Source organism: Neptunomonas sp., from assembly GCF_041601355.1.
Classification (GTDB): Bacteria; Pseudomonadota; Gammaproteobacteria; order Pseudomonadales; family Balneatricaceae; genus Neptunomonas.
Genome location: NZ_JBFIIH010000001.1, coordinates 1 through 57,671, shown reverse-complemented (window position 1 = coordinate 57,671; position 57,671 = coordinate 1). Strand labels below are relative to the sequence as shown.

Below are 57,671 nucleotides of genomic sequence, written 5' to 3'. Positions count from 1 at the left end.
CAGCATAAGAACTAACAATGGATGCGGTTGTTGCCGGCTGCCAACATCCAGGACTGCTTTAATTACAGGCACAGGATTACCCGAGAAGTGTTTGCAAAAGCCTAATCTTTCCCTAAATTCTGTTGGATATGAGAGCTCCCAATGCTCAGTTATTTTGTTTTTATGTAATAACCCTTCACCAACCCGATAGCCCATTTCATGTAGCTGAGAGGCAAAACATTCTCTTATGATATCGACAACATGGTCTGCCTTCGGCGTGCTACGCAGGAGATAAAAAGAGTCCTCAGCAATCTCTAACGCTTTTGAATATCCATAATCTAAACAAATTTTTGAGGGGCGCTTATCCTGCGACAGTGCTCGCTCCAAAGATATTAATTTTGAAGGTAAAGCCTCTGATGGAAAATAAGACAAGATCACTCTGTGTTCTGGGCAAACAAGTACACCCGGTAACTGATGGGAGGTATGCCAATAACACATACCCTTTATTTCCCTATCGCGCGATACGCACTCATGACAAAAACGATAGACTTGAGGCAAGGGAATCCGACCAATCCATTTTGATGTAATGCTAACCGGACTTTTCATATGCCTATCGAACTGAAGCATAGATTTCAATAAAATATTCATATCAGAAAAGCTGATAGCAGAGAAATATGGATAAGCTGTGTGCTCCCTAAGCAATCTGTTTGTTGGCGGTGCTTGCCAAGGATTATTTCTTAAATGTACCTCCAATCCGGCAGGCAACACTGCTGATAATTTAAGATGACTAGTGGAAAACCAGTCATTGAGCGTATAAGAGACAGAGGTGTAGCCCGCCATTTCATGATAGCGAGCAATAACACTGATAAAGGCTTCACCATAGAAGGTTTCTGGAAAAAAACTGATCATAAACCCACCTCTTAATTTGAGTCGATAAACCCTAATTTTTTGAGGATGTCATAGTTACTCTCGTTCTCATTTTTTGCTTCACATGCAGCAAGAAGCTTCGAATTTTTAACGAGTTTCTTTGGTTTGGCTAAGATTTCAGTCTCAAGCTCTTCTGATGCCAGTTCCGAAACTCCAGTGGTTTTATGTAATGGTGTATTCTTTTGTGATTTCTTTAATAAGCACTTAAGCTGTCTTGCTTCCTCACACTCAATCTGTTTTTCCAACACTGTAAAGTGATCCTTATAGACCGAATCAATTAAATCCACCGTAATACACTCATGCTTATAATACGACCTGACATTAATAGCTCGCTGCTGAACTAATATATAAAGTGGTGCGGCTATACCAGGCAACCCCCATGATAGCTCGCGCATTTTCTGCGCAATAGCGGTAGTTAGCACGGTCTCATCTTGGGTATATTGCATTTTCCACATGGCTTTTAGGTACCTATTCCAATCTTGATCAGGCAAATAATCCCATTCAGATATCCCTCCTTCAGTTAACCTTCTTGCTTTCCTTATGTCTCCTGCGATAAATTCTAAACAGTCACCTGTACCCACGAACAAAATAAGAACCCGCATTTTTTCAACCAAATTATAAATAAAATTTAATAGCTGCTGTTTCTGAAGATTATTTACACCTGCGAGGTTTTCAGTATTATCTATGCTCAATACAGCGACACCATGTATGGCACCAATTCTGGCCATGTTGTCGAGTTTTTCATTAGCAGTACCGCGTTTAAATTTTGAAGAGTATTGGGTGCCTAAAATGACATCTAGATATGAAAAAAACTCATCTCCTAAACTTTTCGAACTTCCATCAGCAGGACAGTTAACATGTACCCATGGAACCTGTGTTGTACAAAATGAAATCCCTTTATAATTGCTGTGTCTAATTGCTATTGGATACAGGGACTTCCAGCGCTGAACGGCCGAGGTTTTACCAATCCCCGATTTACCTATGACCGCCATAGGAGCAGGGCGGTATGCGTTAGAGCCGATAGAATATATATCTTGGCCTGTTATAAGCTTCTTAAAATATCCTGAATCCGAACGGGCTCTTCCCAGATACACAGAATTAATCTCACTCTGAATTCTCTGAACATTATCTATGTCTCTGCTCAGTGGGAAATAAAACTCTTTAACGATTGGTAACATTTGAAGACGTTGGTGATCCGGCAATTGCCTCCACGATTCATCATAATCAGGCTTTAATTTTAACCTTTTAGCTATCTCATTAGGTTCAGAAAAAACAGGAAGGGATTCAATAAAAGGATTACCTTTGGCGTTAGGCGCTACATCATCATTGTATGACGCTTCAATAATATCTAAGCCATCCTCCGAAAAAAGAATCATAAGTCATCCTCCCAACTATCACTATGACTCGCACTAGGAATATAATGTTCATCATATTTTGGTTCTGGAGAAATAGATCGTGTGCCTGTTTTGATACCTGATTTACGCTCTTCTTCTTGTTCAGAAAAACGAATCTCCTCATCATATTTTGGTTTTTTTATATTTGATGATTGCTTCGCCAGAGCATCCTTTATTAATTCATCTACCATTTCATCTACATTAATATCTAGCTCTAACCTCTCTTTATGAGCGGTTGCACGGATGTCTGCATGCATGTCTTTTAATCGTTTAATTTCCCACAAACTCATTCCTTTATAATGGGCGAATGTAGCTGTTAATGGACACTTTTCAATAAAACGATTAGTTTGAGGATTTACTAAGTAAACTAAAGAGACATCCCTTGGATCATATGCAAGTATAAATTTCGGACTTTTACTGCCAGTATTCCGACAGAAGTAGCCTTTATTCTCAACCGATGGACTACTATAGTACAATGAATTTAGACGAAGTCCGGAACTACCAGCAGACACTTGTTTACGAGGCAACAAATCTTCTCTAATATCATCTTCACTGTACGACCGCCCAGCTCCTGTTCGATTCTTGACTCCCCATTTCCAAAAATTTATTGGTGTAGGCGCCAAACCCTTGGCAAGGAGTGCGTCTTCATCGATATGATTTAACACTTTTTTCCCATAGTTAAACTTGATGATTTCATGCACCACTATTTTTTCGAAGTCATCTAAGGTTAAACAAGCATAGTCAGCAGGGTCTTTCTCTCCGCGATCAGGGCCTCGCCTCCTCGCACCCGGAATACTCTCTAACCAGGCTTTAATTTCACCAAAGAAGCGCTCTATATAAGGCTTCCAATCAGGCCTTCCAGGAGGAAGAGTTTCAAAGTTCAAAAAACCTTTTTGAGCCAAGAAATCCGACTGATAACCAACTAACTCCGACCCACCATCAGTGGCCAAGCCTGAACAAACTGTTCTTATTTGGAGGAATTCTGAATCACACTCAATTCCTAGCCTTTTGAAATATTCTGTTTTATCTGTGAATGCATGCTCTAAAGCCATAGACAATACGTAATAGCTGGCGTGCTCTAATGCGACTACCCAGCCAACAACTAATTGAGAATAATTATCCTGAACAGCATATATGACAGCTTTACCAATGCGAACTGACCGGTCTCTGCTTGATACCAGTTCAATTAATCCACCTGTTGCATCTATCTGGTACTCCGATCCTGGCCCTGAAGTATCCCGCGCACTGCCAAGAGTAGGCCGATTATTCCGATTATAATTACCTTGACCTTCCTGGTGAGCTGCAAAAATTCTTTTATTATATTTCTTCTCACCCCAATACTTGAATTGATTAATTGTTGGAAAAAAACCAGAATCAGGTAATACCTTTTTAACTACATCACCTTCTGTAACTAATATAGAGAAACAATCATTAATTGTATCTTTATATGCTTTCATTATTTTTTTATTCTTAGTTATTCGGTGCTTTTTATATCCACTCTGAAGTTGTTTCCTAAGACTCTCATTAATATTAATGCCGACGCCCTCATTCGGTATATTTTCACTCGATAATGGACGCCCTCTCTTCAGTTCATATGTTTTTTTTGATTCCCCCGCTCCTCCAGATCGAAAGTATTGATCAAACAACGCCTGCCAAACCATTCCTTGCTGATAATATCTGCGGATATATTTTAAGATAGTAGGTATAGCTACATGATGTTGATCAGATATAGACTTTACTAACGTGTACCTAGCACCAGGAATAAACAAATCAATTTCATTACATTTTAGACTCTTTTCGATAATTGAATATCGCTCTTTCGCCGCTACCGCTCTTTTATTAATTCGATCAGTGCTTCCAATAACACAGACCACACTCTTAAAATTTGTAAGAAAATAAGGATCTTGCAATAATATTTGCAACCCACCACTTTCCAAGTGATCAATAATGTCTTTATAAGACTCGATTCGAGGATTGGCTTTTGTATTTACAACATTAATAAGCCCGACAGAATCTGATCCTTGATCTATAAAGCAAACTCGATCAATTAAATTACTATCCACTTCATCATCATTCATCCATGCTAATAAGTTATTTTTCGTCAATTTTATCATCACCTCACCCTCTAAAAACAAGTGGCTTCGTTGTATCAATTCCGTTATCCATATCAATGAGCCACTTAGTAGAGGCTATTAAATGGCGAATAACTGCTAACGAAGTTCCATCTATTAAGTGAAGGTCGTCATCAACTTGGTCGGCTAATTTTGCTGCTGACTGGAATGGATTTGAATGCCGTTTTTCAAGCTGCCGCTGAATATTTATGATCAATGTGGGGCAAAGGTTAAGCCCCTTTGTTGAGCGATATTTATGAATAAACTTAATGGCGTCAGCTTTAAGAGTATTAAGTTCATGCTCTGTAACTATCTTTAACTCCAGTCCTCTTTTTTTCCAATAGGAGCGTTCGATATCAATTTTTTCAATTGTTCTTCTTTTTTCAAGCTCTTTTGAGAGCTTTATCGCAACAGGGATTAAGCCTTCCGACTTACTTGTTAAGAGGAAATCAGTTGTCATAATATGCAATTCCCCATGCATATAAGGATGCTTAACCCCCAATTTAGTAGCGATACTCAGCGTCTCTGTATAGGGCAATAGTGGATATTGTTCTCTGATATCCATTATGTCAGGATCAAAATCGCTTAAATAAAAGTAGTCTGATTCGCCATTCGATAGCAAATGATGAAGCCTACCAACGGTCCAGGAGGTTGCTCTTTGTCGGCGCCCGAGACTTGGAACATCTCTGACTGTTAGAAAAGGAGTGTAATCACGCCCTGTAAGTTCTGATAAGCCTTCCTTAATCCACTTATCTGCTCGTTTTATAAGATCTGCACGTGTTCTAGCCATAATCAAGTTCTCACTTTTTTAAAGCAATAGAAAACCTTGACGGGCAAATGGCATAATGAGAGACTTCGAATGTCTAGTAAGAAGTTCTTATATGCGAGCCCGAAGATAGGTCACTGTTTTTGGGTTTTCATTTCTATATTTAAATATTCTGTTTCTGCTTTTCTCCTTCTGTCTTTACAGACAATATCTAGCCGTCCGGCCTAAATTCCCTGATCAACATTAATGTGAGTGCCTAATAAAAAGTTATTTTGCTTAAGAAGCCCTATAAACAGAGTATTTCTAATAAGCGCCATAAACTTTTCGAGTGCTCAATTACTTGTAACTTCTTATTATTTATCAAAGAGTTAAATAAAAAGAAAACACTAATTTCAAACATACACGGTTACCGTGAAATTGACCAGATAACCTAGCCAATCTAGACCAGTATTTATGTCAAATAACACGCATAAAGAAGAGTCTTTTAAACACTGACGCAGACAAAGGAAGGGAAAAAGCAAGTTTAAGGAAACTTGGAAATACTCCCCCCATTAACTCCATGCAATGCATCGAATTAACGAGAGGGTATATATGGAGCTGATCTCTTATTTACTTAACAACTTTATTGTTTACTTAATAACTTTATTGTTTACTTAATAACTTTATTGTTTACTTAACAACTTTATTGTTCTTCGACACTACGTTCTCTATTTCAAAATATTGGCATCAGCAGGGGCCACCAATCTGATGTTAGTCACATTACTGGTTCCTGTCTCAGCGATATTATTCGGTTCACTGTTCCTCAACGAGTCCCTGGAGGTTATCCATCTTGTGGGAATGGCGCTGATTGCGCTGGGCTTATCCGCTATCGACGGTCGACTTTGGCGACACGTAACACACGCGAGAGCTTAAATTCCTTATCTGGCCCCTTTTAATAAAAAAAGAGCCGTAGGTTATAAAAACTACAGCTCTTGTTTATATCTAACCGCTTCACTTACATTTTATTCTGTTTTTTCGAACATCAGATCCCACATTCCATGCCCGAGCCTTTCGCCTCGTTTCTGGAATTTAGTCACGGGCCGCCATTCTGGCTGAGGGGAGTATTGGCCTTCACCCATTTTATTGGTGTAGCCTTCAGCTGCACTCATGACATCCATCATGTGCTCGGCGTAATTCTCCCAGTCTGTCGCCATATGGAAGTAGCCACCGATTTTTAGCTTTTTACGCAGGTTCTGCGCAAAGTCTGGCTGTACGATTCGGCGTTTGTGGTGGCGTTTTTTGTGCCACGGATCGGGGAAAAACAACTGCACTACATCCAGGCTATTATCAGGAATGCACTTTGCCAGTACTTCTATCGCATCTTCCGCAAAAATACGGATATTGGTCAGGCCTTCATCGCTAGCATTACTCAGCAGCCGCCCGACGCCCGGCGTATGCACTTCTATACCGATATAGTTCTTTTCCGGCTCACGACGGGCCATTTCCAGCAGGGAGTCTCCCATACCAAAACCAATCTCCAGCACAACAGGTGCATCGCGACCAAATACTTCGCTAAACACGACAGGGCCGTTTTTAACTTCCAGCCCCATGACCGGCCAGACATCTTCCAGTGCTTTTTGCTGACCTTCTGTTGTCCTGCCTGCGCGCTTTACGAAACTGCGCACGGTACGCATATGCTTCTGTTCTTCTATCATTACCAACCACTATTTGCTGTTGTGTTTAACCAATAATGCCATCGAGTGGAGATGAGGCACTTGCATATCGTTTTCGCGGCATGCGGCCAGCCAGAAAGGCTTCACGGCCTGCTTCTATCGCTTTGCGCATTGCCGACGCCATCAGAATCGGGTTGCGCGCGCCGGCAATGGCGGTGTTCATCAATACGCCTTCACAGCCCATTTCCATAGCAATGGCAGCATCTGATGCCGTGCCGACACCCGCATCGACCAAAACAGGCACGTTCGCCGCTTCCATAATCAACTTGATGTTATGCGGATTGAGTATACCCAGACCAGAGCCGATCAAGGACCCCAGAGGCATAACGGCTACACAGCCCATCTCTTCAAGCTGTTTAGCGACTATCGGGTCATCGTTGGTATAAACCATCACCTTAAAACCGTCTTTTACCAGCGTTTCGGTCGCTTTAATCGTTTCAACTATGTTCGGGTATAGTGTTTTTTGATCGCCTAATACTTCCAGCTTGACCAAGTCATGTCCGTCAAGCAATTCACGCGCTAAACGACAGGTACGCACGGCATCTTCTGCGCTATAACAGCCTGCAGTGTTTGGCAGTATGGTGTATTTATCAGGCGTAATTACATCCAGCAGATTAGGCTCACCGGGATTCTGACCAATATTGGTACGGCGTACCGCCACGGTGACAATTTCTGCACCGCTGGCTTCGATGGCCAGACGTGTTTCTTGCATATCTTTATACTTACCGGTCCCCACCAACAAGCGTGACAGATAACGTTTGCCCGCAATCACCATCGCATCATTTTGCTCTGACATGTACTCAATCCTTAGTGTTATTCATAAGAGAGAAATGCATCTGTAGACTTAACCGCCACCAATCGCATGGACAACTTCGACCTTATCGCCAGCGTTTAGCTGATGTAGCGCATGTTGGCTGCGGGGGACAATTTCCTGATTCACTTCGATCGCAATACGTTGCCCAACGATATCCAGTTTAATCACCAGATCATGCAAGCTTGCGCCTTCTGCTAACTGCGTCACTTCACCGTTGACTTCAAGTTCCATCAAACGTCACCTCTGTCTTTGAACAAGAAAAAACCTGCCAGCGATAACCAACCGACGATAAAAGCAAGTCCGCCCAGTGGCGTGACTATACCTAACCAGTGCACCCCTGAAAACGCCAGAAGGTACAAACTGCCACAAAACAGCAACAGACCACTGAGGAATGCCGCGGCACTCAGACTCAATAGCCCGGAAGCCTGTTTCCTGAGTAACAGTCCGACCAGTAACAACGCAAAGGTGTGATAAAACTGATACTGGACACCCGTTTGCATCACTGCCATCAGTTTTGTGCTTAAGATATCTTTAAGCCCGTGTGATGCAAAAGCCCCCATCGAGACCGCTAACGCACCACTGATGGCGGCCATAGCCAGATAAAACTGTGCTTTCATAATAGTGATGTCATCAATGTATTTTCATCATTACGCCTGAATAAACCGACCTTAAACAATCAGGGCAGGATTATAGCATCGTTTAACTGCCCGGCTCTAAGACATAGCCAATAGACTAAAACAAAAAAGCCGCCCAAAGGCGGCCTTAGTACATAAATAAAGTACTGCGAAAAAAGTTACGCTGGCTGTAAGTCGTGTCCAATAGCCGCTTTCAGTTTTTTCATCGCGTTTTTTTCCAGTTGGCGTATTCTTTCAGCCGACACGCTGTATTTAGCCGCTAACTGATGCAAAGTCGCTTTTTCATCCATCAACCAACGCTGAGCCAGGATATCACGGCTACGATCGTCCAAAGACTCCATCGCGCCGCTCAGGCGTGCCTGAGAATCTTCTTCCCAGTTGGATGCTTCCAGCTGCTCGGCAGGATCACCTGAATGATCTTCCAGATATTGAACCGGCGCCAAATACCCTGCTGCATCGTCATCGTCGTTACCGCTCAGATCAAAAGAGGTATCAACAGAGGCCATGCGGCCTTCCATCTGACGAACCACCTTTTCATCAACGCCCAAATCATCTGCGATAGCCGTCACTTCATCGCTATTCATCCAGCCCAGGCCTTTCTTCTTGGAACGCAGATTAAAAAAGAGTTTACGTTGCGCTTTGGTGGTTGCTACTTTAACGATTCTCCAGTTACGCAGGATATATTCATGCATTTCGGCTTTAATCCAGTGCACGGCAAAAGAGACCAAGCGCACACCCATACCCGGATCAAAACGTTTTACTGCTTTCATAAGACCCACATTACCTTCCTGAACCAGATCGCCTAACGGCAAACCATATCCAGAATAGCTACGCGCAATATGTACTACAAAACGCAGATGAGATAAAACCAGCTGACGTGCTGCTTCCAGGTCATCCTGATAAAAAAGACGCTCAGCCAACGCACGCTCTTCCTCGACGCTGAGCACTGGAATAGTGCTAATTGTCTGTACATAAGCATCCAGGTTTTGTCCCGGTGTAATATGTTCGATGAGTTCTAAGCTTTTACGCATTAAGTCTTAACCTCGGTTTTGAGTCGTATAATCAACTTATTCACAACAATCCACAAATAAGAGCATGAATCTTACAAATAGTTCCCCTAAAGATAAAGCCTTCTTCGCATAATCTTCAGCTCAAAAGTTATCAAAATTTTATGTTAACCGGGAATTATCTGGGTTCTATATCACGCAGATGACGCCTGACAGCTATCCACGCACCCAACCAGCCTAGTAGAACACTCGATAATAGCAAAAGTGATGAACCAGAAACACCTAATCCGGTTAATTGAAACTGGCTTCGGTAAAGCTGAGCCAATTCCTGAGCCGGTGTTTCTAGCATCAACCAAGCGACCTGAATAACTAACCAGGCACATAACGCCCCCAATAGTCCGTACCAAACGCCTGTGTACAAAAAAGGCCGCCTGACCCAGGCATCAGTTGCACCGACAAGCTTACTGACAACAATTTCATCCCGGCGACTTTCTATCGACATTTTAATCGTATTGCCGATCACCAGAAGCACAGCAAGCCCTAACAACAGCCCCAACACAAATACGCCACGCTTTGCCACCGCCAGCATAGCATCCAACCGCTGCAGCCACTCCAGATCCAGAACCGCTTCATTCACTTCCGGCATCGCTTCGAAACCGGCACGCATTAGCCCCAGATCAGCCACAGCACGAGAACGTGGCAACAACACCACAACGGCAGGCAACGGGTTATCTGTTAATGCGTCCAGCACGTCACCAAACCCTGAGTATTTTTTAAACTCGCGCATCCCCTGATTACGGCTGATATAGTCCACCGCCGCAATATCATCGCGTAACAACAAGCTACGACTGAAGCGCTCAGCCTCTTCGTCACCCAGCGATGTGTCTAAATAAAGTGATAAACGCGTTTCACCTTCCCACCCCTGAGTCAGACTTTGCACGTTAGACAATACGGTAAAAAGAAAACCGGGCAATGTAAGCGCAATGGCCAGCACCGCAACCGTCATCATGGTCGCCAAAGGCGTGCCTAGCAGCTTTGTTAGTGCGGCTTTACCTACCGCACTATGATTGCGTAGCCAGCTTTCACTGTGCCCTTTCAGATCAACCTTATGATGCTCGGCTCCTCGCCGTGACGTTGGCGGAGCGACGGGGGCGACAGGCCGGGAAGGGTGAACACGTACGGCACCTCTTTTTTTATCCATCAGCAATCAACCTCCCTGACTTCAGTGTCAACATCCTATGGCGCATACTGCTGATCAACGACAGATCATGACTGGCAATCAATACAGTTGTGCCGACTCGGTTAAACTGTTCGAACAAGCGCATGATCTCTGCTGATAGCTGAGGATCAAGGTTACCGGTCGGCTCATCGGCCAACAGAACTTTGGGCTTATGTACGATAGCTCTGGCAATCCCCACACGCTGCTGCTCACCGCTTGAAAGCGCCAAAGGGTTCATTTTTTCTCTGTTCAGCAAGCCCACTTTATCTAACGCAGCACGCACACGTCGGGCCGCATCTTCCGGCGAATAACCACAAATATTCAAAGGCAAGGCTACATTATCAAAGACTGACCGATCAAATAGCAGCTGGTGATTTTGAAAAACCACACCAATGGAACGGCGCAAATAGGGAATATCATGACGCCCCAGCCGATTAAGTATCTGCTCGCCCACCTGAATGTGTCCTGCAGTCGGCTGCTCCATCAGCATCACCAATTTCAGCAAGGTGCTTTTTCCGGCACCTGAATGGCCTGTTAAAAATGCCATTTCACCGGTATTAATGGTAAAACTGACATCTTTGAGTGCATCGAAGCCCTCGTCGTAACGTTTACTAACATGTTCAAATTGAATCATGGTGCTGTTGGTCTATCCTATTTTGGGCCAAGGTTGTGCCAAGTAACTTATTATAGTGGTTTTTTATACATAACGGCTTCATCTTCAGGAAAATTATGGATCAGCAATACAAGCCCCTGTTTAACCGCACCTATCTGAAAATTTTACCCTGGATTGTCGCCATCGTTATCGTGCTGTTAACAGCCCGCAGCCAGAATAATAGTTCTGATTTTTACGAGACACTGGAAGACAACTGGATATATCTGTCGATCGACAAAGCACTTAAACAAGATCAACTGAAACTGGTCTACCCGCTATCTCCCGCCTATTCCGAACAGCAAGCCCAGCAAAGTATCGCACTGCAATCCTCATTCGGACAGGCACTCCGGGCTCAGAACAACATCACCGCCCGGTGGCATGATGATAAGGTCATTTTAACCGTCCGACTGCCCGCAGAAAAAGATAGCGAAGACTCATTCCGTCTGGAGCCGATGCTAAACAAGGTAACAACCTTGGCCGGCGAACATTATTCACAAGCGCTGCAACACGCAGGCGCAGAACGCTACCTGGCATTAAACACGATCGATGAGTTAGCACTGAGCAATCTGAAGGCACAGCTTCTTACGTCGTCAATGCCAATCACACCCGATAACACCCACAGCCTGCTGTCTAACAGACCCACGGCGCTGCTGATATTCAGAGAAGAAAATGAATCGCTCAGCACAATAATCAGCGAGCAATTAAAAAAACATTACCCTTTCACTGCCCAACCCCGCATATCAGCACCACAGTTAGCCGCCGCTAGCCGCATAAGCCTGCAACACCGCGGCCCGTCTTATCTTTATCTGATAGGACAGGCTATACCCGCCGATAGCAGCAATGTGAGTCGCTCTGTAGCTTTGCATTACATTAATCAGTCACTGAAAGAAATCGCCAACAAAAATTTAAGCCACTATCGCCTGATACTCCAACCGTCAACTCCGGTCGGTTATGCTGCCTTATCGATGACGCAAAACAGCCCGTTTCAGGAAAATGTCATCAGTAACCTTAAAACTTACCTGCTGCAACACCTCAACAACGACAAGCTTGAAGAGATCAGAGGCGCGCTCGCAACGCAATATAGCGAACTGCTCGCCAGCCCGGAGCAACGCGCCGAGCAGCTCGCTTCACAATTATTTTCTATGGAGAAATTTCAGTCGGCTGAGGAATTTCGTGATACGCTTGCATCCATATCGACTCAGCAAATTCAGGGGCATTTACAACAGCTACTTGATCCTGAGCACGCCATTATTGTAACAATTTCACCTTTGTAGGCTACAAAGATGCCCCGAAGACACCCACCCCGCGTCAACCACAACAGCCGTAAAGAAACCAAACCGATGTTACGTATCATCGGTGGAGAATGGCGTAGCCGTAAACTCCCTTTCCCGGAAATAGAAGGCTTACGCCCGACTCCTGACAGGGTGAGAGAAACTCTTTTTAACTGGCTGCAAAATATTACTCCCGGCGCGCGCTGCCTTGATCTGTTTGCCGGAAGTGGGGCATTAGGGCTGGAAGCGCTTTCTCGCGGTGCAGACTCGGTTACTTTTATCGATAACGCCCACGAAGCAACACGCCAGCTAAGAGACAATTTAAATCTGTTAAAATGCCAGAACGGCGAAATAATAACATCAGCGGCACTCACCTGGCTGGAAGCACGTCAGACGGATACAGAACCACGCTATGACTTAGTCTTTCTCGACCCGCCTTTCAGAAAGGATATGGTCCCGCTCATCTGTGAACTGTTAGAGAAACGCAACCTGCTTTCCGATCATGCCGTTATCTATATAGAAGCCGAGTCAGAATTAAGCCAGTTGACAGTTCCCGGGAATTGGCAAGAGAGCCGTTCCAAAACTGCAGGACAGGTCACTTACCGGCTGTTCTTCAGATCGCCTGAAACCGAAACCGAGCCCGGCTAAGCTTTTCTGGATCGGCTAAAGCAGGTTGCGACTACTTATCTACGACCTGGTCTTTTCCAGTCCGGCAATAGCATTACTAATGGTGAGGTTTGCCAACTCTCTGAATGAAGTCGATTCCGGCATATATTCGGTAACGGCAAGTACACCAAACACCTGAGAAAGTAGCAGCTCCGCCATCGGCTGCTGCTTTGTTTTCTTCGCAATCTGTTTCTGTTTGCGTGCTTGTTTTAAAAACCGATCGATATAACCAACCCACAATTGCCATTCGTCCGACAGAACATCGTGCAACTCAGCTTGTGGTGGCAGATCTTTTCTTCGGCTATAAAAAAGGGCATACACCTGCATTGCCTGGTCACGAGAAGCGATATGGCATGCCGTATCAAGTAAAAAAGATTTCAACGCCTTCAACGCATTCTGGTCAATGGCCTGCAACTGCTCAAGATAGTGCTGTTCAAAGGGAAGCGTCGCCGATGCGCTTAAAGCATAGATCAGATCTTCACGATTCTTAAAATGCCAATACAAAGCACCATGAGTAACACCGGCCGCAGCGGCTATCGCCTTTAAACTAACATTGTGAATACCATGCGTAGCATACTGCTGCAAGGCCATTTCCAACAATTCATGTCGTGTTTGTTCAGCTTCTTCTCGGGTGCGACGCGCCAACACAGGCTCCTTATTTCTTTATAAGCAGTTACTTTATAAAAAGTTAACTTTATGAAAATCTGCTTTTTTTGAAAGCTTAAGCTCACTCGCAAACCAGTTTAACGCATCCCGCCCGACTTAACATTAAGCTGCGCATGTATAAGTTCGAATAACACGGATGAGCGCTAACGATCTGCTTTAACGAAAAGGCGTCGCATCATCCAGATAGTATTTAACCTGCATCTGCTGAAGCTGAGCAACCTTAAGATCCGGTAAGGTAAAGCTTCCTGCAAAACGCGCTGCCGGTTTTATATTACCTGCCACATGTGTGACATAACGACTTACCTTTCCTGTGGAATCTTTAATCAATACACCCATAACCACATCTTTCAGACTAACATTGCTCCTATTTTCCCACACCACCTGCCAAGAGTGCTGATCAATCACCTTTTCGCCCACAACGACAACCTGCTTATCCAGCGCCTGCATCATCTGAATCTGCTGCGCCTGGCGGCTGGCCTCTTGCTTAGTTCCCTGATGCTGAGCATAGGCCCCTAAGGCCGTGCCAAGAATCGCAGACAAACCACCACCACTGCCGGCTTCCACCGACTCCGAACCTTTGCGCCAGAGAGCATTATTATCCAGTAATGCGGCCGCTTCCGGGTTCTGTTGCCCATCATGGTAATATTGCTTCACCTGGTTAGCGACATTTCGCGTCAATAGCGCACGTTCAGGATTCACTGGGTGTGAATGGAAGAAAAGTCCCTTGGCGCTACCCTCTTTCTTATATTGTCGCTCCCAGATACGACTCGCTGCATAGGGGTCAAAACCGGCCAGTGCCGCGTACAGAATACCTATCTTATCCGCTTCAATTTCACTTTCATGGGTAAAGGCCGCCTGATAGCCGCCTTGGCGCGCCGCTTCAGATCCGGCAATTAATGCGGCCGTTTGATGCGTTTGACGTTCAAACACATGATTAGCCACGGTATGCGCGATCTCATGCCCGAGTACAGCCGCCAACTCAGCATCATCTTTCAGATCCTGCATTAAGCCACTATGTACGACGATGTAAGTCCCACCCGTTGTAAAAGCATTAAAGGAGGGATCATCAATCAACACTGGCAGCCAACGCTCATTCGCCAGATGACTCACACGGTGTATACGGTCAAACACCCGAACAACACGCTGATATGCTTTCTCATCCAATGCCGCATTTGTTTTCTTCCCTGCTTTCTTTTGCTCTGCGAGAATCTGTTCAACCGCTGCATTACCTTGCGCAATCTGCTGGCCCCGGCTTGCCATGCTTAACGTTCGCTGGCCGGTAACCAGATCCCGCTCGCTCACCACTTCAGCCGCACTATAAAGCCCCCGATCTATACTTTGCAGCGACTCACAGCCACTAAGTAATGCAACACCTATAAAGAGAGGGAAAATTTTAACAACAGAATTCATAAATGGAGACCGCCTGTTTAATGCCTGAGTTAATACCTGAGTTAATACCTGAGTTAATACCTGATTTACTACCTGATTTACTACCTGTGCGACACTCTTATATTCCTCTTGGAAATATAAAAAATATTTTTTATAACCAATAAAGATGAACACATTCCATTATTGTATTTGTACCCCTGCAGCAATTCCGATAATATGCCGCACTTGCAACAGTGGCAATACCACAGCAAAACAGGACAGAGTGAATAAAGAATGAATATCGCCATTTATCCAGGAACATTTGATCCTATCACAAATGGTCACTCTGACCTCGTGCAGCGCGCATCACGTTTGTTCGATAAAGTCATCGTGGCCGTTGCAACAAGTCAAACGAAACAACCGCTATTTCCTTTAGAAATGCGCACAGACCTTGCCAAAGAGGTTTTTGTAAATTTAGGAAATGTCGAAGTGATCGGTTTTGATTGCTTGCTGGCAGATTTTGTCGCTGAGCAAAAAGCGAATATTATCTTACGTGGTCTTCGCGCTGTATCTGATTTTGAATATGAATTTCAGCTGGCCAATATGAATCGTCAGCTAGCACCTCAGGCAGAAAGTCTTTTTCTGACGCCTGCGGAGCACCTATCCTTTATCTCATCTACCTTGATAAGGGAAATAGCAATGCTGAACGGCGATGTGAGCAAATTTGTTCACCCCTGCGTCAATAAAGCATTACAGAATCATCTTGCTGTCAGAAAAGACTGCAATAAAACCGTCTGAGCCTGAGAGGAAAGCCAACATGGCATTAATTATTACTGACGAATGCATCAACTGCGATGTATGCGAACCTGAATGCCCGAATGAAGCCATTGCTCCGGGCGAAGAGATCTATGAAATTGATCCTAACAAATGCACCGAGTGCGTAGGTCACTACGACACACCACAATGTGTTGAAGTGTGCCCGGTTGACTGTATTCCAAAAGATCCTGATCATGTGGAAACTGAAGATCAACTGATGGAGAAATATACTAAGCTGACTTCTTAGTCGCTACGTATGTAATCATCAGAGTAAAAAAGCAGGCCCACTTCGTTGTGCCTGCTTTTTTTTGTTTGTGATCCGCATTAAGCTCTAGAAAGACACCCGCTTTACCGGCTACCTGATTTTCGCGTTGCGTTTCGATTCACCCGCTTAGACGCAGATCTGCCCGGCTGGCCAGCACCTGATGTATTAACTTTCACCGCTGCTGTCGTTGTTTGAGCGTTCACAGCCGTTTTATTCGATGTTGCTACCGCGCGATTAATTTCAGCAAGCTCGCCACTGCTTAAATCCCGCCATTGGCCTGGCCTCAGCCCTGCTAACTGAACATTCATGATACGCGTGCGTTTTAGCTTAGTGACGTCGTAACCCAAATACTCACACATACGCCGAATTTGCCGATTGAGACCTTGCGTTAAGATGATTTTAAAAACAAACCGACTTTGAATCGTTACCCTGCAAGGCTTGGTAACCGTATCCAGAATAGGCACGCCTTGCGACATCCGCTCAACAAAACGCTCATTTAATGGTTTATTAACGGTAACGACATATTCCTTATCATGAGCATTTTCTGCACGCAGGATTTTATTGACAATATCGCCATCACTGGTCAGGAAAATCAGCCCCTCTGATGGCTTATCAAGTCGCCCTATCGGAAAAATTCGCTGCGAATGGCCAATCGCATCGATAATATTGCCTTTAATGTGCCGCTCGGTGGTACACGTAATACCTACCGGCTTATGGTAAGCTATATAAACACGATCAGATTTATTATCTGCAGTGGCATGAATTTGTTTTCCATCAACGAACACTTTATCTGTCGGAGTAACTTTTGTACCCAATTCAGGCTGTTTACCGTTGATGGTAACGCGCTTTTGTTCAATTAATTTATCAGCCTCACGTCGGGAGCAAAAACCTGACTCACTGATATATTTATTGAGGCGTTTTTCAGAAAGGTCGCTCACTATATTTCCCAACTATTTAACTTCTCGACTAAGCTAATTAAAACATAACGCGTAGTACAGAAGCAGTTTTGTCTATACAAAACTGCGATAATTTTGGCTGACGCAAATCATACCATGAAAGAATAAGGTACAAGGGTGCCATGAAAGCTCCAAAACGATTACAGCCCCTAATTGAAGACGGCTTGATAGACGAGGTTCTACGACCGCTGATGAGCGGCAAAGAAGCCGATGTTTTTGTCGTACGCTGCGGCACAGAAGTACGCTGCGCCAAAATATACAAAGAAGCCAACAAACGAGGCTTTAAACAGGCCGCACAGTATCAGGAAGGCCGTAAAGTCCGTAACAGCCGCCGCGCTCGTGCGATGGAAAAAGGCTCTAAATTTGGTCGCCATCAACAAGAAGAGACCTGGCAAAATGCAGAGGTAGATGCGCTCTATCGTCTGGCAGATGCCGGCGTCAGAGTTCCGCAGCCATTTGGTTGCTTCGATGGCGTCTTATTAATGGAACTGGTCACTGACAATGATGGCCATGTCGCTCCTCGCCTGAATGATGTGGCACTCACCTTAGAGCAAGCCCTGGAAGATCATGCCGTTGTCATGCATTACGTCATGCTGATGCTATGCGCCGGCTTAGTCCACGGCGACTTGTCAGAATTTAATGTGTTAGTTGATTCATACGGCCCGGTGATTATCGATCTGCCACAAGCCGTTGATGCAGCAGCCAACAACAATGCTCAGAAAATGCTGACGCGAGACGTCAACAATATGACGGCATACTATGCTCAATACGCGCCCGAATTATTAGATACCCGCTATGCACAAGAAATGTGGGCACTCTTTGAGAACGGCGACCTACAACCTGACGTTGAGCTAACCGGACTGTTTGCAGAAAGTACAGAAGCGGCGGATGTTGATACTGTTTTACAGGAGATCAAAGCAGCCTGGCTGGAAGAACAGGAACGGATCGAACGAATCCAGGATGCAGAAGAATCTACCTGATATAACTTACTTTTTATAAACTACAGGCTCAGTAAGTACATGGCGACTTGCTGAGCGCTAAGGCTTATTGAGAGTAGCGCCTGAGATTCAACTCAAACTCCTGATCCATTAACGCACCAATCACATTACCCTCGGCCAGATGGTGCGCATACTGCATATGCAAGCATCTGACTTTATCCCATTGGGAAATCCCACCAATACCGTAGCGTGTAAACATTTCGGTGAAGCCAAGCGCCTCTATGCGCGCTTTATCCTCCGCCAGCATTAAATCCCAGCGACGCGCCACATAGTCTTTCTGGTTTTGAAGGTAGGCGTCTCTTAGCTCCGCATCTGCCTGCAAGCGACTTTCTATCTCTTTAACCCAGCCTTTACCTTCAATCTGACCAATCGCTTTGCACAGATCTTTAGAAGAGAGCCAGTAAAGCGTAGGAAAGGGTACATCATCCAGCAACGAGCGCATCTGCAACACCAAAGGAACTCCCTCAGGATTTGCCACGGCTACTTTAATGAGCCCTTTAGGTTCACGCCCAATCTGTCCGGTAATCACAGCCAACTGTTGTTCTGAAACGCTCACATAAACCAAATCAATCACCTTTATTAAAAAACCTTATAAAAAAGCTTAGAAGAACTTCTTAAAGCTTCTTTAAAAACAGCTTATACATGACCATATTCATCATGATGGCCTAACCAGCGACGCGTTACCGCCTGCATGATTTCGGGTTGATTCGACAGCTGATTTGCCGCCTGTCGGACACGGTCGAGTAAATCAGCATCACGCTGCAGATCGGCAATACGAAACTGCATCATACCGGTCTGTCGAGTGCCAAGAATTTCCCCGGGCCCACGCAACTCCAGATCCTTTTCAGCAATACGGAATCCATCGGTTGTTTCCCGCATTACCGCCAGACGCTCACGTCCCTGTTTTGACAGTGGCGCATGGTACATCAGAACACAGTAACTTTCGACTGAACCACGCCCGACCCGTCCACGCAGCTGATGCAACTGTGACAAGCCTAAGCGTTCGGGGTTTTCAATAATCATGACACTCGCATTGGGCACATCCACACCCACCTCGATTACCGTAGTAGCCACCAGCAGATCCAGTTCAGCGGCTTTAAAAAGACGCATGATCTCAGTTTTTTCCTGTGCTTTCATGCGGCCATGCACTAAACCGATACGTAACTCGGGTAGTAGCTCCTTAAGCGTCACTTCGGCCACTTCCGCCGCCTGGCATTGCAATGCTTCTGATTCCTCAATCAAGGTACAGACCCAATAGGCCTGACGGCCTTCAGCACAAGCGACGCGCACCCGCTCAATCACCTGATCACGACGCGAATCTTCAATGACGACAGTATTCACCGGCGTGCGGCCCGGAGGCAGTTCATCAATCACCGAGCAATCCAGGTCTGCATAAGCACTCATAGTTAAGGTACGCGGAATAGGCGTTGCCGTCATAATCAACTGATGCGGGCTGCGTCTTCCATCGCGGCCTTTTTCGCGCAGGCTCAAGCGCTGATGCACACCAAAGCGATGCTGCTCATCAATCACCGCCAAGCCAAGGTTATAAAACCTGACCTCTTCCTGAAACAACGCATGCGTACCAATAACAATCTGCGCGGATCCATCAGCAATAGCCGCCAACTGTGCTACCCGCTGCTTACCTTTGACCTTACCGGCCAACCACGCCAACTTAATCCCTAATGGCTCCATCCACTGTGAGAAATTGATAAAGTGCTGTTCAGCTAAAATTTCGGTGGGTGCCATCACGGCAGCCTGGTAGCCATTTTCGACTGTTTGCAGTGCGGCCAAGGCGGCCACAACCGTTTTACCCGACCCCACATCACCCTGCACCAAACGCAACATAGGTAATGGTTTAGTCAGGTCAGCCGACACTTCCTCACCCACCCGCTGCTGTGCCGTCGTCAATCGAAAGGGCAACTGCGTTAAAAACTCAGCCGTTAACTGATGCCTGGGCGGTAACAAAGGGGCTCCGTTTTCCTGAACCTTATGGCGTAACTGTAACAATGTCAGATGGTGCGCCAATAACTCTTCAAATGCTAAACGCCGCTGTGCAGGGTGCAGCCCTTGCAGAAGAAGATGCTGATTCGCATCGACTGGCGGTGCATGCAAATAGATCAGCGAGGCTTTCAGTTCAGGTAAACGCCATTGACGTCGTACAGACTCCGGTAACAGCTCAGACACACTGCCTGTTTCCAGCCAGGTTAGCGCTTGCTGCACTAATGTCCGCACTCTGGATTGCTGCAGCCCCTCCGTCATCGGATAGATGGGAGTCAGGCTTTCTTCAACAGGCGTCAAGCCTTGTGCATTACTGGCGCGGTATTCGGGATGTACCATCTCCAATCCGCCGGGCCCTGGGCGAACTTCACCAAAACACCGCACCTCGCTACCTACCGCTAATGTGTTTTTTTGTGCTGCAGAAAAATGAAAAAAGCGCAGCGTCAGTGTTCCGGCACTGCCGTCCTGAATCCGGCACAACAAACTACGACGCCGTCCCATCTGGATATCTGAGGCTACAACGGTCCCCTGAATCACACACTCATCACCAGGACGTAATGTCCCTATTGGTATGATACGGGTGCGATCCTGATAGCGTGTCGGCAAGTGGAATAACAGATCCTGAATCGAAATAATCCCCAGACGCTGCAACTTCAGCGCCAGCGCGGCACCTACACCCTTTAATGCCGTTACCGCAGGAGAATTACTAAAAGAGCTCTGCACCTTGCTACGCAGCCCCTTTGTCAGTACTCAGCGGGTTGCTCATCTGACTACGACCGATCGCATCCACCAACACATCGATCGCTTTAGAGCGTGGAAAACTTGCTCGCCAGGCAACCGCAACCGTTCGGGTTGGCTGAGGTGATTTGAAAGGCTTAGTGACAACAAGCTCTGATTGATAATAGCCATTAGTAGCCGACATCGGTAATACGCTGGAACCCAAGCCACTCGCCACCATCATACGGATGGTTTCCAGAGAACTTCCCTCGGTTACGCCGCTTTGATGCTGGATAGCCTGCTGCAGTGTCGGACAAGACTCGAGCACCTGATCACGGAAACAATGACCTTCACCCAGCAACAATAACTCGGTGCTCGACAAATTCGTCGCATCAATCATTTTTTGTTCACACCACGGATGCTGCTTAGGTAATAACATCACAAAGGGCTCTTGATAGAGGGTGCGCACCACCACATCCGTCTCTTCGAAAGGCAGAGCAATAATAATCGCGTCCAGCTCACCATTACGCAGTTTCTCGCGCAAGCGTGCTGTAAAGTTCTCTTCGATGTACAGCGGCATATGCGGTGCCAGCTCTTGTACCTCAGGCACCAGATGAGGAAACAGGTAAGGCCCAATCGTATAGATAGCACCGACCCGCAAGGGTGTACGCAACTGGTCCTTGCCCACCTGCGCCAGATCCTTAATCGTTTCGGCTTGCTGTAACACCTTATGGGCCTGCTCGATGACGATCTTGCCAACATCGGTTACCTTAACGGAATTTTTACTGCGCTCAAATAGTGCAACACCCAGCTCCTCTTCCAGCTTTTTAACCGCAATCGACAATGTCGGCTGGCTGACAAAACATTTTTCGGCAGCGTGCCCAAAATGCTGTTCTTTTGCCAGTGTCACGATATAACGCAATTCGGTGAGCGTCATTGCTCAAATCCTCTGTTATTATGCAGCTTCTGAAACAGGCTTCTTAAACAGGAGTGTTCAATGAGCAAGCTGCGTATCCTTATAGCGGGCTGTGGTGATGTTGGCAGCGCACTGGGAGTTCTATTATCTGCCCAGGGCCATCACGTGTATGGTTTAAAGCGTACTATAAACCAGCTTCCCGACTGCATCCATGCAATTTCAGCCGACCTCTGCGATAAAGAGACACTATCAGACTTACCAGACACCGATATCTTAGTCTATTGCGCCGCCGCAACGGGGCGTAGTGAAAGCGCTTACCAGCAAGCGTACATTGATGGTCTGGAAAACATCTACTCAGCACTGCCTGCGCCACCCAGACACCTGTTTTTCACATCCAGTACCAGCGTCTATGCCCAATATCAGCATGAGTGGGTCGACGAGCAATCGCCCACGCAGCCCGACCAGCCATCCGGACTGATAATGCGACGGGCAGAACAACAAGTGCTGGATAAAGAAAATGCCACCGTAGTGCGTTTTAGTGGTATTTACGGGCCGGGCAGAAATCATCTGATCAACACCGTGCTCGCTGGCGCGATCGCGCCGCAAAATCCACTTCATTACAGCAACCGAATCCACCGGGACGACTGCGCCGGAGTGCTTGCGCACCTGATACAGAAGGTCAATACAGGTAATCTGATAGAACCGATATACCTTGCCAGCGATCCAAACCCCACCCCTATTCATGACATCACCGCCTGGTTGGCAGAACAACTCAATACAAAAATCATGCAGGAAACGCCGATCAGGCGCGGGGGCAGCAAGCGCTGTAACAGCCAGCGCCTGCAGCAGTCCGGATATGAGTTTCTGTATCCGGACTTTAAAGCAGGGTTTCAGGCAGGACTCAAAGAAAAGTTAGTCCGCCCTATCGATCAATAGACACTAAACAAGAGTTTGTTGATCACTGAAAAGCAGTACTTATCACTTAGAAAGACGCTGAATAATACGTTTGTAGGTATCTTTCAGCTCTTCAGTGACAATCTTGGTTTTAGCGACAAACTCTTCAGATGTATCTTTGGTATCATCGGCGATATCCGAGACTTTCTCTTTTAGCAACTCCCACTTTTTTTCTGTTTCAGCAAACTCTTGTTTGGCTTCCATTGACGCCAGATGCATCTTTACGATTATTTCATCTCGTTCCGTTTTGAGCTTTTCGTACAACTCGCCTAACTCATCTTGCACAAAAGACGCCTTCTCAGAACAATAAGGCCCTAAACGGTTATAAGTTTCCTCAAGCTCTTTGCATTCAGATTTGGCTTTATCGATAAATGCCGCTGTCGCATCTTGTGAATCTTCCGCAATATGTGCTGCTTTAGTTTTTAAATGCTCCCATTTCTTTTCAGCTTCCTGGAACTCATCCTGAGCTTCCATAGAAGCCAGATGTGATTTAACGATGATTTCATCGCGCTCAGCTTTGAGCTTTTCAAATAGATGTTCAAACTCTTTTTTAACAGACATAACAAGCCTCTACATGTCGTGGTCAAGTATTTCCGAATACAATGAAACAGGCGTATTAGAAAATATTAACGACGATCTTAATAACCCTTTAATATCTATCCTTATAACAGATTCAAGTTCGATAAAAATGGCCAGCAGCACTCAAAAACAATTAAAAAGTAATGAGATTTTGAAGCGAAATTCACAAACCTATTGGGTTCGATTCCAGATAATCATTAATGAGACTCCCATGTGAACAGCGAAGCTGATGAACAATCCCGAGTCTGATTTTAGTCGTTTGGTTTTATTTCTTTATCAGACCGACAACATAAAGCAACAGAACAGCTCCTGCGGTTGCAGTAACAATTGAGCCGACCATCCCTACTGCAGAAATCCCAATCAATGAAAACACGAATCCCCCAACCACGGAGCCGACAATACCCACGGCGATATTACCTAACAGCCCAAAACCGCGGCCTTTCATGAACGTACCCGCCAACCAACCAGCCAATGCACCAATGGCTAAAAAAATAATAATGTCCATTCCCATCTCCTTTATTGAAAAAAAATGAAATTAAGTGAAAGCACCAGAATGAGTTAATCATCGCTAGCATGGACCCAAAGCCGCTAGAATGCACTCAAAGTCGATAGATCAAAGCCGGTAAATAGTGACACCATACAACACTGAACAACATAGCAGCAGGAACAAAACACCTGGGCGAATCTTTTGCAGAAACCGTGGCAAACACTTTGGGTTAACTACGTATGCCGACGTAAGCAACATCAAACAACCCGAGACTAAGGCAGCAACACCCCAAAACTCATTCAGATGACGCAAGGCATACCAAAACACATTCCAGCTTCCTGCAGCAAACACCACGAGGGCCAATGTATTTCTGAACCATGCAGGTAATTTCTGCAATTTACGCAATACCGGTAATCGGGTAGCCAACAGCACACCCGTCAGCATGCTTCCCGCCATAATTGTTCCCATTGGAAGCACACGCTTCTCCTTATCTAAATAGTATTGGTTGTCAGATTTTGTGCATCAAGGCACCAAAATAAGTGCCCGACTCTTATTGAGTCATAAAATAGTTCTTCAGTTCAATTTTTACTGCTGATCAGTTGCTGTATAAATTATGTACTCCCTGAAAATTGCATCACATCCAGTTGATAAACGGCGAGGGCTAAACATGCCGAACAATACATTGATTAAGTTCATCGCGCCCCTCTTGGTAACATTTCCCTTGATAACCTTATCTGCTGTTGCTGCACAGGCAGAAGAGCTCGACCTATACGAGATTATACGCAACCCGGTGATTGGCAATTATAAAGGCTATGCCGAGTTCAAAATGGGGCACTACGACAACGCACGCGCCATCTGGGAAGCACTTGAAGAAAAGGGCAACGGACAGGCTGGCTTTAATCTTGGCATCTTATATGAGGACGGACTCGGCGTAGAACAAAGCAATCAACAAGCTATAGCGCACTACGAAAAAGCAGCGCAAGCAGGCAGCGGTAAAGCGCAATACCGTTTAGGGCTGCTTTATTCTGCGGGTATTAAAACCCCAAAAGATGATGTAAAAGCGGATAAATGGCTGGCCGCTGCTGCCGCACAAGGCGACGAGGATGCAGCCGCATTGCTTGAACAACGCAGCAGTAGCGAAATAAGCCAACGTGATAAAGAATTTTTCAATGCCGAAAACCTGCACGCCGCCGCGCAATATAAAGAAGCCGCCGCTATCTGGCAGCAACTTACCAACGCTGGAGACACACGTTCCCGCACACGCCTGGCCTGGATGTATGAAGCAGGTCAGGGTATGCCCCGCGACCTTGATAAAGCCGCTATCCTTTTCAAACAATCAGCAGACGAAGGCGATGCCGAAGCACAATATGCACTCGCCGTGATGCTACAAACAGGCAAAGGACAAACTCAAAATTCAGAAGCCGCACAAAAATGGTTACAACGTGCCGCCGTGCAAGATTATGGACCCGCGAAAGAGGCGCTCGCCAGGGACTGAGACCACTTATTTGATTAACGCACGTAAAACCTGTCGCACACTGCGCCAACGACTAACCAACAACGCACTAAAAATAACCGCACAACCGCCTAACTGCATGCCGGTCATTGTCTCTCCAAACCACAAAGCCGCCAACATAGCGGCCCAAACCGGCTCCAGCGTCATAATCACCGCTGCATTACTCGCGGTGGATAAGCTTTGCGCCCACACCTGCATAAAAAATCGCAAGCTGGTCGCAATAAAGATACTCGCGATCATCCACATCCAGATCGACGCAGGCCAATCAAACGACCAGGGCTCAGCCGCCCACGACACAGGTAATGCCACCAGGCCAACAACTACCAACTGAATGGCAGCCAGCGCAATAGGTGATGTTTTGGCAGCTGCACGACTATTCAAGACGAATGTAAACGCGAACAAGACTGCCGCACACAAAAAAGACAGCTCGCCCCAACCCATCTCAAATTGGCTATCCAGTGCCAAAAGAGCGAGACCGACAGCCGCCACCGGAAGCGATGCCCAAACTGCCCGATTAGCACGCTCACCAAACAACATCGCGACAATGGGCACCAACACAGCGCCTAAACAGCTTAAAAAAGCCCCGACCCCCAGATGCTGCGCATGCTGAAGCCCGAGAATCCAAAACATCATGGCCATAGAAAAAGACAAACCGACCAACGCCGTGCTTAAAATGCCACGTCGATCAAGTGCCCGCAGCGCCTGCCAACCGAACATCATCAAAATCAGCCCGGCAAACAGAAACCTCAAACCGATAAATAATAAAGGAGGCATGCCAGCCAGCGCTTCCTTAGAAAAAATCCACCCCGATGCAGCGAGCAACGTCACGACAAGAAGCATCAGATCTGATTTAAGAGCATTCGATTGATTCACAACATATATCTCAATAGGCTATTGAAGCGCTGCTATCATATCAGGGTTAACTCCATTCAGAGGAATAAGTTAAAAGCCTGAGATACTGTAGAATAAAGGTTTAAAGCCTCGGCGAGGCACACAATTAACAAAGACAGGAAGCACTATGCACCGGACTATCTGCCTCTCCGGCGAAATACACACCGACTGGCGTCAGCAAACTTCTTGGGAGTTAGCGTTTAACCGACTGCATGTTAGCTTTAATACTCGTATTAACTCTTGAAAAACATATACACCAAATAAATTATCAACCCGACAAAAAGCAGCTTAGCCACACTAAAGTTACTATCGACCTTCTGAACAGGCCCGCCTTGTGGTGCATTCTCATCGACATAGCGATCAACCAACGCTTTCGCTTCGTTAAGGCCGATGCCCCTTATTGATCTCAGCGCTTTGATTGCATCGATTTTTCTTCCCGCATTTAACGCCGTTAATACTTCGGGCTCAAACTCAGCACTTTCACTCATTTATAGTCCCATTATTAATATCTTTATAGCAGCACTGCGGGCCATACTACCTCAATAAAGCAGACCTCGCTAAAGGCATATAATATTGAGTGTAGTCTGCGAATACAGGCTGAACAAAAAAATTATTATGCAGGATCAACAGGATCGCTTTACCCGTTTCGCTGCTGGCAATTCCAGCATATTTCAAAAGAAGGGTCGTTCGTTTCTGAACAATTCTGACAAACCCACTCAACAGCGCTTTCGCCGCTAAATGATTTTTCGATAATGTTGAGAGCGCGCTCAAAATCTGAATCCCTGAAGATCCAGACCTCAGGCCAGGCATCAAAGGCAGATGTCTCACCAACGGCCCCTTGTGCAAACTCATTCTTAAGAAACGCAGCAATGCCCTCTGCCTCAATAAGGTTTTTAGCATTGCTTACTAAGAATGGGTTCTCATTGGTATAAACCAGCTTCATCATTGAGCCCTCTCACGCTACAACTGAAAACTACTAAATTTCCACTTCTATTTGCGTGATGTCAATTCCTGAAGGGTTAATCACATTATGTTCAACCCTGGTACTGGTTTTTAAGGCGCTAAAATGTGGTTGTAGAGAAATAAGCAGCCCAGCTCAATTAAGCCGAATTGCTTGGGAAACTAAGCAGCCTTTCGCTGCGCCAGACTCTGACAATTTTTATTGAAATAGACTCACGCAAGTAAACAATTCTAAAAGGAGGATGAATGAGTTCGCGGATATGCTCATCGTTAAATTCTGGAACAGCCCTACCTATATCAGGATGCTGAGCCAGCGTCTCTATATGTTCTACGATAGCAATAACAAAACCTTCCCCAATATGTGGAACGCCTTGATCCAAATAATAATTTTTGATGCTTTCAAGATCTTCAACAGCAGATTTAGAGAAGGAAATATTCACTTACTGGATACCTAGCCTCTTTTTTACATCCTTAATATCAGAAACATCACCATCCTTCAGGTCCATTAAGCCCTGCGCTACAGCCCGGACAAAAGCCAGCTCCTCTCTATCACTTTCATAGTCTTCCAAACCCTGTACTACGGCCACTCCGCGGCCACGGCTCGTTAAAAGAACAGGCCGGTGCGTGTCTTTAGCATGATTTACCACTTTACCAGGATTAACCTTAAGGTCTGTAAGAGGGACTACATCTTCAGAAAATTTAATTGGCATAACAACCCTACCCTTTCCTTAAAGACCTGTTTATAGCACCTGTTAATAGCTATTGTCAAAATAGAAAATCGATTCAGAAAAGCAAAAATGCAGATCTTTCATTTTGAAAATTTCGCCCAGTAGTGCATTCAACTTCTGGCGATCACACAATTGTCATGCATTCAGCAGTTGGTTGTTAATACGAAGGGGGTTTTATCACTAAACAGCAGGCAATAAAAAGCGGCCATTTGGCCGCTGATGAAAGCTATATTGTTTGTATTTACTAAGGCTTATCAACATTTAGCTGATCGACATTCGGTTTGTAGTATTGGTAGCGATTGAAGCGATTTTCCATTAAGCGGAATAAACCAATTACAACGGCAGCCATGACCAGATATATAACACCTGCAGCGGTGAACAGTTCTACCGGTGTATAGGTGCGTGCCTGGATAGTACGCGCCATGCCGGTGAGATCCAGCAATGTAATAGTAGAGGCCAACGCGCTACTTTTCAGCATCAACACGACTTCGTTACCGTATGCAGGTAAAGCGATGCCGAATGCTCGCGGTATAACGATACGCCGCGTTTTCAGCAACCAGTTCATACCAAAAGCGTCTGCCGCTTCCAGCTCGCCTTTTGGAATCGCTTGTATTGCCCCCCGGAACAATTCTGCGCTGTAAGCAGCCGTGTTGAGCGTAAAGGCGATGATGGCACACCAATAAGGTTCCTTAAGCACTACCCATAATACTGAGTCACGTACGGCTTCAAACTGGGAGGCGCCGTAGTAGATCAGGAATATCTGTATCAGCAATGGCGTACCACGGAAGAAGTAGATAAAACAGAACGGGAAAACGCTTACCCACGGTGTTTTTGAGGCGCGCAACAAAGCGATCGGCACGGCCATCATCACACCAATAACACCTGAAATAATCACTAGTTCCAGCGTCAGCAGTGCGCCTTCCAGCAATTTTGGATAGTACTGAATAATAACTTCCCAATTCATCCTTTATACCTCAACTGCGGTGTGCAGGCTCGCTCCATCCAGAGTGTGCCGGCTGTCGCGATTGCCGTCAGTATCAGATAGATGCAAGCAGCCGCCAGATAAAATGTGAACGGTTCTTTGGTGGAGCTAATCGCGGTAGTGGCTTGACGGATAATATCTTGCAAACCAACCACCGACACCAAAGCGGTATCTTTCAGCAATACCTGGAATAAATTACCTAATCCGGGCAGTGCCACACGCCACACTTGCGGAAGAATAATACGGAAGAAGGTTTTTCCCCGCGTCATCCCCAATGCTTGAGCAGACTCCCATTGCCCCTGAGGAATAGAGAGGATCGCCATCCGGAAGACTTCGGTTGCATATGCACCAAAGGCGATAGACAGTGCGGCCACTCCCGCCATAAACGGATTCACTTCGATGTATTCATCGTAACCAAACATGCTGGCAAGGCCCATGACCAAGGCCGATCCACCAAAGTAAATAGCGAACACAATTAACAGCTCAGGGATACCACGAATCAGCGTGGTATACGTGATCGCTATTGCACGAAGCACCTTGTATTTTGATAACTTGGCGGCTGCACCTAACAAACCGAAAACCAGGCCTAACGATAAACTGACCAGTGCCAGTTTGACGGTGACCCATGTTCCAGCCAATAACAGGTGACCAAACCCATGCAGATCTATCACGTTATTATTCTCTTGAAGCGGGAGGTTAGTGGACTATCCATTATTTACAATGCGCGAGCAGTTATCGCTCGCGCATTGAGCTGATCAATAGATAGAAAACGGGAAATACTTAGCGTTGATGGTGTCATAAGTACCGTTTTCAACAATCGCTTTTAGTGCTTTGTTGAATTTCGCTTTCAGTTCATCCTGACCGTGGCGAATGGCAATTCCGATTTTATCCACAGATTCTGTTTTAATGGTTTCGCCCTTGAACTCAAACCCTTGCCCTTCATCTGTACGTAACCAGTCATAGGCAGGAAATTTGTCGGATACTAAACCATCTAAACGGCCTGTTGCCATATCCAGATAAGCATTATCCTGGGTGTCATACAATTTTACAGAAACGACATCACCGAGTTCATCTTCCAGATACTGACCTGCAACGGTGGCACGCTGTGCTCCCAGTGTTTTACCTTTAAGCGATGCTTTATCGGTTTTCAGTTCAACTCCTTTAGGACCAACAAATGCCAATGCGTTGGTGTAATAAGGATCGGTAAAATCGACAGCCTGTAAACGTTCTTCAGTGATCGACATAGAAGCAACAATCGCATCAAATTTACGACCTTTCAGCGCAGGGATCATGCCATCCCAGTCCTGTTCAACGATGGTGCAGTCTGCTTTCATCTCGGCACACAACGCTTTAGCAATTTCGACATCAAAGCCGATCAGCTCGCCTTGTTCATTTTTCATATTGAAAGGCGCATAAGCCCCTTCAGTAGCGATACGGATCTTATCGCCGGCAAAAGCCTGGGTTCCGATTAATGTACCGGCAAATGCGCCAGCGACAAGCGTAACAGCTGCAATAATTTTACGAACACTCATCAGGTTTCTCTCTATATTATGAATAATTACTATAGTTATACTCGTTTGTGTGGAGCCGGAATCAGTTGTGGCTGGACATAAAGTCACGTACACGTTGTGATTTCGGGTTGTCAAACACTTGCTCCGGTGTCCCTATCTCTTCTATCTGTCCCTGATGCAAAAATACTACCTGGCTGGATACATCACGCGCGAAACGCATCTCGTGCGTAACGATTAACATGGTTCTGCCCTCTTCTGCCAATTCACGCATAACGCTAAGCACTTCGTTTACCAATTCAGGATCCAATGCAGACGTCGGCTCATCAAACAACAATACCTGCGGATCCATTGCCAACGCGCGGGCTATGGCAACACGCTGTTGCTGGCCGCCTGAAAGATTACCCGGATAAGCATCTTTCTTTTCGTATAGCCCTACTTTTTTCAGCAAACCTTCGGCACGCTCAACCGCCTGTGCACGAGACTGTTTTAACACATTCATTGGTGCTTCGATAATATTACCGAGGATGGTTTTATGCGGCCAGAGATTGAAGTTTTGAAAAACGAATCCGATACGCGAGCGCATATCTTCGAGTTGCTTGCGGTTTTCTGCTTCCAGCTCACCCGATTTACCGGCTTTAAGCTTCAGCTCTTCACCGCCGATAATCACCCGGCCTTTCGCGGGTTGTTCCAGCAGATTGATGCAACGCAGTAAGGTACTTTTGCCTGATCCACTTGAACCGAGAATAGAGATCACATCCCCGTCTTTCGCTTTTAGTGAAACCCCCTTCAGCACTTCAAGACTTCCATAGGACTTATGAATATCGGTCAATTCGAGCGCGAGCGAGCTATCAGACATAGTGTTTTCCATTAATGGGCGCATAATTGATCAGTAAACAGATCATAATACGCCACCTTATTTCTTATATGAAACATTTGGCTTGTGGTCATATATTTCCCGATCTGAATTAAAAACGCAACGCCAGGGCCCTTTTCCGTCGGTGGTTTGTCTGAAAACTCTAAAAAAAGGTCGCCATAACGAAAAAGAACGCCCGACAATGGCGTTCTTACATCTGTGGAATAAGCCTAACTGGCAAAATCGCGTAATAATTGCTGTTGCGCGCTAAAAGGTTCGACACCTTCTTCAGGCGCTAAGAGCGTATAGCTACCGTCGGCTTTCAACTCCCAGCTCTGAGTGTTATCAGCGAGGTAGTAATCCAACTCTTTTTTGACCCTGTCGCCCTGCTTACCCGTAACCGGAAAACAGGTTTCTACACGGTGTAACATGTTTCGCTCCATCCAGTCTGCACTGGCACAAAGGACATGAGGCTTGCCATTGTTACCGAAATAATAGACGCGTGTATGTTCCAGAAAACGTCCGATTATCGAGCGTACCGTGATATTTTCTGATATCCCCGGCAAGCCAGGCCGCAAACGACACATACCACGAATGATCAGTTCGATCTTCACTCCTGCCTGCGAGGCTTCATATAAAGCACGAATCAACTTAGGATCCGTCAAACCGTTCACTTTAATAATAATATGACCGGGTTTTCCGTTGGAGGCCAGTTTCGCCTCATGTTGAATCATCTCCAGCATTTTGGCATGCAGGGTAAAGGGCGCATTATAGAGCTTCTTAAGTCGCTGGATTTTACCCATGCCGGTTAGCTGCTGAAATACCTTATGTACATCTTCTCCGATCTCATCATTTGAGGTGAGGTAACTGTAGTCGGTATATAAACGAGCTGTGCCCGAGTGGTAGTTCCCTGTTCCCAAATGGCAATAACGTACCAGTTTGGTGCCTTCCCGGCGTACGATCAGCATCGCTTTGGCATGGGTTTTATAACCCACAACGCCGTATACCACCAGACAACCGGCTTCTTGTAACCGACTGGCCAGGTGCAGGTTACTCTCTTCATCGAAACGGGCGCGTAGCTCAATAATAACGGTAACTTCTTTACCGGCACGCGCCGCTTCTACCAAGGCATTAACGATATCGGACTTATCGCCGGTACGATAAAGGGTTTGTTTAATCGCTATGACATCCGGATCTTTCGCCGCCTTCATCAACAGATCGACGACCGGCGTAAATGACTGGAATGGGTGCATCAGTAGTTGGTCACTCGCTTTCAGTGCCTGAAAAACATCAACATCTTTCTCTTTTTTCAATTTTCCCGGCACACCAGGAGAGAAAGGAGGCCATCTCAGGTCTTGCCTATCCACCAGATCCCGCACCGCCATCAGACGCGTCAGGTTTACCGGCCCATCCACTTTATAAACCTGCTCTTCATCCAGGTTGTACTCTTTCTTAATAAACTCTATCAACTCTTCGGGTGTACGGTTATCTATTTCCAAACGTACCGCATCGCCGTATTTCCGTGAATGTAATTCACCACGTAGCGTACGCGCCAGATCGTCCATCTCTTCAAAATCAAAGGTTAAATCCGCATTTCGGGTAATTCGGAACTGGTAACAACCCAGCACGGTCATGCCAGGAAACAGTTCTGCCGCACACTCATGTATCACAGAGGAAAGGAAAATCAGGTTTTCGCCCGACTCACACAGCTCATCAGGTAAACGGATCAAGCGGGGTAATGATCGCGGCGCAGGAATTATCGCCAGTCCGGTTTCACGACCAAACGCATCTTTTCCGTCCAGTTGGACTATAAAGTTAAGACTTTTATTCACCAGACGTGGAAATGGATGCGCAGGGTCAAGACCGATAGGGCTGATGACCGGTACGACTTTTTCTTCAAAGAATGTCTTGATCCATTCCAACTGATCGGGTGTCCAGTCACGGCGGCGCAAGAAATGGATGCCCTGCTGTTCCATTTCAGGAAACATGATCTCGTTGAGAATACGGTATTGGCGGTCAACGTTAATCAGAGAGATCTCACGGATCTTTTCCAGCACCTTTTTCGGATACATCGCATCCGGCCCAACGGTCTCGCGCCCATACTTGAGCTGACGCAACTGGTCCGCTACACGGATTTCGAAAAACTCATCCAAATTGCTGGAGAAGATCAGCAGAAACATCAACCGTTCGAGCAATGGATAACGTACATCCAGCGCTTGCTCCAGCACTCTGACGTTAAACTGAAGATGACTGAGCTCTCGATTGATATAGAGTTCGGGGGCTTTAAGATCAACCGGCTCTACCTCAACGGGATGATCCACCGTGGGCAAAATCTCGCGGCTATCCACCAGTGCCTGCGCAGCCTGATTTTGCAATATCTCTTCACTCATCGTCGCGACCTGTTCATCAATCGCCGTTACCTTCCCAGTCATTTTAGCCTCCAGTATAGTGAGAGAGTGCCTATTCGTTCATCAGTTGTGCCGCTCGTTTCGCGAAGTATGTCAGGACACCATCAGCACCCGCACGTTTAAATGCCAGCAACGACTCCATCATCACACTCCGCTCATCCAACCAGCCATTTTGAAAAGCAGCCATATGCATCGCATATTCACCACTCACCTGATAAGCGAAAGTCGGTACTTTAAATTCTTCTTTAACCCGGCGCACAATATCCAGGTAAGGCATGCCCGGTTTAACCATGACCATGTCTGCACCCTCAGCCAGATCCAAACCCACTTCATGCAGGGCTTCGTCACTATTGGCAGGATCCATCTGATAGCTGTTTTTATTACTTTTACCCAGATTGCCCGCAGAACCCACTGCATCCCGGAAAGGGCCATAGTAAGCACTCGCATACTTAGCAGAATAGGCCATGATTAGTGTGTTCACATGGCCATCTTCTTCCAACGCTTCACGAATACCACCAATACGGCCATCCATCATATCACTGGGAGCAACCACATCAGCACCGGCTGCCGCATGCGATAGCGCCTGTTGAATAAGCGCTTCTACCGTACGGTCATTGAGTACATAACCCGCATCATCAATGATGCCGTCCTGCCCATGAGTTGTGAATGGATCCAGTGCCACATCAGTAATAATGCCTAAATCAGGACACGCATCTTTAATCGCTTTAACCGCTCGTTGTGCCAGGCCATCCGGGTTATAAGCTTCTTCCGCAAATTCAGATTTAGCCGATGCAGGTGTTACCGGAAACAGCGCCATCGCGGGCACTCCTAACGCAGCAATTTCTTTGGCTTCTTTTACCAGCAGATCAATACTCATGCGTTGCACGCCGGGCATGGAAGCAACGCTTTCTAAGCTATTACTGCCTTCAATAACAAAGACAGGGTAGATGAGATCATTGGGGGTCAGCTGATTTTCCCGCATTAAACGGCGCGAAAAGCTCTCGGCACGCATGCGTCGCATACGCGTTTCGGGAAAAAAGCGCTGACTATCATTAAAAGCCACGGTTATATCCTTTTAATCTGAGTAATTTTAACTAAATCTATATGACAAACTGATGACAAACGCCATGCTGATTTGACTCCACGCTACCGCCTGACATGGTGTAGAACAGTCTATATTCTTAATATTAACGCATAACGGATAATATTTAATATGACAGAAATCAGCGTGAAGGGATAATGCCCGGCATCGCGCGGGCAACAGACTGCGCAATTAATGCTGCAATCAGCGCTTTAATCAGATCACCCGGAATAAAGACTAATATAGCTTTAGTTGCCCCCGCAAAAGTCAAAGAGGTCATCGCCACCATACCGGGAATACCAAACGCATAAAGCACCAGAATCCCGCCAACGACTGATGCAATAAAAACCCCGACAAATAAACTCGTCTTTTTCAGCAGCTGCATCATCAATCCGGTTACCAGAGCAGCAAATGGAAAGCCAATGATGAAACCGACCGTTGGACCAGCAAACACACCCAGTCCACCGCGACCACCCGCTAACAACGGTGCTCCCAAAGCAACCACCAAAATAAACAACGCTACCGCTAAAAATCCACGCACAGGCCCCAACATCACACCCGCTAACATTAAACCTAATGTCTGAGCCGTCAGTGGGACCCCCCCGGCTACCGGAATATTAAACTTAGGCAGTAACCCCAACGCGGCAATCAACGCAGCATAGAGTGCGATCTGCACCAGGGTTTTATCTTTGTTCATTGTTTGTTATCTCCTGATTTATTTGCGGTCGAACAGTGATGCCACTGCTACCTCCGCGTGCGGTTAATGCTTCGGCAACATGATCTGATAAGCGAATTGCCTGGATAATAAGAGGGACTATTAAGCGCCATTTGTGCTTTCTGCCACCACGGGCACGCCATGCTTCGTCAAGATTATTCATCACCATGACCAGCACAGGCGCAAAACGCACCATTAATGCCACGGCCAGCGCCAGCGAGCGTGCAGAAATACCCAACCACTGAAACGGCCGAAAAACGGGTTGCAGTGCAGCCATCATGTCACTCATACGGGTTGTCAGGGTAATCAGGTTGGCCAACAGAAACATAATCACCAGACGCAGTACTGAGACACTGCCCTCATAAAGGGACGCCGCCCAGAGATGAAACAGCATAATAACCGCCAGAAAAGGCAGCAGCGGCCTGAGCATCTCAAGATGCCGCCAGCCACGATCACCCAAAGTGGTATATAGCAATCCCGTAGCCAGCAGCAGCGCTATCATCAGATCAAGCCGCACAACGGGCAAGATCATCATGCTGCAGCCTGCCAGCAAACCGAGCTTGATACCGGCAGGCCAACGATGCAGCCAGCTGGGATGAGAAAGATACAGACTGATCATCAGTCGTTTACACTGCTATTGACGGCGTCGATATAACGGCTAATGACCTCATCCGGCGTGCCATCTGCGCGGATCTGACCTTTTTCCATCCAGATCAGGCGGTCAAATTCATCATAAACGCTCAGATCATGACTAATCAGCAAAACATGCGTGTCGCTGTTGTGGATAAGCTGCAGTAACAAGCGACGTGTCGGCAGATCTAGCGACGAAAACGGCTCATCTAATATCAGTAAACGCGGCTTCATGATCAAAACAGCCAGAATACAGACTCGCTGTTTCTGTCCTTCGGATAACTGCGTCACCGGCCGGTCTGCCCATGACTCGATACCCTGTTCACGCAACAAAGCCAATGCAGAAGCACGCGCCTCCTGTGTCGTCTGGCCCAGTTGTTCGCAACCAAATGCCAGCTCTTCGGCCACCGTAGGAAAGATCATTTGGTGATCCGGGTTCTGAAAAATAAAGCCTACCAGCGCCGGCATCAATGCCGCTTGTTTAACCGTATCATAGCCAAATACTGAGACGCGCCCCTGCTCCGGCATCATCAGCCCGTTAAGCAAACGCACCAGAGTACTTTTTCCAGAGCCGTTATTGCCTATCAGTCCTACACGTTTTTCATCCCAGCGCAGCGAAATTTGCTGAAAGAAAGGATCACCCGCGCGTTGCAGATCGACCTGCTCGATACAAATGTGTTCCGACTGCTCCGGATGAAGCGGGGCTTCTTCATGTGGAATATAATTTTTTTGCTTACGAGCGAACCAAGCCACTATCGTGTCACTGTTTCAACAAAGAGGGCCGCGATTATAACCCCCATGCCTGAACATGAAAATCTAAAGCATTAAACTCAAGTCACTTATACCCTGATGCGGGTAGTGATATGCTTTTAACAATCTTGCTGTGCACTTTATAAGATGAATTACAAAATAATGTACAGCTCACATATACCTGATACTGAGGGCTCAAAAATGAAAAAGATCGCCGTTATTTTATCCGGCTGCGGTGTATTCGATGGATCAGAGATTTACGAGTCTGTTTTAACCCTACTGCGGATTGCCCAACAGGGAAACGAATATCAATGCATGGCACCTGACATTGAACAGTTGCATGTGATCAATCATTTAACAGGCGAAGTCGCTGAAGGAGAGAGCAGAAATGTTTTGCTTGAAGCCGCGCGCCTCGCCAGAGGTGAAATTATTAACCTGGCCACAGCTAACCCTGACGATTACGATGCGTTGATTTTTCCCGGCGGATTTGGTGCGGCGAAGAACCTTTGCGACTTTGCTGTTAAGGGTGCCGATGCCCGAATCAATGCAGATGTGAAAAGCTTTGCCCAGGCCATCCACACAGCAGGCAAACCGGTCGGTCTTATCTGCATTGCGCCCGCAATGACACCGCTGATTTTCGGCGAAGGCGCTACCTGTACCATTGGCACGGATAACGACACGGCCAGCGCTATCGAGGCCATGGGCGGCAAGCACCAGAACTGCCCGGTCAATGATATTGTGATCGATCAGGAACGCAACATCATCAGCACACCCGCTTATATGCTGGCCGGCTCCATTACCGAAGCAGCCAGCGGCATTAACAAGCTGGTTGATGAAGTGCTACAGCGGGCTTAATTAAAAAGCTACAGCGGGCTAATTAAAAGACCTTATTTAATCAAAGAGAGTTGCTGACGAATGGCAAAAGCATGTGCGCGACATATCTTGGTGAAAACTAAAGAGCAAGCCGAAAAGCTCAAGCTACAACTGGCAAAGGGTGCAGACTTTGCAACGCTGGCGAAAAAACATTCGCTATGCAACTCCGCTAAACGCGGCGGAGACCTCGGAGAATTCAGCCCCGGCACCATGCTGAAAGCATTTGATAACGTGGTGTTCAAAAAGCCCTTATTAACCGTGCATGGGCCGGTAAAAACCAAATTCGGTTTTCACTTAATTGAAACGATTTATCGTACTTAGCCGCCTTACAGCACCGATGTTGCATCCAGCCACAGAAGCGCTACCGACACCATGCCTAACAGCAAAAACAACGTGATCGCAAATTCCCAACGCTGTAAAAAATATTCACCGGCATCGAACAGTTGTTGCCAGGTACATGCTTGCCGGAAACTATCCCATCTGGCGAACCATGAGGCACGCAACTCGGGCAAGGTATCGCCCCCCGTCCGACGTCCCAAGCGAATAATGGCTTTCGCGCAACGTTCAAGCCACACCGCTTCTCTATTTTCTCTGCCCGACTCAGATGGAAAAATCCCCCTTTTTTCCAGCCATACAAAAGCCGCGATCATTACCGCCAACACCAATCCCACTGCAGCAACGAAGACAGGCACCAAATGGCCGTACTGATTCCATACGGCGGGGTCGAGCAAACCAGTACCCAAGCCCATAATAAAGATGCTCACCGCTATGATGGCAGTATAGGCAGGTAGCTGTTTCCATTGAGCCCGCATCACCACAAACAGTAGTGCATAAAAAATACCGGCGGCACCAAAAGCCTGGAGCAGCATCCCCGCTACGGGTGCTGTAAGCTCACCAAGCGGTAACCAACGCACAGCGCCAAACAACCCTGTACCGACCGGCACTACCCACAGTAAAAGAGCCACTGCCGGACGAGCCGAACCATAGGCCGGAGGGAGCCATACGTGCAGTGGCCAGAAACCCGCTTTGAGGGCAAAGCCCGCGATCACCATGGACAGGTAGAGGGCAGAGGACGATGATAGTGCTATTGCATGCGCTACAGCCTCGAATCCCAGATCATCCGTTGACGTAGCAGCGATCAGAAGCGCCTCAAACAGGGCAATGTCCGCAAGGATCAGCAACACCAGATAAATCCTTCCGGCCCGGCACGTCTTCTCATCACTACCATCAATCAACAGGCCGATAAACGCGTATCCCATCAGGGTCATAAATGTGAAAAAGCTGACCATATCCATCGCCAAAATCGCGCCTACCTGACCCACAAGAGTTAACAGAAACAATGTTGTCAGGCGGTTACCAGCCCCACGCCGTTCAGGGGTATGTAAAAAGGTTGCGCTAGCGGTCCAAATCACCACTGATATCGTCAGCCACCAGCGAGAACCCGTGTCGATACCCATCCCGGCGCTGCCCCATAATATCCAGGGTAGCCCGACAGAGAAGCTACCCGGAAGAAACAGTAAAACAATGGTCGGCAGCAAGGCGAGATGAGCCGGACAGGGGACATAACGACGTAGTGCCGGAATCGCCAGCAGAAGTGGCAACCCGGGTGCCGATAGCAGCAATAAAGTATTCGCTATGTTGCTCACGGTGCATATTCCTGCTCGGTGATAAAACGTGCCCACTCCAATGGACTGAATGGCATCGAAGCCAGTAGCCCCAGGCCCAGAGTGAGTGCGGCGGTCATGACGGCGGGGACCAGCAGCGCCCAGGCTGTCTCACGTTTGCCAAACGAGCGTTCGTCTGGCCAGCTACCGGCAGGCGCCTTGAACCAAGCGCGATACAATATCGGCAAAAAGTAGGCCGCGTTGAGCAGACTGCTTGCAGCCAGGATAAAAATCACCCAGTTCTGTCCGGCTTCCAGCGCCCCCAATCCGAGGTACCATTTACTGATAAAACCCGCCAGCGGCGGCGCCCCTATCATACCGAAGGCGCTGATCGTGAATGCGGCCATAGTCAAGGGCATACGCCGCCCGACCCCATTCATCTCGCTGATTTTGTGGATTCCCAGCGTCTCCGCGAGAATACCGGCACAGAAGAACAAGGTTATTTTCTGCACCCCCTGATGCACCAGATGAACCAGCCCACCGATGGTCGCAATCGGCCCGGCAACCGCCACACCGAGCACGATATACGACACCTGGCTGACCGTGGAAAACGCAAGCCGGCGTTTCAGATCATTCTGAAATAACGCCCGCAATGAGCCGTAAATGATCGTTGCTGACGCCAGTATTGCCAGCGGTAGGGTCACACCCAGACTAGCCGCGAACTCAACACCAAACACATCATACACCACGCGCACGATGCCAAAGGCGCCTGCTTTCACCACCGCTACTGCATGCAATAATGCGCTGACCGGTGCAGGCGCTACCATGGCCTGCGGCAGCCAGCCGTGAAAGGGAATCAGTGCGGCCTTGACACCCAGACCGGCAATCAGCAACACAAAGATGATGATCAGTGCGGGATAGTGAACAGCATCCAGACCTGACAGGAATCCGCGCGCCGTGAATTCCAGAGTGCCCGCCAGCGTGTATAGCCACACCGTTGCCAGCAACAGCAAGGCTCCTCCTCCTATCGTATAGATCAGATACTTTCGCCCCGCCAGACGCTCCACCTCGGTGCCGCGATGCACCACCAGCGGATAAGTAGTCAGCGTCAGCAGTTCGTAGAACAGCACGAAGGTCAACAAATTACCCGCCAGCGCCAGACCGACGGTGGCCGTCACACACAGACTGAAAAAACCGAAAAAGCGACTGCGGTTGGGAGAATCCTCGAGATAGCCGATGGCATAGACCGTGGTGGCCAGCCACAGGCTGGCGGAAAGTGCCACAAACAGCATCGACAGGGGGTCTGCACGCAGAACCAAGTCAAGTCCGGGTAGAAATGGCAGACGGATCTCGTAGTGATGGCCGTGAAAAACGCCCCAGAGCATGACGCCTACCAACACCAACTTGATAAGGGCAGCGGCCATATTCAACGTGATTCGGACGACAACCTGCTTCTCTGCCAGAAAGAAGATGATCAGCCCGGGTATCAGCGAACTGAGGACGATCAGCAACGGCAGTGTTGTCTCCCAGTTCACCCGGCACGCTCCCCGCCGAACGATGTACCGATGCCCATCAGTTCAAGCGCGGCAGGCGAGATAAATCCCAGGAGTATCGCTGCCAGCGCCAGTGCCAGAGCGGCCCATTCCATTCTGGCAGGCACCACACTGACATCATGGGTTAGCTCGGCCCGGGTAAAAGCATAGCCGATGACTCTGAAAAAATAGGCGGCGGCCAGTAGACCACCCAGGATCAGAATAACCGCCCACCACCACTGCCCAGCACCCATCGATGCTTCCAGCAGTAACCATTTCCCGATGAACCCGCCGCTAGGTGGCAGCCCCATAATGCTGACACTTGCCAGCGCGAACGCCGTGAACGTCAATGGCAGACGCTGGGCGATTCGGTCGAGATCCGCGATACGGTCATGCCCACAGAAACGTAGTATATTGCCCGCCGCCATGAACATGGCTGCCTTGGCAATAGCGTGAGACAGCAACATATAAAAGGCTCCCTTCCAGGCAATATTTGTCCCCAGCGGAAAAGCCAGGAACAGATAACCCAGTTGCACCACCGTGGAATAGGCAATAAGCAATTTAAGCCGTGTCTGGCGCAACGCCTGAATCCCGCCCCAGAGGACAGCGGTCGCGCCAAGCAGACCCAGCAGTTGACCGGGTAAAGTATCGGTCAACGCAAAGACCTCCAACCACAGACGCAGCAGAATATAGAAGGAGGCCTTTACTACCAGTGCGGATAACAGCGCACTCACCGGTGCCGGAGCACAGGCATGAGCTGCCGGTAGCCAGAAATGCATCGGGAACAGCGCTGTCTTAAGCAGCAGACCGGCGCTCATCAGCCCCACAGCCGACCACACGGCGGGGGTTGGCTCCATCCGCTGAGCCAGAATCGCGATATCCAGACTGCCAAAACTGTGGTAAAGCAGTGCGACACCTAGCAGGTAGAACAACGAGCCCAACAGACTGACCAATAAGTAGCGCATGGCGGAGTTCAGGGCATCCGCACCATCGGCCAACGCTATCAGCGCCACCGCCGCCAAGCCCAGCAATTCCAGCGTGACATAGAGATTGAAAATATCTGCGGACAGGAACAGTGCATTCAGCGCTGCCCACAGAAATAACCACAGAGGCCAAAAATGCTTCGCTTTTTCGCGACTGAAATAAGCGCCGGAATAGACGCTGACGCCCAGTCCCACCAGAGCCGCTGTCACGAGCATCAGCAGACTCAGCCCATCGGCATAAAGATCGATACCCAACGACGCGCCCCAGCCACCGATTGCATAGCGGTGCGCACCCTGTTCTACCAGTTGCCAACTCAGGCCAACGACAGCTGTAAAGATAGCCAGTGCGAAAATAAGACCCAGCGATTTCGATATTGCCGGAAATAAAAAGGACGCCATCCCCCCCGTCAGAGGTAACACGATCAACACCACAATCCAGGGAATGCCAACGATATCGCCAGTCATGCGCGTCAGTCCCGTGTACTGTCAGATAGGTGATTTTTTCCCGTTGCCACGCTCACCTTGAGCATCAGGGTAAGCGCCAGCGCCGTGGCAGACACGGCAACCACGATGCCGGTGATCACCATGGCATGCGGCACCGGGTCCGGCGGGGCATCCGGGTTAACAGCGGCCAGCGCCACCAGCACCAGAAACACCCCCGTGCCCATCACATTGATGGCCAGGATCTTGCGTAGCAAATGCGCGTGATAGTCAGGGCGTACAGGCCCAGGACGAACAACCCCACACCGAGTAGCGCATAGAGGAAGACGCCGCTCATTTATCCGGCCCCACCGCTGGCCGACTCCTCAGGAACAAGGCGGCCAGCGTCGCGCCAATGGTCATAGTTGCTACCGCTTCGATCAGCAATATCAGCTCACCGGCCATTGGCGGTGGAAATTCAAAAAATGCGCTTCCGTTCAGGAGCATAGCTGTACTTACCATGACGAACACGCCCAAGCCCGAGACCATTACCACCCGCAGTAACAAACCAGCGAACCGGCTGTCCAGCCGCCAGCCGGTCAGCATCATCAGCACACATGCAGCCCCTAATACCGACCCGGCCTGAAAGGCCCCACCCGGTGCATGCGCGCCCACCCATAACAGATAACCAGCCACCAGAATGAGCATTGGAATCAGCAGACGTGACAAGATGTCCAGGACCGGTTCCGGGCTTGATTCGTGATAATCAGGCATGCCGCTGAGTGACCACACGCCAAGCAGAGCCACTAACAACACCCCCATTTCAAGCAATGTATCGTAACCACGAAAGTTGAGCAGCACCGCAGTAACCGGATGACTGACCCCGCTGGCTTCAAGATTCGCCCCTACCAGCTCACCTAACCCGACGGGAGACAAGCTGAGTCCCAGAACCGCATAACCCAGCCCCGCAGCAATGGCACACAGCAGCGATACGAGCAGCAGGCGAAGCGCCTTCCCTGTTTTTCCGTTACCTGTCATGAGCCCCGGTTTCCCCAATACTGTCTTTTTGCCTGCCTGGCTGTCCTATTGATTCAAGCCTTGCCAGCGCCGCCAACAACAAGGCGCCGGTCAGGCCTGCGCCAATGGCAGCTTCAGCCAGGGCGACATCCGGCGCACCAAGCCGAATCCAGGCCAAGGACATCAGCAACCCAAAGCTGATGAACAGCACAATCGCCTTGAACAGATCCGGGCTTGTGAGTGCTCGCCAGGCAAGCCAGAGCAAACTAAGCCCCAATAGGCTATCGAACGCCCAGTGCAACATGCTCAACGCCTCCATGGACGGATACCCCGCTGTAGCGCACGACTCGCAATCAGATGGGAAATGCTGGCTCCGGCCAATAATACCAACCCCCAGATCAGCAGCAACTTGCCCATCGTGGCCCAGCTTTGCGCCTGAACAGCCAGCCCCGCGACCACCAGCCCTAAACCCACGTTGTCGGCTTTTGTCAAGGCATGGAGGCGTGTGTAGACATCCGGAAACCGCAACAGTCCCAGAGTGCCTGCAAGAAAGAAAATGCCCCCGGCGATTAGCAGGACGGCGGAGAAAACATCAATTAGCGTCATGTTTTATCTCCATATCTGTCCAGGCACGCCGAACGAAGGCTACCGCCGTCACTGCAGCGAGCAGGGCAAACACCAGCGCCACATCACGCAAAGCTGCTTCATCTTCAGCTTGTGCCAGCAATAAAAGAATAGCCACCGAGGTCGTGCCAAACAGCTGAGCCGCCAACATACGATCTGCAACGGTGGGGCCGCGCAGCACCCGCCACATCCCGGCAACAAGGTTCAGCAAGAGAAATAGCGCCAGTGCGAAATAAAGGGTTTGCATACACCTTACTCCTCCAGTCCCACCACGCAAAGTATGTCTTTAAATCTGTTCATTGCAGTCACCTCCTTCAGAATTTTCCAGGGGTGTAGCGAACATGCGAGCCACGGCCTGCTCCACCACCATCAGTTCAGATAAGACGTTATTCCGTGTATCGAGGACATGAACTCTCAGGCAGTCCGCACGCAACTCAGCACTCAAAGTGCCAGGCAGCAGGCTGACCGTATTGACCATGAATACCCGAGGCAGCCCCGGAGAAAGGCGTAATGGGTATTCAATGAGACCGGGGGCGATGGGTAGACTTGGGTGAAAAGCGCGCCACGCCACATCCACACCGCCATACAGCGAACGCCAAACGAAAAACGGCACAAAAAGTGCGGCCCCGCTCGGGGACCAGGGAAAAACGGGCAGTAGCACCATGCTAACCAGCGTAGCAATCAGCACCATTGGCACTCCGACTAACCATGACTCCTCTGCTCCTGTTGTGAGCATCCACCATACCAGGGCAAATGCAACAGCACGCAACCACCCACTCCGGAAATAGATAATCACCGGGTCGCGAAGCCGCAGCTTATCAGCTATACGATTCATCACACCTCCAACATGGAAACCCGCCCCTCCTCCAACACTGCGCTCAACTCACCTTCACGCCCGGGGGCGTCGGCGCTCGAAGATTTTCAGCCAGAGTGCCAGTATGGCATAGATTTGACGGAAATAGATGATCATGTCGATGAGGGTTTAACAGAGATGAGATTATACAATTTGCCGCCTTCCGGGCATTCATGGCTGCTCTGATAGCCATCAAGATATTTATCAATACTATCGCGGCTTGCCCTCTGATTAGCTTTTTTGGGTGAACATAAATACCTCCTTTTGAGCGTGAGATGAACTATTCCCAGAATTAACATTCATATCAAGAAGGCAGATCTGTATCGGTTGGATTATTATAGTTTAGTGACGGATCCACAGTTTTTATTCTTGGAGAAACAAAATCATGAAGCGATTTAACAATATTCTGTGTGTGGTCGAACCAGATATCAGCTCGGAAGCAGCGTTGGATCAAGCCATAAGAATTGCCAATGACCACCAGGCGTCGATTACAATAGCATCCACTTTAAACACGGCGAGTCTTTTTCATAGAATATTTAAAAACCAAAAAGAGAGAAATGAAAACATATCCGAGTCTGCAAAAATAAAACGCAATGCTACTGAAAAATGGGTAAAGCAATATAAACCTGAATTAACGGCAGATGTAGAGATTTTCACCGGAATAGGGTTTATCGAGATTGTCAAAAGTGTCGTAAAGAATCAGTACGATTTGGTAGTAAAGTGTGCAGATGACATGGATTGGCTGGATCGATTATTTGGAAGTGAGGACATGCATTTAATGCGAGGGTGTCCTTGCCCTCTGTTAATACTTAAACCCGGACATAGCGAAGTTTTTAAAAATGTATTAGCAACGGTTGATGTCAACGATGACTTTACTGAGCTAGATGAAAATCGCGTTCAGGATGGACTCAATGAAAAGGTATTAGAATATAGTGCCGTCTTTTCCCTGGCTGAATTAACCGAACTCCATATCGGTAGCGTCTGGGAAGCTTATGGTGAAGATTTTTTAAGATACGGAGCCTTTTCTCACGTATCAGAGGAAAAAGCTGATCTTTACGAGGAGCAGGCGCAACGTGCCTGTTCTGATAGGCTTAAATTCCTTGTCGCAGAAATGTCGAAGCAGCTAGGAAAAGACACAATAAACTTTTTACACCCCAAAACGCATTTAGTTAAAGGGCTTCCAGCGAAAGAAATCCCGTTAATGGCAAAGCAACATGGTGTAGATCTTATCGTTATGGGCACTGTTGCGAGAACCGGTATTCCTGGCTTTATTATCGGCAATACCGCTGAATATATTCTGGAGCAGGTTCAATGTTCAGTATTGGCGATTAAACCCGATGGATTTAAACCCCCAGCTATAAAAATGTGATCATTAGCCCTTCGCACACACTATTTACAGGGGCTATTTGTTACAGGGCCTATTTATTACAGGGCCTATTTACAACATCTATTTAAAGAGTCTCCGTCCAATAGTCGTTGTTTCTTATACAGTGGGAAACAACGACTCTCCTGATACAGCCTAACTCTGACGCATCTGGCACTCTTGATATACCAGATATGCCGCCGCTAAATCCGATAGCGCCGTACCCACCGACTTAAACAGCGTTATCTGCGCACGCCCGGCGTCGCCTTGTGATCGGCCCGTAATACGACCATGACATAAATCTGCCAACTCACCTTGCACTTGCTCAGCAGAGAAAACACCCTCAGCTATGGGAATCAATAGTTCACCTGCCTCATTCAATACATTCAGACGGCTATCTACAAATACCCGGGCATGCTGCACGGTTGCAGAGTCACATTCACGGCGATTACCGCTGTGATTACCCACCAGATCGATATGGGTCCCTGCACTCACCTGCTCATAGCTAAACAAGGGCTCAGCTGCACCCGTAGCACAACTAATAATATCAACCTGAGCAATGACGGCCTCCGGATTGCTTACCCCCTGAACCTGAAGGTCAGGCCGCTTTGCTTGTATTTCAGCAACAGTTGCAGCGATCTTTTCAGCATTTCGACCTGTGACATAGATGATTTTCAGTGGTCGCACACTCGCATGTGCCAATGCCATATAGGGAGCTAATTTACCTGTACCAAACAACAGCAAACTATTCGCATCGGCTTTTGCCAGGTAATCTGCAGCTAGCGCAGAAACGGCTGCCGTGCGCCAGAAAGTCAGCTGCGTACCATCTACAACAGCGAGTGGTGCACCGCTGGTTCGGCTGAACAACAGCATCTTAGACGCCAGCGTTTCCAGGCCTTTAGCCGGATTCCCCGGCAGGTGAGTAAAGGCTTTAACGCCCATCACCTGATCATTCCAGGCCGGCAGTACAGCAAAAGAGTCCTCATGCCCGGTTCTCTCACCTCCGATAGCAGGAAGATGATAAACATGACGTTGTGGCATACCAAAATCATTGGAAAAAGCGCTTCTGAGCGCCTCCACTAAATAATCAAAAGATAAGACTTTCTGAACATCGACTGCGTCAATAACGAGCATACTTATACCTTAACAATTGGCTTTTCAATTAATAATGGAATTCGCTTCTGATTTTTAGGAGAGCGTCCCATAAACAAGCGATACAGCAGCGGTATCACAAACAGAGTAAGAATAGTCGAGAAGGCTAACCCACAGACAATAGCGGTGGCAACCGGCCCCCAAATCAGCGAGTGTCCACCTAAACCTGTTGCCAGAGAAAACAGCCCGGCAATGGTCGTCAACGATGTAATCAATATAGGAATAACACGACGGCGCGACGCATAGAGTGTTGCATGTAAAACACTCATCCCACCTTTTAAGCGCTGATTTGCTGCAGATATCAACACAATAGCCGCATTTACAGCAATACCCGCTAATGCCACGACGCCGTACAAGGTAAATAAGCTCAATGGGTTCTGCGTTATCCACAAGCCAAGCACTACGCCGGTAAACGCCATCGGCACCGTCGCCATGATCATAAAGGGCTGCCAGTAACTTGAGAACTGTGTTCCCAATATCAGATACATGAGGCCAACACCAAACAGGAAGAGTACGGCAATAGAATCCATACTTTCTTGTATGTCATCCAACTCACCGGAGAAATCCAGACTGATGTTGGGGTAACGCGGTTGATATTCTTCGTCCCAGTGACTGAGCAACCACGCATTCGCTTGTACCGTATCCATTCCACCCTCTTCTATATCTGCTTCTACAGTGATCGCGCGGCGAAAATTATAGTGTCGAATATTGCCAATACTCATTTGATAGTCAGCAAATACCAGCGATGAAAGAGGAATCATAGCGCCCTGCGCATCCGGAAGGCGGAACGCCAACAGATCATTAATATTCTGATAGGGTTTAGGTAACGCCCTCACCCGGACTTCCAGCTTCTTACCACGTGATTGCATATCAGCAACCACTTCTCCATCGACCAATAATTGCAGCGTACGCAGTACCTCAGAGGGGTTGATCCCTGCTGCGGTTATGGCTCGGTAATCCGGCTTCAGCGTCATGGCCATGCGGCCACTCGCCGCATCATCAGCAATATCTTTTACGCCGGGCAGCGCCTGCAACATCTGCTGCATATCTCTGGCTGCTGCGCCGATTTCAGCATAATCATCGCCGCGTATTTTAACGCTGATAGGTTTAGAGACCGGCGGGCCGCCGGCCATACGCAAAAAAGACACCCGCACCGGGCCTGCCACACGCATCACATCGGCGCGCATAGCATCCATGATCTCATCAACGCTGCGGTTCTGCTGTGTTTTAGGCTGTAATCCGACCAGTATCTGGCCATACTGATCACCAAAAAACGGCTCCATTTCGGTAAACATCTGCCCGGCATAGCTCGCTACCGCCCGCACATCTTCAGTATTGAGGTGCGCTTTTACTTTTTGCTCAACTTCCAGCACTTTTTCCAGGGTACGCTGCAGCGGCATCTCGGGAGGCATCTGGATATTCACATAAAAGAGTCGTAGCGGATCAGCCGCAAAAAAATCCATTTTAATCTGACCTGTCACAATCAAACCGATGGAACCGATAAACAGCATCACCATGGCGACCAGTGTGATCACCGGTCGCCTGAGTGTTTTTAATAATGAGCGAATATAAAAGCGTTGTATTTTTCGTGTCATTGACTGGCGTATTAGTTGGGTACGCGAGGGTTTATCCAGTGTTATTCTGGCGACCAGCACATGTGCGGGCAACATCCAAAAGGCCTCTAAAAGAGAGATTGCCAGCGCAATAGTCACCACCATCGGAATAACTCGCATGAAGTCGCCAAGAATACCGGGCAATAGCATTAAGGGTAAAAATGCTGCCATCGTAGTGAGTACCGCTGTTGATACCGGTTGGGCAACTTCGCGCAACGACGTGAGCGTAGCCTCCATCGGGCTGTCGCCATGTTGCAATCGATAATAGATCGCTTCAACCACGACTACGGCGTCATCTACCAGCATCCCGAGCACAATCACCACACCTAATAAGGCAACCACATTGAGCGTCTCGCCCATTCCCCAGAGCACCCAGAAAGTACCTGCAAGAATAAAAGGAATACCGATAGCGGTCAGCAGAGCGATACGCAAGCCCAAAAATAGCCAGGCCACCAGCAAAACAAACAACAAGCCAATGCTGGCATTGTTCTGCATTAACGTGATCGCTTCACTCGTCGGCACCGTTTGATCATCGATCAGCTCAAGCCTTACACCGGCCTGTACTTCCAGTTCGTTGCGCTCTGCCATGTAGGCTTTAACGCGTTCAATTAACGCCAGCGTGTTAGCACTTTCTTTCTTTATAATAGCCATCATCACGGCAGGACGGCCATCGAAACGCGCCAACTGCGTCGGTTTTTCGTGACCACTCACCACTTCTGCAATACGATCCAGACGAATATCACCGCTACTACCTACCAACGGGATCTGCTTCACCTGATCAGGTGCTGCATTACGTCCCTCTAAACGCACCAACCAGCTTTGATCGCCAACGTTGACACTGCCGGCCGAGACATCTTTGAACCATAACGCCACCGAATTCGAGACTTGTACCGGCGACAGGCCGAGCGACTGCAAGGCATCCAAATCCAGATTTACTTGTAGCTCCGGGTCATCCAGCGCAACAGGATCAACCCGGTCAACACCCTTAATACGCTCCAGGTCTTTTCGAATATTTTCAGCCTGCTGACGTAAATTATCATCATCAGATAGCGCTGTAACCGCCAGCATCGCACTCGGAAACGCGTTAGAAGAAGTGATCTCTAAAATAAAAGGCTCAGCAGCTTCTGCAGGCAGATCCCGCTCGGCATTCTGAATTTCACGTCGAATAGAACTGACATGCTTATCAAAGGTTCGCTCATCGATGTCCTCAAAGCGAATCAGCATGCTTGATATGCCTTCACGGCTGTTTGATGAGACAAAGCGGATATCCGCAATATTACGAACCGCGTCTTCCAAAGGGTTGGTTACGCGCAGCTCAACATCCTGAGCGGAGGCGCCGGGTAACGCCGTAGTCACAGCAATCCAATTAAAATTGATAGTCGGGTCTTGCTGGCGAGGTAACAGCAGGTAGGCGATGGTGCCGATCATCAGCACCAACACAAAGGTCAGATTAGCCAGTACATGATTATTCAGCAGGCGCGCCAGCATCAGCTTTCACCCCCACCCTTGCGCCATTAATACTGTCACCATTAGCCCTTTCACCACTAACAATAGCTTCTGCTTCAATCTCTACTTTATCCCCCTCTTTAAGCACATGCTGCCCCTGTACAATGAGCAATACTTTATTTTCAGAAGAAGACGACAGTATGGATTCCGCTGAGGTTTGCAACATAACAGCCTGACCCTCTTTAGCAGTCGGGAAAGCCATAAATTTTGCTGTGCTATTTTCTGCCAACATCAGGCCCAGCGAGCCGTTACGCTTCACCAGATATTCCGGCGGTATCGAGGGTACTGACGACTCCCAGACAACTTCACCCGACGCGCCGCTCAGCGCGGTACCCGACCCGGGACTCAATCCAGGAGTTTGAATAAAATTAAGACGAACTTCCTGCGTTCCGGCTGCTTGCTGAACCAACGGAACGGCTGCCCTTATGGACAGCGGATATTTCTTGCTGTTGAAGCTGAAGTCGATACGGACTGCTTGCTGCATTGACTCAAGCTGCTGCGGTAAAAGCCGCGCACTCACCTCAGCCCGGGTGATATTTAACAACTTAACCAAAGGTGAGCCGACAGACAAATAAGCGCCTTGCGCTGTCATTACCTGTGTAATGACGCCATCAAAAGGCGCTTCAATAATACAACGGCTCGTATTGCGCTGAGCTTGCTGAGCTTGAATTTTTTGCCCTTCAAGTTGTGCAGTTAACGCACTTAGCTCTGTTTCGCGCTGGTTTAGCAGCTCTACAGAGGCGCTACCCGACTTTTGCAGCGTACGGGTGCGTTTAAACTGCTGCTGAGCAAGTGTCACACGGCTTGCTAACGCGTTAACATCTTGAATTGCCTGCGCTTGGGACAAACGATAATCCTGACACTCCAGTGCAGCGATATCTTGTCCTTTAAGCACAGCATCACCCACCTGTACGTGTAAGGCTGCCAGTACACCGGTAAGTTCAGTACTGAGTGAGATATGTTGCTCATTAACAACATCAGCAGGCGCTGAATAAAATGTGGGCTGTAGTACATCGGCTAATGGCTTCACTCTGACCAGTGTATCTGCGAATGTACTTTGAATACCGGCTTGAATACTCAGCAGAGTGACTAAGCCGATAATAGCCCGCTGTCCCTTATTCATTTTATCTCACCCCTGTGCTTCCCTTTAGCCTTGTGCTGCCCTTTACCCTTGCAATCAGCCATCCCACATGTACAAAAAACCCAGCGAAGGCTGGGTTTATTATACTCACAGGTTATAGGCGTACTTCTATACCCCGCTCCCGCATATAGGCTTTTGCTTCTGGTATTGAATACTCATTAAAGTGGAAGATAGATGCGGCTAACACGGCATCCGCTTTCCCTTTTAAAACACCATCCACCAGATGCTCAAGGTTACCGACACCGCCAGAAGCAATAATCGGCACATTCACGGCTTCTGAAATAGCGCGGGTAACGCCTAAGTCATAACCGTTTTTAACACCGTCCTGATCCATCGACGTCAGCAAGATTTCACCCGCACCCAACGCGACCATTTTTTTAGCCCACTCTATTGCATCCAGGCCGGTTGGCTTACGGCCGCCGTGAGTAAAGATTTCCCATTTATCAGGTTCACCTTCAGCGGAGACTTTTTTCGCATCAATGGCAACCACAATACATTGCGAACCAAAACGCTCTGCCGCTTGACGAACAAAATCCGGATTCGTCACTGCCGCACTGTTGATAGACACTTTATCAGCACCGGCGTTGAGCATAGTACGGATATCTTCACAGGTACGAATGCCGCCACCCACGGTTAAGGGAATAAACACCTGAGAAGCCATACGTTCAACGGTATGCACCATGGTCTCGCGGCCTTCATGCGTTGCCGTGATATCCAGAAAGGTGATTTCGTCAGCACCTTGTTCGTCATAGCGTTTGGCGACTTCAACCGGATCACCGGCATCGCGGATATCCAGAAACTGTACACCCTTAACCACACGTCCATTCTCAACATCAAGACAAGGGATTATTCGTTTTGCTAATGCCACGCGAGTACTCCTTAGCAGTACTTATGTTAGAAGCACTTAAGCTTAATCCAATCGCTCAGCTTAAGGCTTTCCATCCCAGTTCAGGAAGTTTTTCAACAGTTGCAAACCAGCCGTATGGCTCTTTTCCGGATGAAACTGCACAGCAAATACATTGTCATGCGCCAGCGCCACATCGAAGTCGACACCGTAATTACAGGTGGCGGCTACTTGCTGACGCTGCGCGGCTTTCACATAGTAACTGTGCACAAAATAAAAACGGCTGGCATTTTCTATTCCCTGCCATAGCGGATGATCACCGTTCTGCATCACTTCATTCCAGCCCATATGCGGTACTTTTAAGCGCTCTCCGGCGTCATCTTTCAGATGATCGCCAAAGTAATTGACCGTCCCTTCAAACTCACCCAGACAATCAACGCCGCCATTCTCTTCAGAAGATTGCATTAATGCCTGAAAGCCGACACAGATACCTAAAAATGGCCGTCCCGAGCGAATCGCTTCAGCCACTTCTTTATCTACGCCCGCTTTGTAGATCTCGGCCATACAGTCACGGATAGCACCAACGCCCGGCAGTAATACCCGGTCTGCATTGGCCACTTGTTTTGGATCAGATGTCACCAACACTTCAACACCTGGCTGCACATGTTCCAGAGCCTTAGCAACGGAGTGCAGATTGCCCATGCCATAATCGATAACGGCAATGCTACTCATCTACAGAACACCCTTGGTGGATGGCATCATTTCAGCGGCACGCTGGTCAACCGTCAGGGCCATACGCAACGCCCGACCAAACGCTTTGAAGATCGTTTCAGCCTGGTGGTGCGCATTAAAGCCTTTGATATTATCGATGTGCAGCGTAACACCGGCATGATTCACAAATCCCTGGAAAAACTCCCAGAACAATTGAGTATCCAGGCGGCCGATAGACCCACGCGTAAATTCGCAGTTAAAGCTCAGTCCCGGCCGGCCGGAAAAATCGATAACCACGCGTGATAATGCTTCATCCAGTGGCACATAAGCGTGTCCATAGCGCGTCAGGCCTTTTTTATCGCCTACCGCTTCTTTAAACGCCTGCCCTAACGTAATACCTATATCTTCCACCGTATGGTGATCATCGATATAGATATCTCCATTAGCTTCGATATTGATATCAATCAGCCCATGACGAGCAATCTGGTCCATCATGTGCTCAAGAAAAGGCACGCCAGTATCAGCACTAAACTTACCCGTGCCATCGAGATTAATAGATACGGTGATCTGAGTTTCCAGAGTTTCCCGATTTACTGTAGCCTTACGCTCAGCCATGCTGACTCTCCGCTATTCAAAACTGTTTCAAAACATAATGGATCATTATATAACTACCAGAGTCAGGATGCACCGCAGTAGATGATTAACGTCATATTCACATAGGACGTGCATGCTATAGGTACTAGTGTTGATAGTTTTCGCCAGCGGTTATCTGCTGGACTTGAATGAAAATAAAAGGATAGAGGACATTATGGGTAAGTTAATTAAAATCGTTCTGGGACTACTGTTGGCATGCATCATACTGATTGCAGCGGGCGGTGCGCTATTGAGCGCTTTTATTGACCCTAATGACTATAAACCCGAAATTGAACAAGCGGCCCTTGATCAGGGTGGCATAGAGCTTAAAATTGGCGGCGACATCAGTTGGTCTTTTTTCCCACGCTTAAGCCTGGCCGTCAACAATATTGATGTCCGCTTTCCTCAACAAGCCTCTCTTGCCAATCTGCAGCAGGCGCAAATTTCTGTCCGCATCCCGGAATTACTCTCCGGCAATGTTCAGATGAACAGTATTATTATTGAGGGGCTGAACCTCAACCTGACAAAAACCAGCACAGGCGAGGTCAATTGGCAAAGCAATGCTGGCAGCGATGTCGCCACAAGTGAGCCATCTACAACAACAGATAACGCCGCTGCGACAAGTACAGCAGCAGAGCCTGCAGGCAGTAATCTTAAAATAGATATTGAAAGTGTGCAGATTATTAGCGGCACCGTGAACTATAGTGATGAACAAACGGCCCAAACGATTCTGCTCAACAATATCAACCTGAAAACAGGCCGCATCACCAATAACGCACCCTTTCCTATAAGCTTAAGCCTTAATGCAAAGCAACATCAGAATGCTAAGCAGGTTTTAGAAGCAGCCGCTCAATTTGATGGCAAAATCCTGCTCGATCTAAGCCAGCAACAGTATCAGCTGAAAGACTTTATCGGTGATCTGCATATTCAAAACGGCACTAACCTACAGGTTCAATTAAAAACCGATGCGAGCATCGACCTCATCTCCCGACAGCTGATTGTGGATAACTGGAATGCTGAAGTTGCCAATTTACAACTTAACGGCAAACTCAACATTGCTAATCTGGACACTCTGGAGATGAACGGTACTGTGACTGTTGCTCCTTTTGCGCTCAACCCCCTATTAACAACACTGGGACAGGCTCCCGTGCAAACATCAGATCAAAAAGCATTGAAGAACATTGGCCTGATTAGCACATTCAGTGGTAACGCCGAAGCGATTAACACCTCATCTCTTTCGATCAAACTCGACGACACCAGCTTTGATGGCAGCGCGGGCGTTGATCTTAAGACGGGTAGAATTAAATTAAAATTAGCGGGTAACAGCATTAATCTGGATGGCTACCTACCTGCAGAGACACAGCAAGCGTCTACCGATAAAGCGTCTGGCACTACCAGCGATAACGCATCCACCCCGGCAGGCGATCGTTACTCAAAAGAAGAGGTCATTCCGATGGAGCCGCTACAAAGCCTCAATCTGGATGCGGCTGTCAGCTTAAAGACAGCGACCTATCAGAAGTTTACCATGAGTAACATCGACTTTGCCGTCAATGCCAATAACGGCATTGTCAAAGCGGAGCGCATTAATCTGGACATGTATGGCGGAAAAATCCGTAACAGCATCACATTGGATGCACGCAAAAAACCGCTGCAAATCACTACAAAAGCTGCAATTTCAGGCCTTCAGATTGGTGACCTGCTCACAGACATGAGCGGTGAAGCGGCATTAACAGGAACGCTTAGCACGAATACCAATATCGTTTCATATGGCCAGTCGGTGCACAGCATCATCAACACGATGACCGGTAACGCCGATCTCAACGTCACCAATGGCGTGGTGAATGGTATCAACATGGCGCAGGAGTTATGCCAGACAATAAACAACCTGTCTGCGCTAGGCACTGTCCAGGCAGCTCAAACGGTCGACCAATCCACTCCTTTTGCTAAAATGGGCGGCAATTTCAACATCAAAAACGGTGTCGTCAGCAATAATGACTTAGGCGTCAAACTGGATGCAATGAACATCAAAGGCATAGGCGATGTGAACTTACCTCAGGCATTAGTCGATTATCAGTTGGCTTTGATTATCGAAGAGAACCTGTTCAAGAAAACCTGTCCCGTGAATAACCGTCTGGAAGGTGTAGAATGGCCAGTGCGTTGCAAAGGCTCATTTGATCTGGAACCCACCCAGTTGTGTAAACCCGACACTAAAGCGATTCGCGACATTCTTAAAAACGCGGTCACCAGTAAAATTAAAGAACAGTTCAACGATAAGGTTCAAGACAAGCTGGGTGATAAACTAAAAGACAAACTTGGCGGCGATGAAGCAGTCAAAGGCCTGTTAAAAGGGCTGTTTAATTAATCCGGACACTCCACCAACAATAAGTACCTCATGAACCCTGAAGAATTTAATACGGCCGTGCTGGACTGGTTTGACCAGTACGGCCGGCATAACCTGCCGTGGCAACAAGACAAGACAGCCTACTTCACCTGGATCTCTGAGATCATGTTGCAGCAGACCCAAGTGACCACCGTCATTCCCTATTTTGAGCGATTTATTCAGCGTTTTCCGGATGTTCAAACACTCGCCAGCGCCGATCAGGATGAAGTTCTACACCTTTGGACAGGACTCGGGTACTACGCCCGCGCACGCAATTTACACAAAACCGCGCAAATCGTTGCCAAAGACTACTACGGCGAGTTCCCGCAGACATTAGAAGCGCTGGAACAACTACCCGGCATTGGCCGCTCAACCGCCGGCGCCGTCTTATCTATCTCAACCGGCAAACGCGCCGCTATACTCGACGGCAATGTAAAACGCGTACTGGCTCGCTTTTATGCGCTGGAGGGCTGGACAGGCTCCACGGCTAACCAAAAAACACTGTGGGAATATGCAGAGCGCAACACGCCCCAACAGCGTGTGGGCGATTACACCCAGGCGATGATGGATCTGGGAGCCACCCTCTGCACCCGCAGCAAACCAAACTGCCTGCGCTGCCCGCTGCAAAACCACTGCACTGCACTAAAACTAGGCCGTAGTAGCGAGTTCCCACACCCAAAGCCGAAAAAGCAGATCCCGGTCAAACAAACCATCATGCTGCTACTCCAGGATGATCAACAGCAGACGCTGCTCCAGCAACGCCCACCCAGCGGTTTATGGGGCGGGTTATGGAGTTTGCCCGAGGTTGCTGACCTACGCGATGCCAATACCATCACAGGGCTTTCTCTGGATATAGACAGTGCTGAGCCCCTGGAACCGGTGCGACATACGTTCAGCCACTTTCATCTGGATATTACCCCCGTGCGGGTTCGCTGCAATAACCTTACAGACTGTGTCATGGAAGGAAATCCCACTCTCTGGTATAACATACAGCAACCACAGAACATCGGGTTAGCTGCACCGGTTAAACGACTGCTGCAGAAATACACCCGCACCAGCAAATAGATTTGGAGAGTTAGATGAGCCGTACTGTCATGTGTCGTAAATACAAAAAAGAGCTGGCTGGTCTTGAAAAACCACCGTATCCGGGCCCTAAAGGACAAGAAATTTACGAGACTATCTCCCAAAAAGCCTGGGCAGATTGGACCGCACACCAAACCATGATCATCAACGAAAAGCACATGAGCCTGATGGATCCTGCCACCCGTAAGTTCCTGCAGGAAGAGATGGAAAAGTTCATGGACGGTGGCGATTACGAAAAAGCGGAAGGATACGTCCCTCCTTCAAAATAATTGAGGCTAAGGTGTTGACAGCCCTGCGAATTAAGGGTTTAATACGCGCCTCTTGAGATGCCCGGATAGCTCAGTCGGTAGAGCAGAGGATTGAAAATCCTCGTGTCGGTGGTTCGATTCCGCCTCCGGGCACCAAGTACTACAAGCCTCGCAGTCAAATGTGGGGCTTTGTTGT

General features: G+C 47.9%; 63 protein-coding genes and 1 tRNA gene (1 of these 64 running past the window's edge). 15 read left to right on the top strand and 49 right to left on the bottom strand.

Going from position 1 to position 57,671, the window contains the following annotated elements; genetic code table 11:
- The 4 genes in view from ABY436_RS00320 to ABY436_RS00305 are tightly spaced (at most 11 nt apart) and all read right to left on the bottom strand, a layout consistent with a single transcriptional unit that may run on beyond the window.
- Window positions 1–888, bottom strand: partial view of a TnsD family Tn7-like transposition protein gene (locus ABY436_RS00320; protein WP_372737034.1) — the start only. It extends 984 nt beyond the left edge of the window; only the first 888 of its 1,872 coding nucleotides appear in the window; the start codon lies at window positions 886–888; the stop codon falls past the left edge of the window.
- Between the two features lie 11 nt (window positions 889–899).
- Complete coding sequence (locus tag ABY436_RS00315; RefSeq protein ID WP_372737033.1) at window positions 900–2,282, bottom strand: TniB family NTP-binding protein; 1,383 nt, start codon at window positions 2,280–2,282, stop codon at window positions 900–902.
- On the bottom strand, window positions 2,279–4,414 hold the full coding sequence (locus tag ABY436_RS00310) for a hypothetical protein (RefSeq protein WP_372737032.1): 2,136 nt from the start codon (window positions 4,412–4,414) through the stop codon (window positions 2,279–2,281). The genes ABY436_RS00315 and ABY436_RS00310 overlap by 4 nt, the downstream gene beginning before the upstream one ends.
- A 4-nt stretch (window positions 4,415–4,418) precedes the next feature.
- Entirely contained in the window at window positions 4,419–5,201 is a 783-nt protein-coding gene (locus ABY436_RS00305) for a TnsA endonuclease N-terminal domain-containing protein (protein ID WP_372737031.1), read from the bottom strand.
- A 660-nt stretch (window positions 5,202–5,861) separates the two neighbouring features.
- On the opposite strand from ABY436_RS00305, the gene ABY436_RS00300 reads away from it, so the two are divergent.
- On the top strand, window positions 5,862–6,089 hold the full coding sequence (locus ABY436_RS00300; protein WP_372737056.1) for an EamA family transporter: 228 nt from the start codon (window positions 5,862–5,864) through the stop codon (window positions 6,087–6,089).
- Between the two features lie 89 nt (window positions 6,090–6,178).
- On the opposite strand, the gene trmB is transcribed toward ABY436_RS00300, so the two are convergent.
- The 7 genes from trmB to ftsE form a co-directional block, all read right to left on the bottom strand.
- Entirely contained in the window at window positions 6,179–6,871 is a 693-nt protein-coding gene (gene trmB / locus ABY436_RS00295) for a tRNA (guanosine(46)-N7)-methyltransferase TrmB (RefSeq protein ID WP_372737030.1), read from the bottom strand.
- A 25-nt stretch (window positions 6,872–6,896) separates the two neighbouring features.
- The gene (locus ABY436_RS00290; protein ID WP_372737029.1) at window positions 6,897–7,685 is read right to left on the bottom strand and encodes a thiazole synthase; all 789 of its coding nucleotides are present in this window, start codon (window positions 7,683–7,685) and stop codon (window positions 6,897–6,899) included.
- Window positions 7,686–7,733: 48 nt separating this feature from the next.
- Window positions 7,734–7,934, bottom strand: coding sequence for a sulfur carrier protein ThiS (thiS, locus tag ABY436_RS00285; RefSeq protein ID WP_372737028.1), 201 nt, complete (start codon window positions 7,932–7,934; stop codon window positions 7,734–7,736).
- On the bottom strand, window positions 7,934–8,320 hold the full coding sequence (locus ABY436_RS00280) for a DUF423 domain-containing protein (protein WP_372737027.1): 387 nt from the start codon (window positions 8,318–8,320) through the stop codon (window positions 7,934–7,936). Before ABY436_RS00280 ends, thiS begins: the two co-directional genes overlap by 1 nt.
- A gap of 176 nt (window positions 8,321–8,496) precedes the next feature.
- Entirely contained in the window at window positions 8,497–9,369 is an 873-nt protein-coding gene (gene rpoH, locus ABY436_RS00275; RefSeq protein WP_372737026.1) for an RNA polymerase sigma factor RpoH, read from the bottom strand.
- A 154-nt stretch (window positions 9,370–9,523) separates the two neighbouring features.
- Window positions 9,524–10,546 carry a permease-like cell division protein FtsX gene (gene ftsX, locus ABY436_RS00270; protein ID WP_372737025.1) on the bottom strand — a complete coding sequence of 341 codons (1,023 nt, stop codon included), beginning with the start codon at window positions 10,544–10,546 and terminating at the stop codon, window positions 9,524–9,526.
- A complete protein-coding gene (gene ftsE, locus ABY436_RS00265) occupies window positions 10,539–11,198 on the bottom strand; it encodes a cell division ATP-binding protein FtsE (protein ID WP_372737024.1) in 660 nt (219 codons plus the stop codon). Before ftsE ends, ftsX begins: the two co-directional genes overlap by 8 nt.
- 95 nt (window positions 11,199–11,293) lie before the next feature.
- On the opposite strand from ftsE, the gene ABY436_RS00260 reads away from it, so the two are divergent.
- Entirely contained in the window at window positions 11,294–12,490 is a 1,197-nt protein-coding gene (locus ABY436_RS00260) for a hypothetical protein (RefSeq protein WP_372737023.1), read from the top strand.
- 9 nt (window positions 12,491–12,499) lie between these two features.
- A complete protein-coding gene (rsmD, locus tag ABY436_RS00255) occupies window positions 12,500–13,135 on the top strand; it encodes a 16S rRNA (guanine(966)-N(2))-methyltransferase RsmD (protein WP_372737022.1) in 636 nt (211 codons plus the stop codon).
- Between the two features lie 39 nt (window positions 13,136–13,174).
- On the opposite strand, the gene ABY436_RS00250 is transcribed toward rsmD, so the two are convergent.
- The gene (locus ABY436_RS00250) at window positions 13,175–13,798 is read right to left on the bottom strand and encodes a TetR family transcriptional regulator (RefSeq protein WP_372737021.1); all 624 of its coding nucleotides are present in this window, start codon (window positions 13,796–13,798) and stop codon (window positions 13,175–13,177) included.
- A gap of 177 nt (window positions 13,799–13,975) precedes the next feature.
- Window positions 13,976–15,229 carry a M48 family metallopeptidase gene (locus ABY436_RS00245; RefSeq protein ID WP_372737020.1) on the bottom strand — a complete coding sequence of 418 codons (1,254 nt, stop codon included), beginning with the start codon at window positions 15,227–15,229 and terminating at the stop codon, window positions 13,976–13,978.
- Window positions 15,230–15,481: 252 nt separating this feature from the next.
- Here ABY436_RS00245 and coaD point away from each other — a divergent pair, with 252 nt between their 5' ends.
- Together coaD and ABY436_RS00235 are read left to right on the top strand one after the other, a co-directional pair.
- Window positions 15,482–15,985 carry a pantetheine-phosphate adenylyltransferase gene (gene coaD, locus ABY436_RS00240; RefSeq protein WP_372737019.1) on the top strand — a complete coding sequence of 168 codons (504 nt, stop codon included), beginning with the start codon at window positions 15,482–15,484 and terminating at the stop codon, window positions 15,983–15,985.
- Between the two features lie 19 nt (window positions 15,986–16,004).
- Window positions 16,005–16,250, top strand: coding sequence for a YfhL family 4Fe-4S dicluster ferredoxin (locus ABY436_RS00235; protein WP_372737018.1), 246 nt, complete (start codon window positions 16,005–16,007; stop codon window positions 16,248–16,250).
- A gap of 101 nt (window positions 16,251–16,351) precedes the next feature.
- On the opposite strand, the gene rluF is transcribed toward ABY436_RS00235, so the two are convergent.
- Entirely contained in the window at window positions 16,352–17,206 is an 855-nt protein-coding gene (gene rluF / locus ABY436_RS00230; RefSeq protein ID WP_372737017.1) for a 23S rRNA pseudouridine(2604) synthase RluF, read from the bottom strand.
- Between the two features lie 140 nt (window positions 17,207–17,346).
- Here rluF and ABY436_RS00225 point away from each other — a divergent pair, with 140 nt between their 5' ends.
- Complete coding sequence (locus tag ABY436_RS00225; RefSeq protein WP_372737016.1) at window positions 17,347–18,204, top strand: PA4780 family RIO1-like protein kinase; 858 nt, start codon at window positions 17,347–17,349, stop codon at window positions 18,202–18,204.
- A gap of 64 nt (window positions 18,205–18,268) precedes the next feature.
- Here the strand turns inward: ABY436_RS00225 and ABY436_RS00220 are convergent, their stop codons facing one another.
- The 3 genes from ABY436_RS00220 to ABY436_RS00210 form a co-directional block, all read right to left on the bottom strand.
- A complete protein-coding gene (locus tag ABY436_RS00220) occupies window positions 18,269–18,796 on the bottom strand; it encodes a DUF501 domain-containing protein (protein WP_372737015.1) in 528 nt (175 codons plus the stop codon).
- 62 nt (window positions 18,797–18,858) lie between these two features.
- A complete protein-coding gene (recG, locus tag ABY436_RS00215) occupies window positions 18,859–20,943 on the bottom strand; it encodes an ATP-dependent DNA helicase RecG (protein ID WP_372737014.1) in 2,085 nt (694 codons plus the stop codon).
- Window positions 20,944–20,947: 4 nt separating this feature from the next.
- Window positions 20,948–21,874, bottom strand: coding sequence for a hydrogen peroxide-inducible genes activator (locus tag ABY436_RS00210; RefSeq protein WP_372737013.1), 927 nt, complete (start codon window positions 21,872–21,874; stop codon window positions 20,948–20,950).
- Between the two features lie 60 nt (window positions 21,875–21,934).
- On the opposite strand from ABY436_RS00210, the gene ABY436_RS00205 reads away from it, so the two are divergent.
- A complete protein-coding gene (locus ABY436_RS00205; RefSeq protein ID WP_372737012.1) occupies window positions 21,935–22,789 on the top strand; it encodes an SDR family oxidoreductase in 855 nt (284 codons plus the stop codon).
- 42 nt (window positions 22,790–22,831) lie between these two features.
- On the opposite strand, the gene ABY436_RS00200 is transcribed toward ABY436_RS00205, so the two are convergent.
- The 3 genes from ABY436_RS00200 to ABY436_RS00190 all read right to left on the bottom strand — a co-directional run bounded on the left by ABY436_RS00200 (window position 22,832) and on the right by ABY436_RS00190 (window position 24,341).
- Window positions 22,832–23,368 carry a hypothetical protein gene (locus tag ABY436_RS00200; RefSeq protein WP_372737011.1) on the bottom strand — a complete coding sequence of 179 codons (537 nt, stop codon included), beginning with the start codon at window positions 23,366–23,368 and terminating at the stop codon, window positions 22,832–22,834.
- Window positions 23,369–23,651: 283 nt separating this feature from the next.
- Entirely contained in the window at window positions 23,652–23,891 is a 240-nt protein-coding gene (locus ABY436_RS00195) for a GlsB/YeaQ/YmgE family stress response membrane protein (protein ID WP_372737010.1), read from the bottom strand.
- Window positions 23,892–23,999: 108 nt separating this feature from the next.
- Entirely contained in the window at window positions 24,000–24,341 is a 342-nt protein-coding gene (locus tag ABY436_RS00190) for a hypothetical protein (RefSeq protein ID WP_372737055.1), read from the bottom strand.
- A 199-nt stretch (window positions 24,342–24,540) separates the two neighbouring features.
- On the opposite strand from ABY436_RS00190, the gene ABY436_RS00185 reads away from it, so the two are divergent.
- Window positions 24,541–25,368, top strand: coding sequence for a tetratricopeptide repeat protein (locus ABY436_RS00185; protein ID WP_372737009.1), 828 nt, complete (start codon window positions 24,541–24,543; stop codon window positions 25,366–25,368).
- A gap of 6 nt (window positions 25,369–25,374) precedes the next feature.
- Here the strand turns inward: ABY436_RS00185 and ABY436_RS00180 are convergent, their stop codons facing one another.
- From ABY436_RS00180 to ABY436_RS00115, 14 genes are all read right to left on the bottom strand, one after another.
- Window positions 25,375–26,259: a DMT family transporter gene (locus ABY436_RS00180; protein WP_372737008.1), complete on the bottom strand. Its 885-nt coding sequence runs from the start codon at window positions 26,257–26,259 to the stop codon at window positions 25,375–25,377.
- 251 nt (window positions 26,260–26,510) lie between these two features.
- Window positions 26,511–26,765, bottom strand: a complete 255-nt coding sequence (locus ABY436_RS00175) for a ribosomal protein L7/L12 (RefSeq protein ID WP_372737007.1) — start codon at window positions 26,763–26,765, stop codon at window positions 26,511–26,513.
- 149 nt (window positions 26,766–26,914) lie between these two features.
- A complete protein-coding gene (locus ABY436_RS00170; RefSeq protein ID WP_372737006.1) occupies window positions 26,915–27,223 on the bottom strand; it encodes a DUF2007 domain-containing protein in 309 nt (102 codons plus the stop codon).
- A 154-nt stretch (window positions 27,224–27,377) separates the two neighbouring features.
- A complete protein-coding gene (locus ABY436_RS00165) occupies window positions 27,378–27,677 on the bottom strand; it encodes a type II toxin-antitoxin system RelE/ParE family toxin (RefSeq protein ID WP_372737005.1) in 300 nt (99 codons plus the stop codon).
- Window positions 27,678–27,947: a type II toxin-antitoxin system Phd/YefM family antitoxin gene (locus ABY436_RS00160; RefSeq protein WP_372737004.1), complete on the bottom strand. Its 270-nt coding sequence runs from the start codon at window positions 27,945–27,947 to the stop codon at window positions 27,678–27,680.
- A 262-nt stretch (window positions 27,948–28,209) separates the two neighbouring features.
- Window positions 28,210–28,929, bottom strand: coding sequence for an ABC transporter permease (locus ABY436_RS00155; RefSeq protein ID WP_372737003.1), 720 nt, complete (start codon window positions 28,927–28,929; stop codon window positions 28,210–28,212).
- Window positions 28,926–29,618 (bottom strand): ABC transporter permease, encoded by a 693-nt coding sequence (locus tag ABY436_RS00150; protein WP_372737002.1) that lies wholly within the window; start codon window positions 29,616–29,618, stop codon window positions 28,926–28,928. Before ABY436_RS00150 ends, ABY436_RS00155 begins: the two co-directional genes overlap by 4 nt.
- A gap of 84 nt (window positions 29,619–29,702) precedes the next feature.
- Entirely contained in the window at window positions 29,703–30,479 is a 777-nt protein-coding gene (locus ABY436_RS00145) for an ABC transporter substrate-binding protein (RefSeq protein ID WP_372737001.1), read from the bottom strand.
- A 61-nt stretch (window positions 30,480–30,540) separates the two neighbouring features.
- On the bottom strand, window positions 30,541–31,314 hold the full coding sequence (locus ABY436_RS00140; RefSeq protein WP_372737000.1) for an ABC transporter ATP-binding protein: 774 nt from the start codon (window positions 31,312–31,314) through the stop codon (window positions 30,541–30,543).
- Window positions 31,315–31,541: 227 nt separating this feature from the next.
- Window positions 31,542–33,743, bottom strand: a complete 2,202-nt coding sequence (gene ppk1, locus ABY436_RS00135) for a polyphosphate kinase 1 (RefSeq protein ID WP_372736999.1) — start codon at window positions 33,741–33,743, stop codon at window positions 31,542–31,544.
- 28 nt (window positions 33,744–33,771) lie between these two features.
- The gene (hemB, locus tag ABY436_RS00130; RefSeq protein ID WP_372736998.1) at window positions 33,772–34,782 is read right to left on the bottom strand and encodes a porphobilinogen synthase; all 1,011 of its coding nucleotides are present in this window, start codon (window positions 34,780–34,782) and stop codon (window positions 33,772–33,774) included.
- A 160-nt stretch (window positions 34,783–34,942) separates the two neighbouring features.
- On the bottom strand, window positions 34,943–35,497 hold the full coding sequence (locus tag ABY436_RS00125; RefSeq protein ID WP_372736997.1) for a biotin transporter BioY: 555 nt from the start codon (window positions 35,495–35,497) through the stop codon (window positions 34,943–34,945).
- A complete protein-coding gene (locus tag ABY436_RS00120) occupies window positions 35,484–36,134 on the bottom strand; it encodes an energy-coupling factor transporter transmembrane protein EcfT (protein WP_372736996.1) in 651 nt (216 codons plus the stop codon). Before ABY436_RS00120 ends, ABY436_RS00125 begins: the two co-directional genes overlap by 14 nt.
- Entirely contained in the window at window positions 36,134–36,898 is a 765-nt protein-coding gene (locus ABY436_RS00115; protein ID WP_372736995.1) for an energy-coupling factor ABC transporter ATP-binding protein, read from the bottom strand. The genes ABY436_RS00120 and ABY436_RS00115 overlap by 1 nt, the downstream gene beginning before the upstream one ends.
- A 198-nt stretch (window positions 36,899–37,096) precedes the next feature.
- Here ABY436_RS00115 and elbB point away from each other — a divergent pair, with 198 nt between their 5' ends.
- On the top strand, window positions 37,097–37,750 hold the full coding sequence (gene elbB / locus ABY436_RS00110) for an isoprenoid biosynthesis glyoxalase ElbB (protein WP_372736994.1): 654 nt from the start codon (window positions 37,097–37,099) through the stop codon (window positions 37,748–37,750).
- Window positions 37,751–37,810: 60 nt separating this feature from the next.
- The gene (locus ABY436_RS00105; protein ID WP_372736993.1) at window positions 37,811–38,089 is read left to right on the top strand and encodes a peptidylprolyl isomerase; all 279 of its coding nucleotides are present in this window, start codon (window positions 37,811–37,813) and stop codon (window positions 38,087–38,089) included.
- Between the two features lie 5 nt (window positions 38,090–38,094).
- On the opposite strand, the gene ABY436_RS00100 is transcribed toward ABY436_RS00105, so the two are convergent.
- From ABY436_RS00100 to ABY436_RS00060, 9 genes are all read right to left on the bottom strand, one after another.
- A complete protein-coding gene (locus tag ABY436_RS00100) occupies window positions 38,095–39,414 on the bottom strand; it encodes a proton-conducting transporter membrane subunit (RefSeq protein ID WP_372736992.1) in 1,320 nt (439 codons plus the stop codon).
- Window positions 39,411–40,907, bottom strand: a complete 1,497-nt coding sequence (locus tag ABY436_RS00095; RefSeq protein ID WP_372736991.1) for a complex I subunit 5 family protein — start codon at window positions 40,905–40,907, stop codon at window positions 39,411–39,413. Before ABY436_RS00095 ends, ABY436_RS00100 begins: the two co-directional genes overlap by 4 nt.
- On the bottom strand, window positions 40,904–42,352 hold the full coding sequence (locus ABY436_RS00090; RefSeq protein ID WP_372736990.1) for a complex I subunit 5 family protein: 1,449 nt from the start codon (window positions 42,350–42,352) through the stop codon (window positions 40,904–40,906). The genes ABY436_RS00095 and ABY436_RS00090 overlap by 4 nt, the downstream gene beginning before the upstream one ends.
- A gap of 5 nt (window positions 42,353–42,357) precedes the next feature.
- Window positions 42,358–42,585, bottom strand: a complete 228-nt coding sequence (locus tag ABY436_RS00085) for an NADH-quinone oxidoreductase subunit K (protein ID WP_372736989.1) — start codon at window positions 42,583–42,585, stop codon at window positions 42,358–42,360.
- A 76-nt stretch (window positions 42,586–42,661) separates the two neighbouring features.
- Window positions 42,662–43,345 (bottom strand): MnhB domain-containing protein, encoded by a 684-nt coding sequence (locus ABY436_RS00080; protein WP_372736988.1) that lies wholly within the window; start codon window positions 43,343–43,345, stop codon window positions 42,662–42,664.
- Complete coding sequence (locus ABY436_RS00075) at window positions 43,335–43,628, bottom strand: Na(+)/H(+) antiporter subunit B (protein WP_372736987.1); 294 nt, start codon at window positions 43,626–43,628, stop codon at window positions 43,335–43,337. The genes ABY436_RS00080 and ABY436_RS00075 overlap by 11 nt, the downstream gene beginning before the upstream one ends.
- A gap of 2 nt (window positions 43,629–43,630) precedes the next feature.
- On the bottom strand, window positions 43,631–43,930 hold the full coding sequence (mnhG, locus tag ABY436_RS00070) for a monovalent cation/H(+) antiporter subunit G (RefSeq protein WP_372736986.1): 300 nt from the start codon (window positions 43,928–43,930) through the stop codon (window positions 43,631–43,633).
- The gene (locus ABY436_RS00065; protein ID WP_372736985.1) at window positions 43,917–44,195 is read right to left on the bottom strand and encodes a monovalent cation/H+ antiporter complex subunit F; all 279 of its coding nucleotides are present in this window, start codon (window positions 44,193–44,195) and stop codon (window positions 43,917–43,919) included. Before ABY436_RS00065 ends, mnhG begins: the two co-directional genes overlap by 14 nt.
- Before the next feature lie 39 nt (window positions 44,196–44,234).
- Window positions 44,235–44,783, bottom strand: coding sequence for a Na+/H+ antiporter subunit E (locus ABY436_RS00060; protein ID WP_372736984.1), 549 nt, complete (start codon window positions 44,781–44,783; stop codon window positions 44,235–44,237).
- A gap of 403 nt (window positions 44,784–45,186) precedes the next feature.
- Between ABY436_RS00060 and ABY436_RS00055 the strand changes: the two genes are divergently transcribed.
- Window positions 45,187–46,170, top strand: coding sequence for a universal stress protein (locus tag ABY436_RS00055; RefSeq protein ID WP_372736983.1), 984 nt, complete (start codon window positions 45,187–45,189; stop codon window positions 46,168–46,170).
- A 150-nt stretch (window positions 46,171–46,320) separates the two neighbouring features.
- Here ABY436_RS00055 and ABY436_RS00050 read toward each other — a convergent pair whose 3' ends face one another.
- The 6 genes from ABY436_RS00050 to hisB form a co-directional block, all read right to left on the bottom strand.
- A complete protein-coding gene (locus ABY436_RS00050) occupies window positions 46,321–47,298 on the bottom strand; it encodes an ornithine cyclodeaminase family protein (protein WP_372736982.1) in 978 nt (325 codons plus the stop codon).
- Window positions 47,299–47,300: 2 nt separating this feature from the next.
- Window positions 47,301–50,417 (bottom strand): efflux RND transporter permease subunit, encoded by a 3,117-nt coding sequence (locus ABY436_RS00045; protein WP_372736981.1) that lies wholly within the window; start codon window positions 50,415–50,417, stop codon window positions 47,301–47,303.
- Window positions 50,395–51,558: an efflux RND transporter periplasmic adaptor subunit gene (locus ABY436_RS00040; protein ID WP_372736980.1), complete on the bottom strand. Its 1,164-nt coding sequence runs from the start codon at window positions 51,556–51,558 to the stop codon at window positions 50,395–50,397. Before ABY436_RS00040 ends, ABY436_RS00045 begins: the two co-directional genes overlap by 23 nt.
- A 112-nt stretch (window positions 51,559–51,670) precedes the next feature.
- Window positions 51,671–52,444 carry an imidazole glycerol phosphate synthase subunit HisF gene (hisF, locus tag ABY436_RS00035; RefSeq protein ID WP_090723256.1) on the bottom strand — a complete coding sequence of 258 codons (774 nt, stop codon included), beginning with the start codon at window positions 52,442–52,444 and terminating at the stop codon, window positions 51,671–51,673.
- 60 nt (window positions 52,445–52,504) lie between these two features.
- Window positions 52,505–53,152, bottom strand: coding sequence for an imidazole glycerol phosphate synthase subunit HisH (hisH, locus tag ABY436_RS00030; protein WP_372736979.1), 648 nt, complete (start codon window positions 53,150–53,152; stop codon window positions 52,505–52,507).
- Window positions 53,153–53,746 (bottom strand): imidazoleglycerol-phosphate dehydratase HisB, encoded by a 594-nt coding sequence (hisB, locus tag ABY436_RS00025; RefSeq protein ID WP_090723250.1) that lies wholly within the window; start codon window positions 53,744–53,746, stop codon window positions 53,153–53,155. It lies immediately after the preceding gene.
- 193 nt (window positions 53,747–53,939) lie between these two features.
- On the opposite strand from hisB, the gene ABY436_RS00020 reads away from it, so the two are divergent.
- From ABY436_RS00020 to ABY436_RS00005, 4 genes are all read left to right on the top strand, one after another.
- Complete coding sequence (locus ABY436_RS00020) at window positions 53,940–56,126, top strand: AsmA family protein (protein WP_372736978.1); 2,187 nt, start codon at window positions 53,940–53,942, stop codon at window positions 56,124–56,126.
- Between the two features lie 30 nt (window positions 56,127–56,156).
- Complete coding sequence (gene mutY, locus ABY436_RS00015) at window positions 56,157–57,209, top strand: A/G-specific adenine glycosylase (protein WP_372736977.1); 1,053 nt, start codon at window positions 56,157–56,159, stop codon at window positions 57,207–57,209.
- A gap of 14 nt (window positions 57,210–57,223) precedes the next feature.
- A complete protein-coding gene (locus ABY436_RS00010) occupies window positions 57,224–57,496 on the top strand; it encodes an oxidative damage protection protein (RefSeq protein WP_372736976.1) in 273 nt (90 codons plus the stop codon).
- A gap of 59 nt (window positions 57,497–57,555) precedes the next feature.
- Window positions 57,556–57,631: transfer RNA gene (locus ABY436_RS00005), tRNA-Phe, on the top strand.
- Window positions 57,632–57,671 lie beyond the last annotated feature (40 nt).

Bases quoted from the DNA above. Each gene is read 5' to 3' on its own strand.
- ABY436_RS00140 (WP_372737000.1), bottom strand. From the start codon at position 31,314: ATGTCTGATAGCTCGCTCGCGCTCGAATTGACCGATATTCATAAGTCC.
- ABY436_RS00045 (WP_372736981.1), bottom strand. From the start codon at position 50,417: ATGCTGGCGCGCCTGCTGAATAATCATGTACTGGCTAATCTGACCTTT.
- rsmD (WP_372737022.1), top strand. From the start codon at position 12,500: ATGCCCCGAAGACACCCACCCCGCGTCAACCACAACAGCCGTAAAGAA.
- ABY436_RS00125 (WP_372736997.1), bottom strand. From the start codon at position 35,497: ATGAACAAAGATAAAACCCTGGTGCAGATCGCACTCTATGCTGCGTTG.
- ABY436_RS00210 (WP_372737013.1), bottom strand. From the start codon at position 21,874: ATGACGCTCACCGAATTGCGTTATATCGTGACACTGGCAAAAGAACAG.
- ABY436_RS00260 (WP_372737023.1), top strand. From the start codon at position 11,294: ATGGATCAGCAATACAAGCCCCTGTTTAACCGCACCTATCTGAAAATT.
- ABY436_RS00055 (WP_372736983.1), top strand. From the start codon at position 45,187: ATGAAGCGATTTAACAATATTCTGTGTGTGGTCGAACCAGATATCAGC.
- coaD (WP_372737019.1), top strand. From the start codon at position 15,482: ATGAATATCGCCATTTATCCAGGAACATTTGATCCTATCACAAATGGT.
- mutY (WP_372736977.1), top strand. From the start codon at position 56,157: ATGAACCCTGAAGAATTTAATACGGCCGTGCTGGACTGGTTTGACCAG.
- ABY436_RS00090 (WP_372736990.1), bottom strand. From the start codon at position 42,352: ATGACTGGCGATATCGTTGGCATTCCCTGGATTGTGGTGTTGATCGTG.
- ABY436_RS00010 (WP_372736976.1), top strand. From the start codon at position 57,224: ATGAGCCGTACTGTCATGTGTCGTAAATACAAAAAAGAGCTGGCTGGT.
- ABY436_RS00315 (WP_372737033.1), bottom strand. From the start codon at position 2,282: ATGATTCTTTTTTCGGAGGATGGCTTAGATATTATTGAAGCGTCATAC.
- ABY436_RS00080 (WP_372736988.1), bottom strand. From the start codon at position 43,345: ATGACAGGTAACGGAAAAACAGGGAAGGCGCTTCGCCTGCTGCTCGTA.
- ABY436_RS00280 (WP_372737027.1), bottom strand. From the start codon at position 8,320: ATGAAAGCACAGTTTTATCTGGCTATGGCCGCCATCAGTGGTGCGTTA.
- elbB (WP_372736994.1), top strand. From the start codon at position 37,097: ATGAAAAAGATCGCCGTTATTTTATCCGGCTGCGGTGTATTCGATGGA.
- ABY436_RS00290 (WP_372737029.1), bottom strand. From the start codon at position 7,685: ATGTCAGAGCAAAATGATGCGATGGTGATTGCGGGCAAACGTTATCTG.
- ABY436_RS00235 (WP_372737018.1), top strand. From the start codon at position 16,005: ATGGCATTAATTATTACTGACGAATGCATCAACTGCGATGTATGCGAA.
- ABY436_RS00205 (WP_372737012.1), top strand. From the start codon at position 21,935: ATGAGCAAGCTGCGTATCCTTATAGCGGGCTGTGGTGATGTTGGCAGC.
- ABY436_RS00105 (WP_372736993.1), top strand. From the start codon at position 37,811: ATGGCAAAAGCATGTGCGCGACATATCTTGGTGAAAACTAAAGAGCAA.
- ABY436_RS00225 (WP_372737016.1), top strand. From the start codon at position 17,347: ATGAAAGCTCCAAAACGATTACAGCCCCTAATTGAAGACGGCTTGATA.
- ABY436_RS00305 (WP_372737031.1), bottom strand. From the start codon at position 5,201: ATGGCTAGAACACGTGCAGATCTTATAAAACGAGCAGATAAGTGGATT.
- ABY436_RS00075 (WP_372736987.1), bottom strand. From the start codon at position 43,628: ATGTTGCACTGGGCGTTCGATAGCCTATTGGGGCTTAGTTTGCTCTGG.
- ABY436_RS00145 (WP_372737001.1), bottom strand. From the start codon at position 30,479: ATGAGTGTTCGTAAAATTATTGCAGCTGTTACGCTTGTCGCTGGCGCA.
- ABY436_RS00245 (WP_372737020.1), bottom strand. From the start codon at position 15,229: ATGAATTCTGTTGTTAAAATTTTCCCTCTCTTTATAGGTGTTGCATTA.
- ftsE (WP_372737024.1), bottom strand. From the start codon at position 11,198: ATGATTCAATTTGAACATGTTAGTAAACGTTACGACGAGGGCTTCGAT.
- hisH (WP_372736979.1), bottom strand. From the start codon at position 53,152: ATGAGTAGCATTGCCGTTATCGATTATGGCATGGGCAATCTGCACTCC.
- ABY436_RS00020 (WP_372736978.1), top strand. From the start codon at position 53,940: ATGGGTAAGTTAATTAAAATCGTTCTGGGACTACTGTTGGCATGCATC.
- ABY436_RS00170 (WP_372737006.1), bottom strand. From the start codon at position 27,223: ATGATGAAGCTGGTTTATACCAATGAGAACCCATTCTTAGTAAGCAAT.
- ABY436_RS00050 (WP_372736982.1), bottom strand. From the start codon at position 47,298: ATGCTCGTTATTGACGCAGTCGATGTTCAGAAAGTCTTATCTTTTGAT.
- thiS (WP_372737028.1), bottom strand. From the start codon at position 7,934: ATGGAACTTGAAGTCAACGGTGAAGTGACGCAGTTAGCAGAAGGCGCA.
- ftsX (WP_372737025.1), bottom strand. From the start codon at position 10,546: ATGGATAAAAAAAGAGGTGCCGTACGTGTTCACCCTTCCCGGCCTGTC.
- ABY436_RS00310 (WP_372737032.1), bottom strand. From the start codon at position 4,414: ATGATAAAATTGACGAAAAATAACTTATTAGCATGGATGAATGATGAT.
- ABY436_RS00155 (WP_372737003.1), bottom strand. From the start codon at position 28,929: ATGAATTGGGAAGTTATTATTCAGTACTATCCAAAATTGCTGGAAGGC.
- trmB (WP_372737030.1), bottom strand. From the start codon at position 6,871: ATGATAGAAGAACAGAAGCATATGCGTACCGTGCGCAGTTTCGTAAAG.
- mnhG (WP_372736986.1), bottom strand. From the start codon at position 43,930: ATGACGCTAATTGATGTTTTCTCCGCCGTCCTGCTAATCGCCGGGGGC.
- ABY436_RS00160 (WP_372737004.1), bottom strand. From the start codon at position 27,947: ATGCCAATTAAATTTTCTGAAGATGTAGTCCCTCTTACAGACCTTAAG.
- ABY436_RS00060 (WP_372736984.1), bottom strand. From the start codon at position 44,783: ATGAATCGTATAGCTGATAAGCTGCGGCTTCGCGACCCGGTGATTATC.
- ppk1 (WP_372736999.1), bottom strand. From the start codon at position 33,743: ATGACTGGGAAGGTAACGGCGATTGATGAACAGGTCGCGACGATGAGT.
- ABY436_RS00200 (WP_372737011.1), bottom strand. From the start codon at position 23,368: ATGTCTGTTAAAAAAGAGTTTGAACATCTATTTGAAAAGCTCAAAGCT.
- ABY436_RS00175 (WP_372737007.1), bottom strand. From the start codon at position 26,765: ATGAGTGAAAGTGCTGAGTTTGAGCCCGAAGTATTAACGGCGTTAAAT.
- ABY436_RS00120 (WP_372736996.1), bottom strand. From the start codon at position 36,134: ATGATCAGTCTGTATCTTTCTCATCCCAGCTGGCTGCATCGTTGGCCT.
- ABY436_RS00040 (WP_372736980.1), bottom strand. From the start codon at position 51,558: ATGAATAAGGGACAGCGGGCTATTATCGGCTTAGTCACTCTGCTGAGT.
- ABY436_RS00185 (WP_372737009.1), top strand. From the start codon at position 24,541: ATGCCGAACAATACATTGATTAAGTTCATCGCGCCCCTCTTGGTAACA.
- ABY436_RS00195 (WP_372737010.1), bottom strand. From the start codon at position 23,891: ATGGACATTATTATTTTTTTAGCCATTGGTGCATTGGCTGGTTGGTTG.
- ABY436_RS00065 (WP_372736985.1), bottom strand. From the start codon at position 44,195: ATGCAAACCCTTTATTTCGCACTGGCGCTATTTCTCTTGCTGAACCTT.
- ABY436_RS00190 (WP_372737055.1), bottom strand. From the start codon at position 24,341: ATGGGAACAATTATGGCGGGAAGCATGCTGACGGGTGTGCTGTTGGCT.
- hisB (WP_090723250.1), bottom strand. From the start codon at position 53,746: ATGGCTGAGCGTAAGGCTACAGTAAATCGGGAAACTCTGGAAACTCAG.
- rpoH (WP_372737026.1), bottom strand. From the start codon at position 9,369: ATGCGTAAAAGCTTAGAACTCATCGAACATATTACACCGGGACAAAAC.